62 protein-coding genes (1 of these 62 cut by a window edge) are annotated in these 54,581 nt (G+C 71.8%); 30 read left to right on the forward strand and 32 right to left on the reverse strand.

Features of this window, described 5'->3' with window-relative positions:
• Positions 1-369: 369 nt before the first annotated feature.
• From ACIRO3_RS05755 to ACIRO3_RS05805, 11 genes are all read left to right on the forward strand, one after another.
• Entirely contained in the window at positions 370-831 is a 462-nt protein-coding gene (locus ACIRO3_RS05755; RefSeq protein WP_361974994.1) for a MarR family transcriptional regulator, read from the forward strand.
• A 37-nt stretch (positions 832-868) separates the two neighbouring features.
• The gene (locus tag ACIRO3_RS05760) at positions 869-3,442 is read left to right on the forward strand and encodes an MFS transporter (protein WP_404132872.1); all 2,574 of its coding nucleotides are present in this window, start codon (positions 869-871) and stop codon (positions 3,440-3,442) included.
• A 97-nt stretch (positions 3,443-3,539) separates the two neighbouring features.
• Entirely contained in the window at positions 3,540-4,361 is an 822-nt protein-coding gene (locus ACIRO3_RS05765; protein ID WP_361975000.1) for a YceI family protein, read from the forward strand.
• A 173-nt stretch (positions 4,362-4,534) separates the two neighbouring features.
• Positions 4,535-5,008, forward strand: a complete 474-nt coding sequence (locus ACIRO3_RS05770; RefSeq protein WP_361781720.1) for a hypothetical protein — start codon at positions 4,535-4,537, stop codon at positions 5,006-5,008.
• Between the two features lie 71 nt (positions 5,009-5,079).
• Positions 5,080-6,507, forward strand: coding sequence for a DUF2252 domain-containing protein (locus ACIRO3_RS05775; protein ID WP_404132875.1), 1,428 nt, complete (start codon positions 5,080-5,082; stop codon positions 6,505-6,507).
• Positions 6,508-6,769: 262 nt separating this feature from the next.
• Entirely contained in the window at positions 6,770-7,243 is a 474-nt protein-coding gene (locus tag ACIRO3_RS05780) for an NUDIX hydrolase (RefSeq protein WP_404132878.1), read from the forward strand.
• 234 nt (positions 7,244-7,477) lie between these two features.
• A complete protein-coding gene (locus ACIRO3_RS05785) occupies positions 7,478-8,119 on the forward strand; it encodes an HAD family hydrolase (protein WP_404132881.1) in 642 nt (213 codons plus the stop codon).
• A gap of 38 nt (positions 8,120-8,157) precedes the next feature.
• Entirely contained in the window at positions 8,158-9,327 is a 1,170-nt protein-coding gene (locus tag ACIRO3_RS05790; protein ID WP_404132884.1) for a helix-turn-helix domain-containing protein, read from the forward strand.
• Between the two features lie 328 nt (positions 9,328-9,655).
• Complete coding sequence (locus ACIRO3_RS05795) at positions 9,656-9,820, forward strand: hypothetical protein (protein WP_404132887.1); 165 nt, start codon at positions 9,656-9,658, stop codon at positions 9,818-9,820.
• A gap of 202 nt (positions 9,821-10,022) precedes the next feature.
• Complete coding sequence (locus ACIRO3_RS05800; protein WP_404132890.1) at positions 10,023-10,589, forward strand: glycine-rich domain-containing protein; 567 nt, start codon at positions 10,023-10,025, stop codon at positions 10,587-10,589.
• Between the two features lie 10 nt (positions 10,590-10,599).
• Complete coding sequence (locus ACIRO3_RS05805) at positions 10,600-10,731, forward strand: hypothetical protein (protein ID WP_404132893.1); 132 nt, start codon at positions 10,600-10,602, stop codon at positions 10,729-10,731.
• Positions 10,732-11,074: 343 nt separating this feature from the next.
• On the opposite strand, the gene ACIRO3_RS05810 is transcribed toward ACIRO3_RS05805, so the two are convergent.
• Entirely contained in the window at positions 11,075-11,545 is a 471-nt protein-coding gene (locus ACIRO3_RS05810) for a DNA starvation/stationary phase protection protein (RefSeq protein WP_365996844.1), read from the reverse strand.
• Positions 11,546-11,871: 326 nt separating this feature from the next.
• Here ACIRO3_RS05810 and ACIRO3_RS05815 point away from each other — a divergent pair, with 326 nt between their 5' ends.
• A complete protein-coding gene (locus ACIRO3_RS05815) occupies positions 11,872-13,239 on the forward strand; it encodes a mycothione reductase (RefSeq protein WP_404132897.1) in 1,368 nt (455 codons plus the stop codon).
• Between the two features lie 244 nt (positions 13,240-13,483).
• Positions 13,484-14,983: a cellulose binding domain-containing protein gene (locus tag ACIRO3_RS05820; RefSeq protein ID WP_404132900.1), complete on the forward strand. Its 1,500-nt coding sequence runs from the start codon at positions 13,484-13,486 to the stop codon at positions 14,981-14,983.
• A gap of 204 nt (positions 14,984-15,187) precedes the next feature.
• Here ACIRO3_RS05820 and ACIRO3_RS05825 read toward each other — a convergent pair whose 3' ends face one another.
• The gene (locus tag ACIRO3_RS05825; RefSeq protein ID WP_404132903.1) at positions 15,188-16,186 is read right to left on the reverse strand and encodes an AraC family transcriptional regulator; all 999 of its coding nucleotides are present in this window, start codon (positions 16,184-16,186) and stop codon (positions 15,188-15,190) included.
• Between the two features lie 368 nt (positions 16,187-16,554).
• On the opposite strand from ACIRO3_RS05825, the gene ACIRO3_RS05830 reads away from it, so the two are divergent.
• Positions 16,555-17,325: a type 1 glutamine amidotransferase domain-containing protein gene (locus ACIRO3_RS05830; RefSeq protein ID WP_404132906.1), complete on the forward strand. Its 771-nt coding sequence runs from the start codon at positions 16,555-16,557 to the stop codon at positions 17,323-17,325.
• 110 nt (positions 17,326-17,435) lie between these two features.
• On the opposite strand, the gene ACIRO3_RS05835 is transcribed toward ACIRO3_RS05830, so the two are convergent.
• The 4 genes from ACIRO3_RS05835 to ACIRO3_RS05850 form a co-directional block, all read right to left on the reverse strand.
• Positions 17,436-17,960: a VOC family protein gene (locus tag ACIRO3_RS05835; RefSeq protein WP_404132908.1), complete on the reverse strand. Its 525-nt coding sequence runs from the start codon at positions 17,958-17,960 to the stop codon at positions 17,436-17,438.
• A 194-nt stretch (positions 17,961-18,154) separates the two neighbouring features.
• Positions 18,155-18,511: a hypothetical protein gene (locus ACIRO3_RS05840; protein WP_404132911.1), complete on the reverse strand. Its 357-nt coding sequence runs from the start codon at positions 18,509-18,511 to the stop codon at positions 18,155-18,157.
• Between the two features lie 113 nt (positions 18,512-18,624).
• Positions 18,625-19,185 carry a GNAT family N-acetyltransferase gene (locus tag ACIRO3_RS05845; protein WP_404132914.1) on the reverse strand — a complete coding sequence of 187 codons (561 nt, stop codon included), beginning with the start codon at positions 19,183-19,185 and terminating at the stop codon, positions 18,625-18,627.
• 102 nt (positions 19,186-19,287) lie between these two features.
• The gene (locus ACIRO3_RS05850; protein WP_365996836.1) at positions 19,288-19,662 is read right to left on the reverse strand and encodes a MerR family transcriptional regulator; all 375 of its coding nucleotides are present in this window, start codon (positions 19,660-19,662) and stop codon (positions 19,288-19,290) included.
• A gap of 520 nt (positions 19,663-20,182) precedes the next feature.
• Between ACIRO3_RS05850 and ACIRO3_RS05855 the strand changes: the two genes are divergently transcribed.
• Positions 20,183-20,356 carry a CsbD family protein gene (locus ACIRO3_RS05855; protein ID WP_361781683.1) on the forward strand — a complete coding sequence of 58 codons (174 nt, stop codon included), beginning with the start codon at positions 20,183-20,185 and terminating at the stop codon, positions 20,354-20,356.
• A gap of 181 nt (positions 20,357-20,537) precedes the next feature.
• Here ACIRO3_RS05855 and ACIRO3_RS05860 read toward each other — a convergent pair whose 3' ends face one another.
• Entirely contained in the window at positions 20,538-20,741 is a 204-nt protein-coding gene (locus ACIRO3_RS05860) for a cold-shock protein (RefSeq protein WP_053678014.1), read from the reverse strand.
• 418 nt (positions 20,742-21,159) lie between these two features.
• On the opposite strand from ACIRO3_RS05860, the gene ACIRO3_RS05865 reads away from it, so the two are divergent.
• Complete coding sequence (locus ACIRO3_RS05865; RefSeq protein ID WP_404132917.1) at positions 21,160-21,714, forward strand: hypothetical protein; 555 nt, start codon at positions 21,160-21,162, stop codon at positions 21,712-21,714.
• A 74-nt stretch (positions 21,715-21,788) separates the two neighbouring features.
• Here the strand turns inward: ACIRO3_RS05865 and ACIRO3_RS05870 are convergent, their stop codons facing one another.
• Together ACIRO3_RS05870 and ACIRO3_RS05875 are read right to left on the reverse strand one after the other, a co-directional pair.
• Entirely contained in the window at positions 21,789-22,010 is a 222-nt protein-coding gene (locus tag ACIRO3_RS05870) for a ferredoxin (protein ID WP_404132919.1), read from the reverse strand.
• Between the two features lie 5 nt (positions 22,011-22,015).
• Positions 22,016-23,215 carry a cytochrome P450 gene (locus ACIRO3_RS05875; RefSeq protein ID WP_404132921.1) on the reverse strand — a complete coding sequence of 400 codons (1,200 nt, stop codon included), beginning with the start codon at positions 23,213-23,215 and terminating at the stop codon, positions 22,016-22,018.
• Positions 23,216-23,388: 173 nt separating this feature from the next.
• Between ACIRO3_RS05875 and ACIRO3_RS05880 the strand changes: the two genes are divergently transcribed.
• Positions 23,389-23,979: a TetR/AcrR family transcriptional regulator gene (locus ACIRO3_RS05880; protein ID WP_404132924.1), complete on the forward strand. Its 591-nt coding sequence runs from the start codon at positions 23,389-23,391 to the stop codon at positions 23,977-23,979.
• Between the two features lie 186 nt (positions 23,980-24,165).
• On the opposite strand, the gene ACIRO3_RS05885 is transcribed toward ACIRO3_RS05880, so the two are convergent.
• The 9 genes from ACIRO3_RS05885 to ACIRO3_RS05925 all read right to left on the reverse strand — a co-directional run bounded on the left by ACIRO3_RS05885 (position 24,166) and on the right by ACIRO3_RS05925 (position 31,427).
• Positions 24,166-25,443 carry an Nramp family divalent metal transporter gene (locus ACIRO3_RS05885; RefSeq protein WP_404132927.1) on the reverse strand — a complete coding sequence of 426 codons (1,278 nt, stop codon included), beginning with the start codon at positions 25,441-25,443 and terminating at the stop codon, positions 24,166-24,168.
• A gap of 173 nt (positions 25,444-25,616) precedes the next feature.
• Positions 25,617-26,516, reverse strand: coding sequence for an ectoine hydroxylase (gene thpD, locus ACIRO3_RS05890; protein ID WP_361975044.1), 900 nt, complete (start codon positions 26,514-26,516; stop codon positions 25,617-25,619).
• Between the two features lie 28 nt (positions 26,517-26,544).
• A complete protein-coding gene (locus tag ACIRO3_RS05895) occupies positions 26,545-26,949 on the reverse strand; it encodes an ectoine synthase (protein ID WP_267799288.1) in 405 nt (134 codons plus the stop codon).
• Positions 26,950-26,988: 39 nt separating this feature from the next.
• Positions 26,989-28,257, reverse strand: a complete 1,269-nt coding sequence (ectB, locus tag ACIRO3_RS05900; protein WP_404132931.1) for a diaminobutyrate--2-oxoglutarate transaminase — start codon at positions 28,255-28,257, stop codon at positions 26,989-26,991.
• 137 nt (positions 28,258-28,394) lie between these two features.
• Positions 28,395-28,946, reverse strand: a complete 552-nt coding sequence (gene ectA, locus ACIRO3_RS05905; protein ID WP_404132934.1) for a diaminobutyrate acetyltransferase — start codon at positions 28,944-28,946, stop codon at positions 28,395-28,397.
• A gap of 314 nt (positions 28,947-29,260) precedes the next feature.
• Positions 29,261-29,515 (reverse strand): hypothetical protein, encoded by a 255-nt coding sequence (locus tag ACIRO3_RS05910; protein WP_361780806.1) that lies wholly within the window; start codon positions 29,513-29,515, stop codon positions 29,261-29,263.
• Positions 29,512-29,817, reverse strand: coding sequence for a DUF6247 family protein (locus tag ACIRO3_RS05915; protein WP_404132937.1), 306 nt, complete (start codon positions 29,815-29,817; stop codon positions 29,512-29,514). The genes ACIRO3_RS05910 and ACIRO3_RS05915 overlap by 4 nt, the downstream gene beginning before the upstream one ends.
• A gap of 299 nt (positions 29,818-30,116) precedes the next feature.
• Complete coding sequence (locus ACIRO3_RS05920) at positions 30,117-30,437, reverse strand: hypothetical protein (protein ID WP_361780800.1); 321 nt, start codon at positions 30,435-30,437, stop codon at positions 30,117-30,119.
• 63 nt (positions 30,438-30,500) lie between these two features.
• Positions 30,501-31,427, reverse strand: coding sequence for a YihY/virulence factor BrkB family protein (locus ACIRO3_RS05925; RefSeq protein WP_404132940.1), 927 nt, complete (start codon positions 31,425-31,427; stop codon positions 30,501-30,503).
• 225 nt (positions 31,428-31,652) lie between these two features.
• Here ACIRO3_RS05925 and ACIRO3_RS05930 point away from each other — a divergent pair, with 225 nt between their 5' ends.
• A complete protein-coding gene (locus ACIRO3_RS05930; RefSeq protein ID WP_404132942.1) occupies positions 31,653-33,656 on the forward strand; it encodes an NAD-binding lipoprotein in 2,004 nt (667 codons plus the stop codon).
• Between the two features lie 57 nt (positions 33,657-33,713).
• Here ACIRO3_RS05930 and ACIRO3_RS05935 read toward each other — a convergent pair whose 3' ends face one another.
• Positions 33,714-33,914 (reverse strand): hypothetical protein, encoded by a 201-nt coding sequence (locus ACIRO3_RS05935; RefSeq protein WP_361780791.1) that lies wholly within the window; start codon positions 33,912-33,914, stop codon positions 33,714-33,716.
• Positions 33,915-34,019: 105 nt separating this feature from the next.
• On the opposite strand from ACIRO3_RS05935, the gene ACIRO3_RS05940 reads away from it, so the two are divergent.
• Complete coding sequence (locus ACIRO3_RS05940) at positions 34,020-35,243, forward strand: MFS transporter (protein ID WP_404132946.1); 1,224 nt, start codon at positions 34,020-34,022, stop codon at positions 35,241-35,243.
• Between the two features lie 9 nt (positions 35,244-35,252).
• On the opposite strand, the gene ACIRO3_RS05945 is transcribed toward ACIRO3_RS05940, so the two are convergent.
• Both ACIRO3_RS05945 and ACIRO3_RS05950 read right to left on the reverse strand, forming a co-directional pair.
• Positions 35,253-36,014 carry a YqjF family protein gene (locus ACIRO3_RS05945; RefSeq protein WP_404132949.1) on the reverse strand — a complete coding sequence of 254 codons (762 nt, stop codon included), beginning with the start codon at positions 36,012-36,014 and terminating at the stop codon, positions 35,253-35,255.
• A 38-nt stretch (positions 36,015-36,052) separates the two neighbouring features.
• Positions 36,053-37,024 (reverse strand): hypothetical protein, encoded by a 972-nt coding sequence (locus ACIRO3_RS05950; protein WP_404132952.1) that lies wholly within the window; start codon positions 37,022-37,024, stop codon positions 36,053-36,055.
• Positions 37,025-37,276: 252 nt separating this feature from the next.
• Between ACIRO3_RS05950 and ACIRO3_RS05955 the strand changes: the two genes are divergently transcribed.
• The 4 genes from ACIRO3_RS05955 (at position 37,277) to ACIRO3_RS05970 (ending at position 40,310) form a co-directional block, all read left to right on the forward strand.
• Positions 37,277-37,789, forward strand: a complete 513-nt coding sequence (locus ACIRO3_RS05955) for an SRPBCC family protein (protein WP_404132955.1) — start codon at positions 37,277-37,279, stop codon at positions 37,787-37,789.
• Positions 37,790-38,029: 240 nt separating this feature from the next.
• Positions 38,030-39,349 carry an aldehyde dehydrogenase family protein gene (locus ACIRO3_RS05960; RefSeq protein WP_404132958.1) on the forward strand — a complete coding sequence of 440 codons (1,320 nt, stop codon included), beginning with the start codon at positions 38,030-38,032 and terminating at the stop codon, positions 39,347-39,349.
• Between the two features lie 45 nt (positions 39,350-39,394).
• Positions 39,395-39,700, forward strand: a complete 306-nt coding sequence (locus ACIRO3_RS05965; protein ID WP_361780773.1) for a hypothetical protein — start codon at positions 39,395-39,397, stop codon at positions 39,698-39,700.
• Between the two features lie 142 nt (positions 39,701-39,842).
• A complete protein-coding gene (locus tag ACIRO3_RS05970; protein WP_361975075.1) occupies positions 39,843-40,310 on the forward strand; it encodes a hypothetical protein in 468 nt (155 codons plus the stop codon).
• Between the two features lie 46 nt (positions 40,311-40,356).
• On the opposite strand, the gene ACIRO3_RS05975 is transcribed toward ACIRO3_RS05970, so the two are convergent.
• The 8 genes from ACIRO3_RS05975 to ACIRO3_RS06010 form a co-directional block, all read right to left on the reverse strand.
• Positions 40,357-41,682 carry an AI-2E family transporter gene (locus ACIRO3_RS05975; RefSeq protein WP_404132962.1) on the reverse strand — a complete coding sequence of 442 codons (1,326 nt, stop codon included), beginning with the start codon at positions 41,680-41,682 and terminating at the stop codon, positions 40,357-40,359.
• 269 nt (positions 41,683-41,951) lie between these two features.
• A complete protein-coding gene (locus ACIRO3_RS05980; protein ID WP_404132965.1) occupies positions 41,952-42,545 on the reverse strand; it encodes a hypothetical protein in 594 nt (197 codons plus the stop codon).
• A gap of 1 nt (position 42,546) precedes the next feature.
• Complete coding sequence (locus ACIRO3_RS05985; protein WP_404132968.1) at positions 42,547-43,095, reverse strand: hypothetical protein; 549 nt, start codon at positions 43,093-43,095, stop codon at positions 42,547-42,549.
• 185 nt (positions 43,096-43,280) lie between these two features.
• A complete protein-coding gene (locus ACIRO3_RS05990; protein ID WP_404132971.1) occupies positions 43,281-43,691 on the reverse strand; it encodes an ATP-binding protein in 411 nt (136 codons plus the stop codon).
• 112 nt (positions 43,692-43,803) lie between these two features.
• On the reverse strand, positions 43,804-44,193 hold the full coding sequence (locus ACIRO3_RS05995) for an SsgA family sporulation/cell division regulator (protein WP_404132975.1): 390 nt from the start codon (positions 44,191-44,193) through the stop codon (positions 43,804-43,806).
• A 103-nt stretch (positions 44,194-44,296) separates the two neighbouring features.
• Positions 44,297-44,836 carry a DUF6328 family protein gene (locus ACIRO3_RS06000; protein WP_404132978.1) on the reverse strand — a complete coding sequence of 180 codons (540 nt, stop codon included), beginning with the start codon at positions 44,834-44,836 and terminating at the stop codon, positions 44,297-44,299.
• Positions 44,837-45,130: 294 nt separating this feature from the next.
• Positions 45,131-45,286, reverse strand: coding sequence for a DUF6131 family protein (locus ACIRO3_RS06005; RefSeq protein ID WP_199826501.1), 156 nt, complete (start codon positions 45,284-45,286; stop codon positions 45,131-45,133).
• A gap of 77 nt (positions 45,287-45,363) precedes the next feature.
• Positions 45,364-45,861, reverse strand: coding sequence for a hypothetical protein (locus ACIRO3_RS06010; protein WP_404132981.1), 498 nt, complete (start codon positions 45,859-45,861; stop codon positions 45,364-45,366).
• A 188-nt stretch (positions 45,862-46,049) separates the two neighbouring features.
• Here ACIRO3_RS06010 and ACIRO3_RS06015 point away from each other — a divergent pair, with 188 nt between their 5' ends.
• Complete coding sequence (locus tag ACIRO3_RS06015) at positions 46,050-46,421, forward strand: transposase (RefSeq protein ID WP_404132984.1); 372 nt, start codon at positions 46,050-46,052, stop codon at positions 46,419-46,421.
• A 170-nt stretch (positions 46,422-46,591) separates the two neighbouring features.
• Here the strand turns inward: ACIRO3_RS06015 and ACIRO3_RS06020 are convergent, their stop codons facing one another.
• The gene (locus tag ACIRO3_RS06020) at positions 46,592-47,725 is read right to left on the reverse strand and encodes a hypothetical protein (RefSeq protein ID WP_404132985.1); all 1,134 of its coding nucleotides are present in this window, start codon (positions 47,723-47,725) and stop codon (positions 46,592-46,594) included.
• A 235-nt stretch (positions 47,726-47,960) separates the two neighbouring features.
• Positions 47,961-48,248 (reverse strand): hypothetical protein, encoded by a 288-nt coding sequence (locus ACIRO3_RS06025; RefSeq protein ID WP_404132987.1) that lies wholly within the window; start codon positions 48,246-48,248, stop codon positions 47,961-47,963.
• Positions 48,249-48,783: 535 nt separating this feature from the next.
• On the opposite strand from ACIRO3_RS06025, the gene ACIRO3_RS06030 reads away from it, so the two are divergent.
• The 6 genes from ACIRO3_RS06030 (at position 48,784) to ACIRO3_RS06055 (ending at position 54,104) form a co-directional block, all read left to right on the forward strand.
• Positions 48,784-49,473, forward strand: a complete 690-nt coding sequence (locus tag ACIRO3_RS06030; protein WP_404132991.1) for an HAD family acid phosphatase — start codon at positions 48,784-48,786, stop codon at positions 49,471-49,473.
• 208 nt (positions 49,474-49,681) lie between these two features.
• Positions 49,682-51,061: a polysaccharide lyase family 1 protein gene (locus ACIRO3_RS06035; protein WP_404132993.1), complete on the forward strand. Its 1,380-nt coding sequence runs from the start codon at positions 49,682-49,684 to the stop codon at positions 51,059-51,061.
• A 17-nt stretch (positions 51,062-51,078) separates the two neighbouring features.
• Positions 51,079-51,732 (forward strand): SigE family RNA polymerase sigma factor, encoded by a 654-nt coding sequence (locus tag ACIRO3_RS06040; RefSeq protein WP_404132996.1) that lies wholly within the window; start codon positions 51,079-51,081, stop codon positions 51,730-51,732.
• Positions 51,729-52,406 (forward strand): hypothetical protein, encoded by a 678-nt coding sequence (locus tag ACIRO3_RS06045; RefSeq protein WP_404132998.1) that lies wholly within the window; start codon positions 51,729-51,731, stop codon positions 52,404-52,406. Before ACIRO3_RS06040 ends, ACIRO3_RS06045 begins: the two co-directional genes overlap by 4 nt.
• 389 nt (positions 52,407-52,795) lie before the next feature.
• The gene (locus ACIRO3_RS06050) at positions 52,796-53,545 is read left to right on the forward strand and encodes a TetR-like C-terminal domain-containing protein (protein ID WP_404133001.1); all 750 of its coding nucleotides are present in this window, start codon (positions 52,796-52,798) and stop codon (positions 53,543-53,545) included.
• 43 nt (positions 53,546-53,588) lie between these two features.
• Complete coding sequence (locus ACIRO3_RS06055; RefSeq protein WP_404133004.1) at positions 53,589-54,104, forward strand: TQO small subunit DoxD; 516 nt, start codon at positions 53,589-53,591, stop codon at positions 54,102-54,104.
• Here the strand turns inward: ACIRO3_RS06055 and ACIRO3_RS06060 are convergent.
• Positions 54,088-54,581, reverse strand: partial view of a glutamate--cysteine ligase gene (locus ACIRO3_RS06060; RefSeq protein WP_404133007.1) — the end only. 616 nt of this gene lie beyond the right edge of the window; 494 of the gene's 1,110 nt are visible here — the last part of the coding sequence; the start codon falls outside the window, past its right edge — the gene reads right to left on this strand; the stop codon is at positions 54,088-54,090. The two genes, ACIRO3_RS06055 and ACIRO3_RS06060, sit on opposite strands and share 17 nt — an antisense overlap.

Consider the following 54,581-nt stretch of genomic DNA (forward strand, 5'->3'; position numbering starts at 1 on the left):
CGGCTCCCCCCCCGCGGCCGGCCCCCCCCCCCCCCCCCCCCCCCCCCCCCCCCCCCCAACGGGCCGGCCCCCCCCCCCCGCCCCCCCCCCCGCGGGGGGGGCGCGTCGTCCCTTTGCGCGGGCAATATCGCGACCATCGGCACCGCCGGGCGCCGGTGCGAGAGCCTCATGACCGCTCAGTGTGACCATCGGATCGCCTGATGAACGGGCCCCTCCCCTTCCGACTCCGACGGCAGGGCCGCCCACCTGCGGGTTTACGTTCGCCAATGCTTGCCTTTGTCAACTTTTTAGCTCCGTATCTCCTTTCCGGTTTGCCTGGAGCAACCAACTACTTTTACGGTTGCCTGAAGCAACGATGCAGGAGGTGCGATGGCCGAGCGGGCGCAGTACGAGGAATTGGCTCGCGAGCTCAGTGCCGTCGGCGCCGTCAAGAGGGACCTCGGGCGGATCCTGCCCCAGGACTGCCCGGCCGGTTCGGCCGCCGTGCTGCACCTGCTCGGTCGGCACGGCGACATGCGGATGAGCAGGCTCGCCGAGCTGCTCTCCGTGGACATGTCCGTGACCAGCCGACACGTCGCGCACGTCGCGGACCGGGGCTGGATCGAACGACGCCCCGACCCGGCCGACAAGCGCTCACGCATCCTGCATCTCACCGCCGCCGGGGGGAAGCAGCTCGACGAGCTCTCCCGACGCTCCTCGCAGCTCCTCGCCGACCGGTTGAGCGACTGGTCCGACGAGGAGGTGGGTCGGCTCGTCCGGCTCATGTCCCGGCTGCGCGAAAGCTTCGGTGACTGCCGCTCCGGCGGCGTGCACCGCACACGACTGAACTGATCACCCGTACACCCGCACGAAGAACGTTAGGAAGCCCATGGCAACGACCACACCAGCCGGTGTGCGGGGCTCTCACGCCAAGCACGGAGGCGGCCACGACGGCGCACCGATGACGCACCGGCAGATCATGGAGGCGCTCTCCGGGCTGTTGCTCGGCATGTTCGTCGCGATCCTGTCGTCGACGATCGTCTCCAACGCCCTGCCCGAGATCATCGGCGACCTGGGCGGCGGCCAGTCCGCCTACACCTGGGTCGTCACCGCCGCACTGCTCTCCATGACGGCCGCGACCCCCCTGTGGGGCAAGCTGTCCGACCTGTACAGCAAGAAGGCGCTCGTCCAGATAGCCCTCGTCATCTACGTGCTGGGATCGGCCGCCGCCGGTCTGTCCCAGAACGCCGGAATGCTGATCGCCTGCCGCGTGGTCCAGGGCATCGGCGTCGGCGGCCTGTCCGCCCTGGCCCAGATCGTGATGGCCGCCATGATCTCCCCGCGCGAGCGCGGTCGTTACAGCGGCTACCTCGGCGCGACCTTCGCCGTCGCCACCGTCGGCGGCCCGCTGCTCGGCGGCGTCATCACCGACACCGACTGGCTCGGCTGGCGCTGGTGCTTCTACGTCGGCGTACCCTTCGCGATCATCGCGCTGATCGTGCTCCAGAAGACCCTGCACCTGCCCGTCGTCAAGCGCGAGGTGAAGGTCGACTGGGGCGGCGCGTTCTTCATCTCGGCCGCCGTGTCGCTGTTGCTGGTCTGGGTCACGTTCGCCGGCGACAAATACGACTGGGTCTCCTGGCAGACGTTCGCCATGGTCGGCGGATCGATCGCCCTCGGGCTGCTGTTCGTGCTCGTCGAGTCCAAGGCCGCCGAACCGATCATCCCGCTGCGACTGTTCCGCAACCGCACCATCGCGCTGTCGTCGATCGCCTCGCTGTTCGTCGGTGTCGCGATGTTCACCGGCACGGTGTTCTTCAGCCAGTACTTCCAGCTGGCCCGCGACAAGTCCCCGACCATGTCGGGCGTGATGACCATCCCGATGATCGCCGGTCTGTTCGTCTCCTCCACCGTCTCCGGCCAGGTCATCACCAAGACCGGCAAGTGGAAGGCGTGGCTGCTCTGCGGCGGTGTGCTGGTGACCGCGGGTCTGGGCCTGCTCGGCACGATCCGCTACGACACCGAGTACTGGCACATCGCGATCTTCATGGCGCTGCTGGGCCTCGGCATCGGCATGATGATGCAGAACCTGGTGCTGTGCACGCAGAACCAGGTGGCGCCGTCCGACCTCGGGTCGGCCAGCTCCACGGTGACCTTCTTCCGTTCCCTCGGTGGCGCGATCGGCGTCTCCGCGCTCGGCGCGGTGATGGCCAACCGGATCACCCACTACGCCCAGGACGGGCTCGCCACCCTCGACCCGAAGTACGCGGCGGCCGCCGCCGGTTCCAGCTCCGGCAGCAGCATCCCGGACATGGACAGTCTGCCGGGCCCGCTGCGCACCGTCATGGAGAGCGCGTACGGCCACGGCATCGCGGACGTCTTCCTGATCGCCGCGCCGCTCGCGCTGATCGCCTTCCTCGTCACGATCTTCATCAAGGAGGTCCCGCTGCGGACGTCCGGCGGTCTGGAGCAGGCCGCCTCGCACGTCGAGTCGGGCGCGGGGCGCGGCGATGACCTCGCGGCCCCCGCTGCCGTGACGACCTCGGCCTCGCAGGTCTCCGAGACCGCCGGCGAGGAGTACCCGACGGCGCCCGGCACCTCGCCCGCAGCCGGACCCGGCGCCGGCGGGGCCGAGCCCGGTACAACGCGTACGTCGGCCGCCGTCACCGCGGTGGCGAACGAAGGGACCGGTCCCGTGAACGGTGGTACCCCGGTGGGCGGTTACGTGCGCGGCTCCGAGAGCGCGCCCGTACCCCAGGCGGCCGTGACGCTGATCTCCCTCGCGGGACGCCAGCTGGGCCGGTCGGTCTCGCGGGCCGACGGCTCGTACTCGGTGGACGCGCCGGGCTCTGGCTCGTACGTCCTCATCGCCTCCGCCGATGGTTTCCAGCCGCAGGCGTCGACGATCGTGGTCAACGGCGAGCCGGTCGCGTACGACATCCTGCTGAGCGGCACGAGCGGGCTGAGCGGGCTCGTCCGGGCCGCCGGGAGCGGTGACCCGGTCAAGGAGGCCATGGTCATCGTGACCGACGTCCGCGGTGACGTGTTGGCGTCCGCGACCACCGGTGAGCAGGGAGAGTTCTCCTTCGCCGAGATGGTGCCGGGCTCGGTGACCATCGCGGTCAACGCCCTCGGGCACCGCCCCGCGGCCCTGCCCGTCGAGGTCGGCGGCGCCGGCGTCACCCGGGTCGAGGTCGAGCTCAGCCCCGGAGCGCGGGTCCAGGGCGTCGTACGGGCGCCGCACGGGCCGCTCGGCGACGCGCGCGTCACGCTGATCGACACGGCGGGCAACGTCGTCGACACGGCCAGGACCGGTGCGGACGGCGCGTACGCCTTCGCGGACCTGGACAGCGGTGAGTACACCGTCATCGCGACGAGCTACCCGCCGGTGGCCACGGCCCTGAGCGTGGGCGTCCGGGGTGTCGACGACCACGACATCGAGCTCGCCCACCCCGGCGAATAGCCGAACCCCGGCCCGCGGGGCGCGCCCCGAGCGGAGGCGCGCCCCGCGGGCCGTTCACTTCAAACGATCTTGACATGCTTCGCAGGGAGAAAACGGGATGGGACTGACCGCACGGATCCTCACGCGCGACGGATGGGCCGTGTCGCACGCGGTCGTCACGATGATCGACATGACGGGCACGCAGGTGGTCCGCGCCGAGGCCGACGACGACGGCGGCGTGCGCGACACGACGGCGCTCGCGCCGGGGGCGTACACCGTGATAGTCACCGCGGTCGGCTACGCGCCCAGCGCGTCGAGCGCGATCGTCACGGCCGGTGGACGGACCGAGATCGGCAAGGTCGTCCTCGCCCGTCAGGGCGGTACCGAGCTGCCGCCGCCCGGGCCGTGGACGATCGACCCGGCGCACTCCTCCGTGGGAGCCGTCGCCCAGCACCTGGGGATCTCCAGCGTGCACGGACGGTTCACCGAATTCACCGGCCGGATCGAGATCTCCCCGGACGCGGTGTCCGCGTCCCGAGTGGAGGCGAGGATCGGCGCCGCGTCCATCGACACGGGCAACGCCCTGCGCGACGGTCACCTGAAGTCGCCGGACTTCCTGGACGTGGAGACGTACCCGGAGCTCTCCTACCGGTCGACGGGTCTGACGCCCGCCGGCTCCGACCGCTGGACCGTGCACGGCGAGCTGACCATGCGCGGCGTCGTACGTCCCGTGGACCTGGACCTCGCCTACCTCGGCACCGGCGCCGACCCGTGGGGCGGCACGCGCGCCGCGTTCCGCGCCACCGCCGATCTCCACCGCGAGGACTTCGCGATGAACTACAACCAGGTGGTGCGGGCGGGCATCGCAGCCATCGGGACGACGTTGAGGGTGGAACTGGACATCCAGGCGGTACAGGGCGAGGCGCTGCCGCAGGCGTAGCACGCGTAGCACGCGACGCCCGCCGTCTCGAAGCCCGCCGCCGCGGAGCGCGCCGTCCGCGCCCGGTGGCCCGCGTCCGGGCGCGCAGCGGGTGCGCGGTACGCCCGGATGGGGGAAGCTGATCAGGGCTACGGCAGTACCGATGTCGGGACGGCCCGGTCAAGGAGGGTCTTGTGGACACTTCAGGAGACGGCGGGCTCACTCCCGCACCCCGGGCCGGGGTTCGGACGGCCACCCTGCTGTGCGCGGCCGCCGCCCTCGTGGCGGGCGCCGTGCCCGCTTCCGCGCAGACCCCGCGCGCCGCACCGGAACCCCTCGTGGTCCTCGATTGCTCCAACGAGGCCCAGGTGCGGCCCGAGGACTACCTGCTGGCCTGTGGCGACGGCAACAGCCGGCTCGTCCGACTCGACTGGGACACCTGGGGCCCGCGGACCGCCACGGCCACCGGTACCAACATGGTGAACGACTGCCGCCCCTACTGTGCGGCCGGTCGGTTCCACCCCCACCCGGTGACCGTGACCCTGAGCAATCCGAAGCCGTGGCCCGAGCACCCCGAGGTCCAGCGGTTCACCACGGTCCGGCTCCTCTACACCGACACCGTGCCCTCCCCCATCCCCAAGGACGTCACGTACAAGCTCTTCTACTGAGCGCGGCCGGGCGTGAGCGCCGCGCCCGCCGCGGGAGACGGCGACCCGGGGGCGGGCGGGAGGTTCATGCGATGGCGATGCGTAAGGCGACCTCGAAGAAGGCCGGCGCCGGAGCGCCGCTCTCCGCCGACGACCGCGCGGCCCTCGGCCGGGCCGCGCGACGGCGGGCACCACGCTCCGGACACGGTGAGTTCGACGCGTCCGCGGAGCGGGCGGACCCGGTCGAGGTGATCGAGCGGCAGTCGGCCACCCGGGTGCCGGAGCTCGTACCGCTCCGGTACGGGCGGATGGCGCAGTCGCCGTTCCGGTTCTACCGCGGTGCGGCGGCCGTCATGGCGGGCGACCTCGCGGGCACCCCGGATTCCGGCCTCCGCGTCCAACTCTGCGGCGACGCGCACCTGATGAACTTCCGCCTCCTGGGCTCGCCGGAGCGGAACCTGCTCTTCGACATCAACGACTTCGACGAGACGCTGCCCGGGCCGTGGGAGTGGGACGTCAAGCGACTGGCCGTCAGCCTGGTCATCGCCGCTCGGGAGAACTCCTTCACCGAGCGTGAGTGCGCCGAGATCGTACGGTCCGGAGTGCGGTCCTACCGCGAGCAGATGCGCCGCTTCGCCGCCATGCGCACCCTCGACGTCTGGTACGCGAGGGTCGACGAGGCGCAGCTCCAGGCGGTGGCGGCGGGCGCGCTGCACACGCGTGGTCGCAAGCGCGTCTCCGAGGAGCTGACGAAGGCGCGGGGCCGCGACAGCATGCGGGCCTTCGAGAAACTCACCGAGGTGGTCGGCGGCGAGCGCCGGTTCGCCGCCGCTCCGCGGCTGATCACACCGGTCTCCGAGCTGATCCAGGACAAGGAACGCACCGCGCTCGAAGGTGAGATCCGTGACCTGGTCCAGGAGTACGGGAAGAGCCTCACACCCGACCGGCGCCACCTCCTGCGGCAGTTCCGCGTCGTGGACATGGCACGCAAGGTGGTCGGAGTCGGCAGCGTCGGCATGCGGTGCTGGGTCGTGCTGCTGTTGGGCCGGGACGACGAGGACCCGCTCATCCTCCAGGCCAAGGAGGCGGGCGAATCGGTACTCGCCGCGCACGCCGGGGGGAGCGAGTTCGCCACGCAGGGGGAACGGGTCGTCGCCGGGCAGCGGCTGATGCAGGCCGCCGGTGACATCTTTCTGGGCTGGCAGCAGGTCCACGGCATCGACGGCCGGCGACGGGACTTCTACGTACGCCAGTTGCTGGACTGGAAGGGAATCGTGGACCCGTCGCAGATGGTGCCGCGCGGCATGACGGTCTTCGCCGAACTGTGCGGAGTCACCCTGGCGCGGGCCCACGCCCGCTCCGGCGACCGCATCGCCATCGCCGCGTACCTGGGCCGGCGCGACGTCTTCGACCGTGCGGTGCAGCGCTTCGCGGAGAGCTACGCCGACCTGAACGAGCGCGACCACAAGCACCTCACGGAAGCGATCGCCTCGGGCCGCGTCAGGGCCGAGCCGGCATAAGGGGCGGGCACGCCCAGACGACTTCGAGGCAGCCGACCACGCGGGGCGGGCCGCGTACGGCGCACCCTCGACGCAGCGCATCGCAGCACGGCGCCGCGCTCGACGCATGACCCGGGCCGGTCTCACGCGCGCACCGCATGGTTCTCTCCCGGTGACCCCGACGCATGCGAGAGGATTCACCGCGACAGCGGCAGCTCTCGTCGTCCGGCCGCGAAGGCCATCGACCAGCCGTCGGCGGGCGAAGGTACGGGAAGGTACGGGAATGAGCTTCCGGATGGCGGCTTACGCCGTGTGCGTGGAGGACGGGCGGGTACTGCTCGCCTGTCACGCATCGCCGAAGGGAGAGGCCACCTGGTCCCTTCCGGGCGGTGGGGTCGAGCAGGCGGAGGATCCGTTCGACGCGGTGATCCGCGAGGTTGCCGAGGAGACCGGTTGTGACGCGGTGGTCGAACGCCTGTTGGGCGTGGACTCCCGGATCATCCCTGCGGCCGAACGGACCGTCCCCGGCGGACCGGAGCACCAGAACGTCGGCATCTTCTACCAGGTCCGCATCACCGGCGGTCGACTCCGGCCTGAACCGAACGGTGACATCACCGAGTGCGTCTGGACGCCGATCCACGACGTCGCCGGCCTGCGACGGTCGTCGCTGGTCGACATCGGCCTCGCCCTGGCACGGACACTTCCGGCCACCGGCCATGTCGCTCCCGTCCCGATCGGCGGCCTGATCCAGCACTGAGCCGCCATCACGCGCCGTGCGACGGGCGACGGGCTCACGTGTCGACCTCGCGTCCACTTCGCCTCGATCCCGCGTCCGACGGAGAGGACACGACCGCGCCCCGGCCGCCCGATCGGCGGCCGGGTCGCTCTGGAACGTCACGTCACCGCGGTGAACTCCACCATGGTCGCCCATAGCGGCTTCGGGCGGGAGGGGGCGCTTTCGTGCATCCTGGCCCGTCCGTACGCTGGCGGCATGATTCGGACCGTAGTGCTGGACATCGGAGAGACGCTGACCCGGGACGACAGGTACTGGGCGGCGTGGGCCGACTGGCTGGACGTGCCCCGGCACACACTGTCGGCGCTCGTCGGGGCCGTGGTGGTCGACGGCCGCGACAACGCGGATGCGCTCCGCCTGGTCCGGCCGGGCATCGACGTCCCCGCCGAGTACGCAGCACGAGAAGCTGCGGGCCGCGGGGAGCGGCTCGACGAGACGGACCTGTACGAGGACGTACGCCCCGCCCTCGCCGCCGTGCGGGCCGCGGGCGCCCGGGTGGTGATCGCCGGAAACCAGAGTCCGAAGGCGGGAGCGATGCTCCGTGCTCTCGATCTCCCTGCCGACGTGGTGGCGGTGTCCGGTGACTGGGGTGTCTCGAAGCCCCAACCGGCTTTCTTCACCCGGGTGTCGGAGGCGGCTGGCGCCGCGCCGAAAGAGACGCTGTACGTCGGTGATCACCCTGCCAACGACGTGTTCCCGGCCCGCGCGGCGGGGCTGCGTACGGCGCACCTTCGACGCGGCCCGTGGGGGTACTGGTGGGCGGACGACCCGGCGGTGCGGGCGGCGGCCGACTACTCCATCGACTCCCTGCACGACCTCGTGAGCATCGTCACCGCGTAGCGGCAGACGGCCCCTTGCGGTCGCGGTACGGTGCGGGCATGGCAGACCACATCGGGCAGCGCATCGCCGCGCGGCGCCGGTCCCGACGCATGATCCAGCGCGACCTTGCCACAGCCGCGCACCTGTCCCTCAGCATGATCCGGCACATCGAGCAGGGTGCCCGCGCGCCGAGCCCGTCCGCGCTGGAGTCGATCGCGGCAGCGCTCGGCGTCGACCCGTCGCGGCTTGATCCCGCATTCGCGGGTACCTCGCACCGGGTGCACGCGGCACTGCCGTTGATCTCTGCCGCCATCGCGGGCTTCGATGTCCGCCTCGACCCGCCGGCCAAGCGCCGGGAGGAGCTGCGGCGCGAGGTCGCCGCAGCTGTCGCCCAACGCTTGACCGCGCAGTACGGGCTGATCGCGGGCGCCGCCCCGTCCCTGCTCGCCGACACGCTCGCGCTGCTCCACTACTCGGCCGGGGAACAGCGGGAGGATGCGGCCGTGCTGGTGGTCGTTGCTGCCCGCTGCGCGGACGCGGTGGCCTACAAGGTCGGCGCCCACGACTTGTCGGCCCGGCTGATCGACGTGATGCGGTGGGCTGCCGCGCAGGCCGGTGACCCCGTGCTGGGGACGGCGGTGGCGTACACGAGCGCGGAGACGTATCTTGCGGCGCGCGCCTACCGTGTCGGGCAGGCGGCGCTGGAGCAGGCCCTTGACGCGTCTCCGGCGCCGGTCACGGCCGTCGCTGCGGCAGCGCGCGGCGCATTGTTCATGAGGACTGCCGTGGTGGCCGCCCGGGCGGGTGCGACGGTCGCCGCGCATGAGCATCTGGAACAAGCGACCGGTTTGGCGGCTGGTCTCGCCGAGGGCGTGTATCTGGGCACGGCGTTCGGCCCGTCGAGCGTTCGTATCCACGAGGTGGCCGTCGCGGTGAGCCTGGGCCAGGACCACATCGGCCGGGCTCTCGACGTCGCCCGTACCTGGAAGCCGGGCGCCGACGTTCCGGCCGAGCGGCAGTCGGGGTTCTACGTCGAGGTGGGCCGCGCGCAACTGTGGGCCGGTCAGCCTGACGTCGCGTTCGAGTCGTTTAAGGTGGCCCGCAGGCTGGCGCCGCAGCATGTGCGCGAGCACCCTTGGGCCCGCGAGGACATCGAGAAGATCCGCAGGATCAAGCGGGCAGACGCCGAGTCGCTCAGCGCCTTCGCCGAGTGGATCGGCGCCGTCTGAGTCAAGTACCACGGCTACCACCACTTGTGGTACTTGCACCCCTTCCCAGAGGCCATTCTCTCTCTGCCCGCACCAACCGAGCAGATGGGACGGCCTCCGTGAGTATCCATCCAGTCGTATCCACCGGCGATGTGAGCATTGCCCGTCTCCACGGTCACGCCTGCTGGGACTGCGGTGCCGTCAATACCGCCCTGGTCCCAGCGGGCGAGGCCACCGCCCACGGATTCGAGCAGACGTGGCCCATCGTCCGCTGCGCTGACCAGTGCACGACCGCGTCCGGGACGTCGTCGTGAGCTGGCGCTGTGACACCGCGCCGCTTCCTGCGTCGGTGTCCGACCTGTCGCAGGACCAGTACATGGGGCGGGCCTGCGTGTCCTGCGGCCGCCCGCTCACCGGCGGCGCGGTGACACGCGGCGTCGTCCCCGGCCGGCAGGGCGCCTGCGTCCTGGACACGGAGGTCTGGTCCTGCCCTGCTCCGGCGGCTGTTCGATGACCGCGGGCCCGAGCCGTCTTTCTGGGCGTGAGTGCCCGCACTGTGGGGCCACGCCGGTCCCGGGCGGGGGCCCGGAGGGCGGCGCGATCATCCACGCGAAGGGCTGCCCGCGCGGCGGCCGGACCGGCATCCGGTGACCGTACGACCGCCAGACCTGCACGTCCAAACTGACCGCACCTTTCAACACACTCAGGGAGAACGCATGTCCACTCCGCAGCCGCACCCCGTCCCGCCGCCGTGCACCAGCAAGCAGGGGGACCCCAAGCCGTCCGTCGCCAGCGCCGGCACGACGCTGCCCGCCCCGGTGACACCGCGGGCGCTGTTGAGCGACGCGCAGTTCACCGGCGTGATGCACACCGTCCTCGACAACAACCCGGGCATGGAGGCCGACATGGCGTCCAGGATCGTGGTCGACGCGCTCGCGTTCCTGGCTGTCGCGGCCCGCACCCCGCAGGGCCTCGTGCCGTCCCGTGTCGTCGATGAGGGCTGGCACGCGCTCATCCTCCACACCCACCTGTACCAGGCCCTGTGCATGGGCCTGGGTGGGTTCGTCCACCACGTGCCCGAGCGCCCGGATCCCGGTGCCCGCTCGCACGGCGACGTCGAGCGTACGGTGGCGGCGATCGAGGCGGCCGGCTACTCGGTGGACGCGGATCTGTGGCGCGGTCCGGAGGACTCGCTGATCACGGTGGCCGCGTCCTGCCAGCACTCGGGGCCGGAGGGGCCGATCGTGATCATCCCCAGACCCAAGGGCCAGGCTGGTCAGTAGGCTGCCGCGCATGACTGAGTGGACTGACCCCAGGTACGCCGACCTCGTTGCCGAGCTGCGCGAGCAGCAGGGCGAGCCGGACCGAGGAGGACCCCAGCCGGTTCGGGGGTTCATCGTTCCAGATCCCGACGACGACGCGTAACCCGTTGAGACCGCCCCGGCCGACCATCCCCCCGCCGGTCGGGGCTACTCGCGTACGAGCTCGGAGAGAGGGACGCCGAGGGCTCGGGCGAGAAGCAGCCAGATTGAGTCGGAAACGATCATGCGTCAGTACCCAAACGGTCGCTTCTGACACAGCGACGCCCCGGCTCCCTGAACTTTGGCCGGGGCGTCACTGGAACATCACCTCACGAGGCACCAGGCGCAGCGTTGCGGCGTTCCGGAATCCTTCCGCTCGGGCCTCGGATCCCGGTGAAATTCCGTACGTTCACGGAACGCGCAGACCCCTCATGAAACGACGTGGAATGTACATGCCCCTGACCTGCTCAGGCGCTTTCGGCCTGGAACATCCAGTGGTGCTTCTCCAGGTCGCCGGTCAGGCCGATGAGGATGTCCTGGGTGATCGGGTCGGCGTCGCCCGTGGCCTGGATGCGCTCGCGCATCCGGGTGACCACGGCGGCCAGCCCGTCCACGAGGATCTTCACTGCGTCGACGTCCTTGATCCATCCGGCCTGTACGTTGGCGATGCCGCTGGACGAGGACACGGTCGCCGCCCGTCCGTCCGGGGTCACGCCGAGGGCGGACGCACGCTCGGCCACCACGTCGGAGTGGGCGCGGGCCGAGACGACGACGTCGTCGAGCTGCAGGTGAACGGACCGGAAGCGGGGGCCCACGACGTTCCAGTGCACCTGCTTGGCGACGAGGGCCAGGTCGACCAGATCCACCAGCGCGCCTTGCAGGGCTTCGCCGACGGTCTTCAGGTCGGCGGCCGGGAGGGCACTCTTCACGACGGACACGGGGTTCTCCATTCGCAACGCGGTCGGTGGTGGTCCCGAAATCGCCTCGGCTGACGCCTCGGGTGACATCCGGGAATTGTTCCACCGATGACCTTGATAACCAGATGAAATGCCGCCTACCCCACCCACACGTATCAAAACGGTCCACTTCGGGGGACCGAATGGGCCCATGAACGGACCCAATGAACGGACCCGTGGGCGGGGCCCGTGCAGGGCTCCGCCCCACCACGAGCGCGAGTACGGGCGGGTCCGTTTCCGAGCCCCCGCGCACCCCCCTCGGAGCGGGGCGCCCACCCCACCACGCCTGCCCCTCGTACGCTGGAGCGATGCGTCATCACGATCTGATTGTCATCGGTGCGGGATCCGGGAACGCGGTCATCGACGAGTCGTTCGCCGATCTCGATGTGGCCGTCGTCGAGGAGAGGTGGTTCGGAGGAACCTGTCTGAACGCCGGCTGCATCCCGAGCAAGATGTTGGCCTACACCGCCCATGTGGCCCGGACGGTTCTCGGCGCGGACACCTACGACGTGGACGCGCGGCTGCGCGCCGTGCGCTGGCGGGAGGTCCGTGACCGGGTGTTCGGCCGACTGGACGCGGAACGCGAGCAGGGTCGGAAGGGGCGTCTCGACGCGCCGAACATCACGGTGTACGAGGGCACGGCCCGCTTCACCGGACCCCGCCGGCTGCGCATCGACCTGGACGACGGCGCCGTGGACGTCTGCGCCGCACAGATCGTCGTCGCGGCCGGCAGTCGCCCCGCGGTACCGCCCGTGGTGGTCGAGTCCGGGGTGCCGTACGAGACCTCGGACACCGTCATGCGGATCGACGCGCCCCCTCGACGACTGGCCGTGCTGGGCGGCGGGTACATCGCGGCCGAGCTCGCCGAGGTCTTCCACGCGACGGGAACCGAGATCACCGTCGTGGAGACCGAGCCGCTCCTGCTGGGCCCGCAGGACGAGACGGTCGCCGAGCGTTTCACCGACCTGGTGCGCACCCGGTACGACCTGCGGCTCGGGCGGGAACTCACGGCCGTGAGCGGGGAGGCGGGCGCGTTGACCCTGACACTCGACGACGGCTCGACCATTGAGGCGGACATGCTGTTGGTGGCCGCCGGACGGATCCCCAACGGCGACCGGCTGGAGCTCGGGGCGGCCGGCATCCGTACCCACGACGACGGCCGCATCGTGGTCGACGCCCATCAACACACCGGCGCAGAGGGCGTGTACGCCCTGGGTGACGTCTGCTCTCCGGTACCGCTGAAGCACGTGGCCAACCGCGAGGCCGAGGTAGTCTCGCACAACCTCCGCCACCCGCAGGACCTCGTCGGCGTCGATCACGACCTCGTGCCGTCCGCCGTCTTCGCCCGTCCCGAGATCGCCTCGATCGGCGCGACCGAGCAGGAGTGCCGGGATCGCGGCGGCGACTTCCTCGTGGGCACGGCCTCCTACGCGGACGTGGCGTACGGCTGGGCCATGGAGGACACCACCGGTTTCTGCAAGGTCCTCGCCGAGCCCGGCACCGGGCGCCTGCTCGGCGCGCACATCATGGGCCCGCAGGCCGCCATCCTGATCCAGCCCCTCGTCGTGGCCATGACGCGGGGGATCGACGCGGTCTCGCTCGCCAAGGAGCCGTACTGGATCCACCCGGCCCTCACCGAGGTCGTCGAGAAGGCCCTCCTCGATCTCGACCTCTGACCCGACCGACTCCCCGACGGCCCCGTTCCTCAGCCCCCTCTTACCCCCGCCTTAAGCGGAACCTAAGAGTCACACCCGCCGCCCCGAATCGAACCGATGTCCGTTTCGGGGCGGCTAACGTGCTGCCGCACCCCCGATTTCCGGCACCCCCGATTTCCGGCAACTCCGATTTCCGGCAACTCCGATGCCCGGCAACCCGGATTTCGGCAACCCGGATTCCCAGTAACTCAGAGGCAGGCACGCGATGGGCAGCACCACCGGCCACCGGCGCAGGACGAGCAAGACGGCGAAGGCAACAGGCGCGATCGCGGCCGCGGCGGTGATCGCCGGCGCCGCGTTCGCGTTCACCGGGACCGCGCAGGCCGCCTCCGTCGGGGCCGTCTACACCAAGTCCAGTTCCTGGACAGGCGGTTACACGGCGCAGTACGTGATCACCAACAACACCGGTCAGAGGCAGGCCGATTGGACCCTCCGGTTCGACCTGCCCTCGGGCACCAGGATCGGCTCCCTGTGGAACGGCACGCACACGGTCGACGGACAGCACGTCACCGTCAGGCCCGCCGCCTGGAACAAGGAGCTCGCGCCCGGGGCCTCCGTCACGGTGGGCTTCGTGACCAGCGGGACCGGCACCCCCGGCAACCCGACGGCCTGCCTGATCAACGGCGTGAAGTGCTCCGTGGACCAGGGGGCGACGCCCCCGCCCGGCGGACGTCCGACCCCCACCCCGACGACGAGCGCGAGTGCGACCGCCCCCGTGACGTCGGCGCCCTCCACCCGGCCCACGCCGACCGCCTCGCCGACCACGACCCCCACCACCCCCACTCCCCCGCCGGTGACCGGTGCCCCGACCGGCGGGGCGCGTTTCGCGCCCTACGTGGACACCTCGCTGTATCCGGCCTACGACCTGGTCGACACCGCCGCCACGACCGGGGTGAAGGAGTTCCACCTCGCCTTCATCACCTCCGGCGGTGGCTGCGCCCCGCTGTGGGGCGGTGTCACGGACCTCGCGAACGACAAGGTCGCCGCGCAGATCGGCGCGCTGCGCGCCAAGGGCGGTGACGTCCGGGTCTCCTTCGGAGGCGCCGCCGGTCACGAACTGGCCCTGAACTGCGCGACGGCCGATGCGCTGGCCGCCGCGTACGGCAAGGTCATCGACCAGTACCGCCTGACCAAGGTGGACTTCGACATCGAGGGAGCCGCGCTGCCCGACACCGCGGCCAACGCCCGCCGCGCGCAGGCCATCGCCGCACTGCAGAAGTCACACCCGGGGCTGGACGTGGCGTTCACCCTGCCGGTGATGCCGGAGGGCCTCACCCAGCCCGGCGTCGCCCTGCTGGCCGACACGAAGCGGGCCGGCGCACGGATCGACGGCGTCAACATCATGGCGATGGACTACGGGCCCGCGTACGGCGGCGACATGGGTCAGTACGCCGTGCAGGCCGCGACGGCCACGCAGGCCCAGCTCAAGGGAGTGCTCGGACTCGGCGACGCGGCCGCGTGGAAGGCGCTGGCCGTCACGCCCATGATCGGCGTCAACGACGTCGCCAACGAGATCTTCACCGTCTCGGACGCGACGCAGCTCGTGGACTTCGCGAAGTCGAAGGGCATCGGCCGATTGGCGATGTGGTCCGCGACGCGTGACCGGCAGTGCGCGCAGGGCGCCGTGAACCACGCCGATCCGACGTGCAGTTCGATCGTCCAGCAGCCGCTGGCGTTCACGAAGGCGTTCGGCGCGCTCCGCTAGCCCGTGCTCCGCTAGCCCGTGCGCCGCCGGCCCGTGCTCGCCGTGACGGTCGGGCTCGCCCTGACGGTCGTGCTCGCCCTGACGGTCGTGCTCGCCGCGACTGTCCTGGGCCCCCCGATGGGCGTGCGCGCCCGGGGTTGTTCTCCGTGTCCGGTTGCCCGCCGCGTCCGCCGACGCCCGGCGGGCGGCCGGACACGGTTGCGTTCAACGGGTCGCTTCCGCGTACCGGCCGCGGTAGGCGCCCGGGGTGACTCCCTCCCAGCGGGTGAAGGCCCGGACCAGGGCCGTCGCACCGCTCAGGCCGATCAGGGGGCCGATCCTGTCCAACGGCAGGTCCGTGGTCTCCAGCAGGCGTCTGGCCCGGTCGTGGCGGGCGGCGTCGAGGAGCGCCCGCCAGGAGGTGCCCTCTTCCTGTAGGGCCCGGCGCAGGGTTCGGGCGCTGAGGTTCAGCTCCCTGACCGGGTCGGCAGGGCCCGTGCCGTCGAGCGGGGCGTGTTCCAGCCACCGGCGCACCCGTTCCCCGACGGTCGCTGCCGTCGACAGTTCGCGCAGGAGCCGGTCGGCGTAGGTCCGGTGCAGGGCCCCCAGCTGCGGATCGGACGGGGCTCGGCGCCGGTCGAGGTCGTCGTTGTCCACCGTGATCGCGTTCTCGGACGCGTCGAAGACGACCGGGCAGCCGAGGACACGGGCGTACGGCTGCGCGGAGCCGGCGCGCGGGTGGGTGAACGACACCGACAGGGGCGCCCAGTCGTCGCCCGCGACCCAGCGGGCGGCCCTCACCATGCCGGTGAGGATGGCTTCGACCTGCTGGGGGTGCATGGTCGCCGGGTCGACGGTGGGCCGGTAGCGGATGCGGGTCCGGTCGTCGCCGCGGTCCAGGGTGACCGTACCGGCCTGGCTGACCAGCGGGTGGTAGCGCGCCGCGGCGTCGGCGGCGTCGGCGAGGCTCGCGCAGGTGAGGACCACGTGGCCGAGGACGTGCAGACTTCCCGGTCGGATCCGGTCCCCGACGAGCAGACCGGTGTGGGGATCGGCCCCCTCGGCTCCTATCACCGTCTCCCACAGCTCGCGCACCTCGGTGAACCCCAGCCGGTCCGTGGGAGAGTTCCACGCACCGGACTGTTCGTCGGCGCCCTTCGTGGTGGCGCTCAGCACCGCGCGGGCGTAGCACGCGGCGACGGTGGAGGGCTCGATGCCGGACATGGCGGTCAGTCAATGCGGGGGCGCGACGTCCGTCAACCGGCCGCGGTGAGCCGAGGCGGGCACGGGAGGAGTCCGGGGCGGGCACGGGGCGGGTCCGGAAAGTCAACGAGGTGGCCGCCGGGGTGAATGACCGGGGCCCGCAGGGCCTCATAGGGTCGAGCGGCACACACCGAGAGGATCATCGTGTCCGTCCTGCCACGCATCGAGCGGTACCACGTCGGGGTACCGCTGCCGACGCCGTTCCGTCCCGTCCGGTTCCCCGGCCTGCCCCAGGCTCCCGACCTGGGTGCCCCGCCCCTACGGCGTCGGGGCCGAGGTACCCCTGCCGGCATCGGCCGCGGACACGCCGTCGGCCGGAGGAGCACCCCGTGATCGTCTTCCTGTTGCCCGCCTCCGGCTACGACCCGACCGAGGCGGCGGTGCCGTGGGCGGCGTTGCGCGGCGCCGGTCTCGACGTACGGTTCGCGACGCCCGAGGGGAAGGTCGCACCGGCCGACCACCGGCTCACCGACGTCGGCTTCTCCTGGCTCTCCCCGTGGCTGATGACCCGCCGCGCCGAACTCGACGCCTACCGGCGGCTCACCGACGACACCTGGTTCCGGGCACCGATGTCCTACGCGCAGGTCGACCCGGCGGCGCTGACGGGGCTGTTCGTGCCCGGCGGGCACGCGGCGGGGATGCGCACCCTGCTGGAGAACACCACCGCCCAGCGGTTGTTCGCCCGGGTCCTCACGGTCGGGCTGCCGGTGGGCGCGGTGTGCCACGGCGTTCTGTTGGGCGCCCGCGCCGAGGATCCCTCGACGGGGCGGTCGGTCCTGTACGGACGGCGGACGACCGCGCTGACCTCCTTGCTGGAGCTCACCGCCTGGAACCTCACCCGGCTGTGGCTGGGGCGGTACTACCGCACCTATCCCACGACCGTCCAGGCCGAGGTGACCGCGGCCCTCGCCGACCCGGACCACTTCCTGTCCGGACCGCCGCTGCCCGTCCGTGACACCGCCGCGAAGCCCGGGCGCGGCTTCACCGTCCGGGACGGGAACTACCTCTCCGCCCGCTGGCCCGGGGACTGCCACCGTCTGGCGGCCGACTACCTGGACCTGGTCCGCTCCCACCTGGCGGCGCCCGCCCGGGAGATGTGACACCGCGGTCCGTCGCGAGGGGCCGTACCGCCGTACCGAACCCCGGCACCGTGCGTACCGAACCCCGGCACCACGATCTGGGCGAGGCTCGGCGGCCCGGTGGCGTCGGGTCAGACGCCGCCGGACGTGCGGCCGGGGAAGAACTCCGCGTTCTGTACCCGCCGCATGGCCTCGGTGAACTCCGGGTCACCGAGGCGGCGTTCCATCTCTCGCGGACTCACGTCCTCCACCCGGGTCTGGATCCAGTACAGGTTGCCCAGCGGGTCCCGGACCCGCCCCACGCGATCGCCGAAGAAGAGGTGCGTGACCTCGGTGACGGAGGTGCCGCCGGCGGCGACGGCCCGGCGGTGCGCGTCGTCGGCGTCCTCGACGTACAACCGCAGGAAGCCGGGCGTGGGCGGCCACTCGGGCCGGGCGTCGAACATCATCACCACCGAGTCCCCGATCCGAACCTCCGCGTGCTGGACGGCGCCGTCCTCGCCCGTGAGGCAGGCCAGTTCCGTGGCGTCGAAGGCCTTCTTCAGGAACGCGATGAGGCTCAGCGTGTCGCGGGAGATGATCCAGGGGGTCACCGAGTGGTACCCCTGCGGGATCGGGCTGACGTTGCTCACGTGGTTCTCGTGGGGATCGGACATGTCACTGCCTCCTGGGTGCGAGCGCCGGAACGCCTTCGACGTTAGGCGGCATGGAGGACAGTTCATGACCTACATGGTGGCGGGAAGCACCTCCGATTCCGACGCCGCGGGGGCCGTGGCCGACCGCGGCGGGCAGTGTGGCGTTCCCGGCGCGGACGACCTGTTCCGGCTCCTTCGGCGCGGCGCGAGCGAGGCTAGTGGACCCTGACGTCGAACCGCACCGAGCGCACTTCGAGCTCGTCGGTCGCCGGCTTGCCGTGGGGCCGGAGCCGCCATTCCGGGCCCGTGCAACCGGCGCCGCGGTAGACGGTCACCGTGGAGTCGGTCGAGTTCTGCGGTCCGTAGCCGGGCAGTTCGTCGTCCTCCCCCACCACGTACAGGTTGATGCACTTGCCGCTGTGCGGGTTCTGCAGGACGACGGGCTGCTCCTGCCCGAATTCATCGACGTACTTGTAGTGGAACTCGCCCACGGCGGCCGAGGCCGAACCCGGCAGCGACAGGATCAGGGCGAAGGAGGCGAGGGCTGCTGCGGCGGTGTGACGGAGCTTCATGGGCGGATCGATACCTTCCGTGGGGGGCGTTCGGAAACCGACCCTAGGAGCGCCCGGAGCGGCGAATCGATCCTCCACATTCCCTCGGCGTGGCGTACGGGCGGCGGCGGAGATCAGGAAGGGCCGTCCGCCGGCGCCGCGATGGCGTGATAGGTGCGTCCGTCCGCCTCGTAGGTGCCGAGGGGTGTCATCCCGAAGCCGTCGACGTGCACCCGCCAGGACGGTACGTTCCCCTCCTCGATGAAGGCAACCACGGCCTCGGCACGTCCGGAGGCCTCGGCGACGGCGTTCGCGAACAGCGCCCGCGCCACCCCGCGGCCGCGGAACGCGGCATCGACCACGACGGGCCCGTAGAGCAGCCAGCGCACCCCGCTCAGGGGGCGTCCCCGCCACTCCAGCACGTCCTGGGCGGCGAGCAGCCCCACCACCGGGGGCGGCGGTGCGGGCAGGTCCGCCGCGACGCAGAGGGCGAGGAGACCCGCGAGGCTGCCCTCCTCGTCCGCGACCAGCAACGCGCCGTCCCCGGCCATGGCGCGCAGCGCCGCCTCGTCGAAGGTCCCCTGTACGAACCCCTGGTCGCGGCGTTGCTCCGCCGTCAGGGCGTCGTGGTGGTTGGCGGAGAAGAGCGCGGCCATGGCGGGCGCGTCGGCCTCGGTGGCGTATCGGTAGCGCATGGGGCCGATGGTGCCACGGACCCGTCGGCCGGGCGGGGACCTCGGGGCCCGGGGCCGTCACCTCGCGCGGAGGAGCGGACCGGGCCTCGGGGTCCCGGCGGCTCAGCGCCCGGGGCCCGCCTCGGGAGCGGGGCCGGAGTCGGGGTCGGGCTCGGCGGGCGACTGCGCTGCGGCCTTCCGGTACTCCGCGTTGAGACGCTGGGCCTCTTCGAGCTGGTCCTCGAGGATGACGATGCGGCAGGCGGCGTCGATGGCCATGCCGCCGTCGACGAGTTCCCGGGCACGGGCGGCGATGCGCAGCTGGTAGCGGGAGTACCGGCGGTGACCGCCCTCCGAGCGCAGGGGGGTGATCAGGCGGGCCTCGCCGATCGCACGGAGGAAGCCGGCCGTGGTTCCGAGCATCTCGGCGGCCCTGCCCATGGTGTAGGCGGGGTAGTCGTCGTCGTCGAGACGATCGAGCGGGTTCTCTTCTGTCACTTCCACCTCATCGGACGGGAACGCGTCAAGGCCCCGACGCCATGTGGCACCGGGGCCCCGGGAGAATTCAACACCATCCGCCGGGGGCCGCCGCTCCCGGCTCACGGTGTCCGCCCACCCGCCCTGAGGGGGCCGAACGGGTCCGACCCGCCCGACCGGCTCCGAGGGGCGCCGGCCCGGCGGTGGTGGGCCCGGTCGCCTTCTCCCGGAATTTCCGCGAGCCGAAGGGGCGCGGACCCGCGGGAAAGCCGCCTCACGGGGCGGGTGTCGACGCGCGGGACGACCAGCGGAGCCATTGCGGCCATCCTCCGAAACGCCGACCGCCCGTACCCGCCCGCCGCACCCTGCCCGGCCCTGCACACAAAGCTTATTTTCGTCTTATCACTCCAGGCGGGAAGTCGATCGCCCCCCGATGACCGGCCTCGCGCGGACACCGTTCACGCGCACCCCGTTTGCGGACCCGAGAAGCGGCCATACGAACCGAGGCAAGAGACTTTCGCAATGTTTGGGAGTGATGGTTGTGTCGGCTGAAGAGAAGACCCAGGCCAAGACCGAGCAGGCCAAGGGCAAGGTCAAGGAAGCCGCGGGCCGCACGGTCGGCAACGAGCGCCTCACCGCCGAAGGGCGGGCGGAGCAGACCAAGGGCGACGCCCGCGACGCCAAGGAGAAGGTCAAGGACACCTTCAAGCACTGACCTCCTCGGCATCCGAGAAACGCCTGTGGGTGGCCCCGACCGAGGTCGGGGCCACCCACAGGCGTTTCTCGCCGCTGAGCGCTGGAAGCGAGCTCAGGAAGCACGCGGCGACGGAGCCGCGAACGAGCCGGGGCCCGCACCTCTGGAGGTGCGGGCCCCGGCTGCGCGGTTCGCGCGAAGGTCAGGCCGTGACGATGTTCTCGGCCGTCGGGCCCTTCTGGCCCTGGGCGATGTCGAAGCTCACCTTCTGGCCTTCCTGCAGCTCACGGAAGCCCTGGGAGGCGATGTTCGAGTAGTGGGCGAACACGTCCGGGCCGCCACCCTCCTGCTCGATGAAGCCGAAGCCCTTTTCCGCGTTGAACCACTTCACGGTGCCATTCGCCATGTCAATTCTCCTTCGGGGCACAGCCCAGAAATCCACACCATGTGAATTTCGAGTCGCCGCATGATCTTCCCGTCCGGAAAATGCCGGAAACACAAAAGCACCCCCACCGGCCTGTACGACCGATGAGCGCACTCGAAGTTTGGGAACCACAACTGCAACTGAAATCACAGTAGCACGCCCACACCTGACGAAATCGGCCAAGAATCCCGCCCCTCCCGGGAGACGAGAAACCCTCAGCGCACCTTTCCCCTCTTTCTGCGTTCGCCGACACAGAAATACGACATCGAGGTCCGACCCCGGCCCCGCGTCCCGCGCCGACCGCCCGTCACCGTCGCCCGTCGCCCATCGCCCGGACACGGCCTGCGGCCCCGCCCGCACCTGCCGGTCACCACGCCTCACCGCCCCTACGGTGTGCACCATGGCCCACGACGAGACCCCCGCGGCCGGGTCCCCCGCTCACGGTCCCGCACCCGATCAAGCCCTCGACGACGAACCGTTGTTCGCCGCCGCGCGGCTCAAGGAGCGCCTGTACGCGACGATCACCATGATCTCGGTGGTGGTCGGTCTCGCCGGCTTCGGCCACACGACCACGGCCGAGGCGGCGGCCACGATCCTGACCACCGCCGTCGGCCTGTGGCTGGCCGCCCTGGTCGCGGACCAGCAGGCTCACCGCGTCGTCCACGGCCGCTTCGCCACCGGCCGCGAACTGCGCCACATGCTGTCCGTCAGCAGCCCCCTGTTGCTGTCCGCCGCGGGCCCCCTCACCCTGCTCGCCGTGGCGGCGTTCACCGCGATCAGCGTGAACACCGCGCTGCTGATCGCGGCCGGGGTGAACGTCGCCGGCCTGTTCACCTGGGGGTGTTACGGGGGCATCCGCATGGGGGCCGTTACCGCTCTCGCCCTGCTGGCGGGGGTCGTGGACGCGATCATCGGGACCGCGGTCGCCCTGGTCAAGGTCGCCGCCGGACACTGAACGCCCCGTCGCGGGGCGGACCGGCCCCCGTACGGTCGCGACACTCACACGCCACACGCCACACGCCACACGCCCTACGGGCGCGGAGCGATCACCCTCCCCGCCTCGGACACCGTGATCGCCTGGGCCGGGCAGATGTCCGCCGCGTCCAGAACGGTCGTGTCCTCGCCCGTCTTCGGCCGCCGTACCGAGGCCTTCTCGTCCTCCAGGGCGAACACCTCGGGGGCGACGGCGGCGCACATCCCAGAGCCCATGCACAACTGCCGGTCCGCGCGTACGGTCCACCTTCCGGGCATCGCGCTCACCACCCGACCGGCATCACGCGGGGGCCCCTGACCAGCATCTGCGACTTCCACGTCACGTCACCCGCGAGGCGCAGACCGGGGAATCGGGTGACGAGTCCCACCAACGCCTCCTGGAGTTCGAGGCGGGCCAGGGGGGCGCCCAGGCAGTGGTGGACTCCGTGGCCGAAGCCGAGGTGGGGGACGCCGTCGCGGGTGATGTCCAGGACGCCCGGGGCACTGAACCGCAGCGCGTCACGGTTGGCGGCGCCGGTGGCGACCAGCACCGGGGTGCCGGCCCGCACCAGGGTGCCGCCGACCTCCACGTCCTGGGTGGCGTAGCGCGGCTGACTGGCGCCACTGCCCAGCGGGACGAAGCGCAGCAGTTCCTCGACGGCGTTGGGGACGAGTTCGGGTCGCGATCGCAGCAGGGCGAGCTGCTCCGGGTGCTCCAGCAGGGTGAGGGTGAAGTTGGGGATCTGGGAGGCGGTGGTCTCGTGGCCCGCGACCAGGATGCCCACGCACAGGTCGACCAGTTCCAGCTCGGAGAGTCGGTCGGATCCGTCGCGGGCCTCGATGAGCGCCGTCATCAGGTCGTCCCGGGGCCGTTCGCGGTGATGGTGGATCAGGGTGCGCATGTAGTCGCGCAGTTCCTCGCGGTTGGCCTCGAACTCGGCGGCGCTGAGGGAACTGGTCGACAGGGCGGCGTCGCTCCAGACGCGGAAGCGGGGGCGGTCCTCCTCGGGGACCCCCAGCATGCGGCAGATCACGGCCACGGGAAGGGGGAGCGCGAAGCGGTCCACGAGGTCGGCGGGCGGACCCGCCGCCTCCAGGTCGTCGAGGAGTGCCGCGGTGAGTTCGCGTACCCAGGGGCGCAGCTTCTCCACCTGGTGCACGGTGAACGCGCGGGCCACCAGGGAGCGCAGTCGGGTGTGGTCGGGCGGGTCCATGGCGAGGATGCCGCTGTCGGAGCGTCCCTCGGACTGGCGGGGCTCGTCGTGGCGGGCGCCTTCGGCGCGGCTGAAACGCTGGTCTCCGAGAACGAGACGGGCGTCGGCGTAGCGGGTGACCAGCCAGGCGCTCTCGCCGTAGGGCAGTTGGACGCGTAACAGCCCGGGGCGCTCCCGAACCTGTTCGTAGGCGTCGGCGAGTTGGAGTCCCTCGGCGGAGTTGAAGGGGTAGGCCAGGGGTGCGGTGGTGTCGGTGTCCGGTGCGGGCATCACGGCCTCCAGATGTAAGCGACTGCTTACAAACGTAGAACGGTCCATCCGGACGGTCAACGGGGCCTCGGCGTGGCTATCCTGACAGGCCCCCGACTGACGACCGGCGCGCGCGGAACGCGCCGGCGCACGACGCGGAGCGAAGACGAGACGGCGGAGCGAGGACCTCGACGATGGACGAAGCCACCCGCGGGCGAGCGGGCGAGCGCCGCCGCGACGCCTCGGCCACCCGCCGCCGGATACTCGACGCGGCGCGCGACCTGTTCGCCGAGCGGGGGTACGAGCGGGCCACCGTCCGCGACATCGCGGAGGTGGCCGGCTCGAACCAGGCGCTGCTGTTCCGCTACTTCGGTTCCAAGCAGGGCCTGCTCGCGGAGGTGCTCGCGCGGGGCGGTCTGGAGCAGGTGCGGGCCACCCCTCCGGAGGAGTTGTTCGAGACCGCGCTGCGCTCCATGCTCACGAGCAGCGCCGCCGGCACGGGTGACCGTTCCCTGGAGGTGTACCTGCGGTCGGTGGGGCGTGGCGAGGACGCGGCCGGGACCCTGCGCGAGCTGGGCGGGGAGTACCAGCGGGCGCTGGCCTCGCTCTCCGACGCACCGGACGGGGCCCTGCGCGCCGATCTGGCGATGGCCTGGCTGCTCGGCATCGGCCTGATGCGCACGGTCGTGGCCCGTGAGCCGTTGACGGGCGCCGACCCGGACGAGGTGTGCGCGCTCGTCCTCACCACGCTGCGCCACCTGTGGGAAGTGGCGCCGGACGCGTAGTCCGTCAGGGTGCGGGGACGGCGACGGCGGGTTCCTCGTGCTCTTCGACCTCCGGGCGCCCCTTCTTCGGGAGCAGGAACGTGACGGCCAGGAACGCCACCAAAAGGCCGACCCGCCGATCGACTGGACGGCCGACAGGACGCCGGACGCGGAGCCGCTCCATCGGGGCGACGGTGGCCGGCGGGACTACCAGGGCAGTTCTCGGACCTGCTGTACGCACAGGACCACGAACAGCAGCCCGGCGCCCGCGAGCATCGTGTTGCTCAGCGCACCGTTTCGCCATTCGGCGGGCGTCCGCCTGGAGTTGAGCAGCCAGAGCAGGGTGAGGGCCAGGAACGGCATGAAGAACGCGCCGATCACCCCGTAGACGATGACGAGGGCGAAGGGCTCGTCCAGGAAGAGCAGGCCGATCGGCGGGAAGGTGAGCCAGAGCAGGTACGCCCGGAAGGGCAGGGACTTCTCGCGGTCCGTGCCGGTTGGGACGAGGGAGGGCCGGTATTTCGACGTGAAATCGGCGAACATCAGGCTCACTCCGTGCCACACCCCGATCAGCGAGGTGAACGAGGTGGCGAAGAAGCCCACCAGGAAGAGCTTGGCGGTGGCGTTCCCGTAGCGTTGCTCAAGGATCGCGCCGAGGTCCAGCAGCCCCTTGTCCCCTTTGGCGAGCGCGACGCCGGAGGAGTGCAGGAGTTCGGCGCCCACGAAGAGCATGGCCACGACGAAGATCCCGGTGGTGACGTAGGCGACGCGGTTGTCGAGCCGCATCACCTTCATCCAGCCCGTGTCGGTCCACCCCTTGGCGTTGACCCAATAGCCGTACGCGGCCAGCGTGATGGTGCCCCCGACGCCGCCGATCAGGCCGAGCGTGTAGATCAGCGAACCGTCCGGGAGGACGGGCACCAGGCCGGCGAGGGCTTCGTCGAGCTGGGGCGTGACCCGGATCGCGAGGTAGACCGTGACCAGGAACATCACGCCGACCAGGACGGTCATGACCTTCTCGAAGACGGCGTAGCGGTTGAACCAGACGAACACCAGTCCCACCAGGCCGCACACCACCGCCCAGCCCTTCAGGTCCATGACGTCGGGGAACAGGGCGGCCAGCGGGAGGGCGCTGGACGACATCGCGGCGGCGCCGTAGACGAACCCCCACACGATCACGTAGCCGACGAAGTAGACGGTGGTCCAGGGACCGAGGCTGCGCCAGCCGTCGAAGAGTGTCCGGCCGGTGGCCAGGTGCCAACGGCCCACCGCCTCGGCGAGGGAGACCTTGACGAGGCAGCCGATGACGGCCGCCCACAGCAGGGTGTAGCCGAACTTGCCGCCGGCGATGAGTGTCGCGACGAGGTCACCCGCGCCGACGCCCGTCGCCGCGACGACGATGCCGGGGCCGATGTACCGCCAACTCGCCTTGCGCGGCGTATGGTCCTCGCCGCGCCGGGTGTCGATGCGCGTGCTGTCCGCCATGGGGACCCCGCCTTCCCGTCGGCCTTGTGTGGCAACCCGTGCCACCAAAGCCGCTCGACGGCGGTCGCGCAAGAGGGCAGGAGGGTGATCGGGGCGCACGACCGCGGGGAACACCGCGCCGGATGGCGACGGTGTTCCCCGCGAGGTCACACGTGCGGGTGGCTCCGCCGAGGTCAGCGCACCGGGACGACGTCCTGTGCGGCGATGAACTCGGGGCGCCGGACGGGCGCCGCGAAGGGCTCCTCGGGCGCGTTGTCCACGCTGTTGAACACGAAGAAGACGTTGCTCCGCGGGTAGGGGGTGATGTTGTCACCGGAACCGTGCATCGCGTTGCAGTCGAACCAGGTGGCCGAGCCTGCCTGGCCGGTGAAGAGCCTGATGCCGCAGGCCTCCGAGAACTTCGAGAGCGCCTCCTGCGAGGGGATGCCCGCGTCCTGCATCTGCAAGGACCTCTTGTAGTTGTCCTTGGGCGTCTCTCCGGCGCAACCGAGGAAGGTCCGGTGGGACCCCGGCATGATCATGAGGCCGCCGTTGGTGGGGTAGTTCGGCGTCAGCGCGATCGACACCGAGACGGTCCGCATGCGCGGGAGCCCGTCTTCCGCGTGCCAGGTCTCGAAGTCGGAGTGCCAGTAGAAGCCGCGCGCGCCGAAGCCGGGCTTCACGTTGATCCGGGACTGGTGCACGTACACGTCCGACCCCAGGATCTGCCGGGCCACGCCCACCACCCGCGGATCCGCAGCGAGTTGCGCGAAGGCCTTGCTGATCCGGTGCACCTCGAACACCGAGCGGACCTCGTCCGAGGACGGCTCGATGATCGAGCGCTCGTCCGCCCGTATCGCCGGGTCGGCGACGAGACGGTCCAGTTCGGTCCGGTAGACGTCGACTTCCTCGGGGGTGATCAGCTGGTCCACCGGGTGGAAGCCCTGTCGCTCGAAGCTCTCCAGCTCATGCCCCCACAGCGGCCCCGGCGTCCCGGGCGCCGACCAGACGACGGGGTCCTGACGGCCGATCAGCACCTCCTCGGATCCCCGGGTCGGATACGTGTCCGTGGTGCGCGCGGTTGTGGTGATCATGATGTTGCCCGCCTCTCCTCTCGTCTTCTCAGGCGCTGTGCGGCTCGGTGAGCAGCGGGTAGACGCCGTTCTCGTCGTGGTCCTCGCGCCCGGTGACGGGCGGGTTGAAGACGCACAGACAGCGGAAGTCCCGTGCGACCCGCAGGGTGTGCCGTTCGTGGCCGTCGAGCAGGTACATGGTTCCGGGCGTGATGAGGTACTTCTCGCCCGTCTCCTCGTCGGTGAGTTCGGCCTCACCCTCGGTGCACACGACGGCCTCGACGTGGTTCGCGTACCACATGGACGTCTCGGTGCCGGCGTAGAGAACGGTCTCGTGCAGGGAGAAGCCGACGCGCTCGCGCGCGAGCACGATGCGCTTGCTCTCCCAGGTCCCGGACGCGGCCTTCACGTGCCGGTCGGTCCCCTCGATGTCCTTGAAAGAACGGACGATCATTCTTCGTTCACCTCTCTTCACATGCGACGCGCGTGGTGGTCAGGCCGTCTCGCGGACGGAGCGCGTCAGGATTTCCAGACCCTCTTCCAGTTCGGCGGGGGTCAGCGTGAGCGGCGGCAGGAGCTTGACCACCTCGCTCTGGGGGCCCGAGGTCTCGACGAGGAGACCGTGCTCATAGGCCTGCCGGCAGACGGCGGTCGCCCGGTCGGTGTCCTCGAACTCGAGGCCCCACACCATTCCCCTGCCCCGGTGGGTCGTTCCGGGGCGCCCGTCCTCGGCGCAGATCTCGCTCAGCGTCTGCTCGATCCGCGCGCCCTGGAGGAGCGTGCGATCGCGCAGGCCGCCGTCGTGCCAGAACGTCTCCAGGGCAGCGGTGGCCGTGACGAAGGCGGGGTTGTTGCCGCGGAAGGTGCCGTTGTGTTCGCCGGGCTCCCAGATGTCCAGTTCCGGCTTGAACAGGCAGAGCGACATGGGCAGGCCGTAGCCGCTGATGGACTTGGACAGGGTCACGATGTCGGGGGTGACGCCCGCTTCCTCGAAGGAGAAGAACTCGCCGGTGCGGCCGCAGCCCATCTGGACGTCGTCGACGATGAGCAGCATGTCGCGGCGCCGGCACAGGTCCGCCAGCTGTCGCAGCCACTCGGGGCGGGCGACGTTCACGCCGCCCTCGCCCTGGACGGTCTCCACGATCACGGCGGCGGGCTGGTTCAGCCCGGACCCCTGGTCCTCCAGCAGCCGCTCGAACCAGATGAAGTCCGGCGTCTGGCCGCCCAGGTAGTTGTCGAAGGGCATGGGCGTGGTGTGGACCAGCGGGACGCCGGCGCCGGCGCGCTTGAAGGCGTTGCCGGTCACGGCGAGCGAGCCGAGGGACATCCCGTGGAAGGCGTTGGTGAAGGAGACCACCGCTTCGCGACCCTTCGCCTTCCGCGCGAGCTTCAGCGCGGCCTCGACGGCGTTGGTCCCCGTCGGTCCCGGGAACATGACCTTGTACGGGAGGCCGCGCGGGGCCAGGATCTTGGACTGGAAGCTCTCCAGGAAGGCTCGTTTCGCGGTGGTCGACATGTCCAGGGCGTGCGTGATGCCGTCCCGCTCGATGTAGTCCAGCAGGGCGCGCTTCAGGACGGGATGGTTGTGTCCGTAGTTGAGCGACCCGGCTCCGGCGAAGAAGTCGAGGTACTCGCGCCCCCGCTCGTCGTACAGTCGGCTGCCGCTCGCCTTCTCGAAGACGGTCGGCCAGGCACGGCAGTAGCTGCGGACCTCGGACTCGACGGTCTCGAAAACACTCGGAAGCGGCTCGGTGATGGTCAACGAAATCTCCTTGTGAATGTGCGACGTACGGCGTGCGAAGCTGCGACGTGGCGTGGCGTGGCGACGGATCGGCGACGCGGCCGGCCTCGTGGAGGTGTCGTGAAACGGGCGGTGGGGACCGGTGGGCCGGGAAACGGTCAGAAGACCAGCGGCCCGATGCGGTGCAGGACCTCGGGAGCGTGTGCGTCGGCCTCGGGGAAGTCGCCGGGCGTGAAGAGCACCTCGCGGGTCAGCGGCGCGCCGTGGCGTGCGGCGTACGAGGCGAACAGTCGCTCCGAGGCGGCGTTGTCGGGCGTGATCGTCGTCTCGACGCAGCGCAGGACCTGCTTCTTCGCCTCGCGGACCGACAGGCCGTCGAGCAGCGCTCCGGCCACGCCCTGTCCGCGCAGGGACTCGTCGACGGCCACCTGCCAGACGAACAGGGTGTCGGGGGCTTCGGGCCGACGGTACCCGCTGACGAACCCGACGGGCCGTCCGCCCGCGTCGCGGGCGACCACCGAGGAGCCGGCGAAGTCACGGCACCACAGGAGGTAGCTGTACGAGGAGTTCAGGTCCAGGGCTTTCGAGTCACGAGCGATACGCCAGAGGGAAGCTCCGTCTTCCACGTCCGGGCTGTCGAGGCGCAACTCCCCGGGAAGTTCCAGGTAGCCGCTTCGGCTGCGGTCCAGTTCTGCATGTGCAGTGGTCATGCCGACGCAAGTTACCCAGCACGAGAGAAAAATGCATGGGTCCACAAGCTTCCGGATGGAAGGTCCGCATGGTATTGATGCGGGCGCGGAGCGGGCCGCGAATCCACCCTGCCGGCGATCTTCATATCGTGGGGAATCAGGACATGTCAGCCCAGCCGAGTCGTCTATAACAAGACTGTAACTTCTGCTTTTCGCCTGCGCGTCGTCCTCTCGATCGTTACAATCCCGCAAACCTGTGGCCGTTTCGCCTCCGAAAGGCTGGGCAAAGCGGCCCCCATCCGGGCGCGGACCTGGGACGACGACCCGCGGGACGGTCAGCCGAGCCAGACGACGTCGATGACGTAGAGGCGGCCGGCGGACCGGTTGACGAAGTACACGGCGGCGAGCTGCCCGATCGTCGCGGAGCGGACGTCCTCCCCCTCGGGGTCCCGGTTGTCGAAGGCCGGGAAGGACCAGGGGTCGCGGGCGGCGATGTCGAGGACGTCACGGACGATCTCCACCGCGTACTCGGGAAGCACCGCGAGGGCCTTCGCCGCCTGCGGGGACAATCGCACCGGCCAACCGCTCACCGGCGGGTCCCGAGGAGGTCTTCGAGGGCGGTGCCGTCGCCGTCGTCCCCGTCCGCGGCCAGGAAGGCGTCGACGGCCGGAGCGGCGGCGAGGCGGACCTGCCAGGTGCGGACCACGTCGTGCAGCGGGGAGAGGCTGTAACTGTGGCGGGCGTACTCCAGGGCCTGCTCCCAGTCACGTGCGAAGGCCGGCTCCCAGCGCTCCGCGTGGCGGTCGGCCCGGATGCGGGCGAGCAGTTCGGCCGCCGCCGTGGGGGCGGGTGCCGGCGGCAGGGCGGGCGCGTACTCGGGCCGTGCGCTCATGCGTCCTCCAGGGGTTCCGGGCCGACACGCTAGCGAAGGCGGCCTCCCGTCGGCTCCCGTTCCGTCGCACCGCCGCGGACACGGGGCGATCGAGCACGCTCTGACGTGGGTGAACGCACCCCGAACGCACACGCCGGCCGTTTCGGGGTACGTTCGTTGGTACGGGGTGCGGCCTTGGCCATCAGGGTCGCGACGGGGGCCGCACCCCGACACTCGTTGAAACCGCGTCCACGCGCCGCTCGCCCACGCTCACGCTCACGGACCGCTGGGGAGCCGGAAGTCAGCCTTCGGGGCCCCCGTCAGCGCGCGCGTCGCCGCGTCCCGCCGGCGGGCGGCGGGAGTGCGGGTGAGGGGTCGGCGCCGCGCAGGTGGAGATTGCGGACCGTGTCGGCGATCTCGCGCTGGAGGTGCTCCCAGGAGACCAGCCGTTGCCAGAGGGGATCCGGTTCGCCCGGCACGGTGGCGCCCCGCGCCGTCCATTCGCGGGCGAGTTCCTCGAACAGGGGCGCCCCCTCGGCGCCCGCGCGGATCGCCTGTCGGGGAACGCGGGTGGCCAGGATGCCGTCGTCGGCGCCGCGGTGGCGAGCCGTGCCGGTGATCGTGGAGTGCTTCGGAGCCATGCCCACACAAACGATGCGTCACCCGCGCGGACACGACCTCGTCGGCCGCGGCCGGCGCGGTGGTCAGGACACGGCGGGGGTCACGCAGGCGTCGGTTTCCGACCGTGACGTGTCACGGGCCAGGACCGCGTTGAACTGGGCGCCGGTGAGCAGGGCGAGGTTGGTGAACCAGAGCCAGATGAGGAAGACCACGATCCCGGCGAGCGAACCGTAGAGCCGGCTGTAGGTGCCGAACTCGGTGTAGAGCGTGAAGAGCGCCGAGGCGGAGAGCCAGAGGACGGCCGCCAGCGCTCCGCCCGGAAGGCCGCGGCGGGTTCCCCGGGCGCGCGCGGGACCCGTGCGGAAGAGGATCATGATGAGCGAGATGGCGATGACGAGCAGGGTCGGCCAGCGCAGCACGGCCATGGTGTCCACTCCCTCGTAGCCCGCGGCGGCCACGACGCGGCGGGCGAAGGGCCCCGAGGCGACCAGGCTGGCCGCTCCGGTCACCAGCAGTCCCAGCAGCAGCGCGGCGGTCAGGACGAGGACGTGGGCGGCGCGCAGGGGCGGCCGCGTGTCGGGAAGGCGGTACATCGCGTGCAGCGCGCGGCGGAAGACCGCGAGGTAGCTGGAGGCCGACCACAAGGCGCTCACGATGCCGCCGGCGAGCAGCAGCCACATGGAGGACGGATCCGCGGTCAGGGAGTCGAGGACCTCGCGGAGCGTGGCAGCGGACTGGGGCGGGGCGTAGGAGGTGAGGTCCAGGATCAGCCGCTCGCGGGTGCCCGGACCGGCCAGACCCACGAGGGAGACCGAGACAAGCAGGGCGGGCACCAGTGCCAGGACCGCGTAGTAGGTGAGGGCGGCGGCGTAGTCGGCGACGTTGTCGTTCCACACGCGCACCGCGGTGTCGCGCAGGGCGGAGCGGGTGCGCACGGCGAGCGCGACGGCGCCGTTCCCCGGGATCGCCGGGGTGGTGCGGGGAGCGGTGCGGGGAGTGTTCGAGGCCACGGCCCGCTCATGCCCCTCGTGAGCGTTCCTACGCGCCTCGGGCCCTGGCCGCACACAGGGCCCGAACTCAAGATCGACACGTCACGCGATGGGCGGATTCCGCGTCGGTGCCGCGTTCGCGTCGTCCGGGCGGACTAGCCTGCGTCCTGCACAAACCCACCGATGCCGGGCAGTCGGAGACGCGACGCGCGCACCCGGCACCGGCAGCTGACCGAGGAACCCCGGTTGACAGGTCGCAGGACGACGGAACAACGCGCCGACCCCACCTGGCCGCGTACCCGCTATTGGTTCGACACCATCGTGGCGCGCGGGAGCGCGCTGCTCATCGGCTGGCTCACCCTGATGTGTCTGGCCATCGTGATCCCGGCCAGCATCGCGCTGGTCTGGGCCGACCAGGACGCGCCGAGGACCTGGTCCGGGCAGCTCGTCGCCGTCTGGGTGAGCGTCGGCCAGACCCTGAAGATCGGGGGCGCCGTCGGCAGCCCCCTGTACGTCGTCATCTCGGTCCTGTTGGCCCTGGTGGCGCTGTTGTTCGTCTCCACCCTCGTCAGCCTGATCACCACCGGCCTCAACGACAAGGTGCTGGCCCTGCGACGCGGCCGGTCCACGGTCCTGGAGGCGCGGCACACCGTCCTCCTCGGCTGGTCGGATCAGGTCTTCCCCATCGTCTCGGAGCTGACCGTCGCCAACTCCAACCAGCGCAGGGCCGTCATCGCCGTCCTCGGGCCGAAGGACAAGGCGGAGATGGAGGACGAGATCGACACCGCGCTCGGCCGCCTCGGTCACACCCGGCTGATCTGTCGCAGCGGTGTGACCACCGACCCCGCCGTCATCTCCCTGGTCAGTCCCGAGACCGCACGCGCCGTGTTGGTCCTGACCCACGAGGGCGAGGACGGAGACGCGCACGTGGTGAAGACGCTCCTGGCGCTGGAGGCGGCGGTACGCGGCCGGGGCCGCCCCTCCGTCGTCGCCGCGGTGCGCGACGGCCGCCACCACCGGGCGGCGGACCTGGCCGCTGGGGCCCACGGCCGGGTGCTGAACATCGAGGACATCACCGCCCGCCTCATCGCCCAGACCTCGTGCCAGCCCGGACTCTCCCTCGTCTACCAGGAGTTGTTGGACTTCGCCGGCGACGAGATCTACATGGTCGAGGAACCGGCCCTGGTCGGGCGCACCTTCGGTGACCTGCTGCTGGCGTACGACACCTCCAGCGTCGTCGGCGTCCTGCGCGGCGCGGGCGGCGTCGAACTCAACCCGGCCGCCGACAGTGTCCTCGGGGCCGGTGACCGGATCGTGCTGATCACCGAGGACGACGACACGGCGGCCAGGGCGGACCGGCCGCCCGCCGTGGACGAGGAGGCGATCGTGGTGCCGCACACGACGACGTTGCCCCCGGAACGGTTCCTGCTGCTCGGGTGGAACCACCGTGCCCCGCTCGTCGTCGGGCAACTCGACCGCTGTGTCCCCGACGGTTCGACCCTCGTGGTCATGGCGGAGGGCGAGGGGCCGCTGAAGGAGGCCGGCAGCTGCGCGCGGTCGTCGGGGCGCCGGCTGCGCGTCACCGTCCACAGCGGCGACATCACCGACCCGCGGATCCTCGACGAGCTGGACGTGCTCTCCTTCGACCGGGTCATCGTCCTCGGGTACGACGACGTGGCCACGGCGCCCGGGGCGCTCGGCGGTGACGACAGGACGCTGGTGACCCTGCTCCACCTGCGCGCGCTGGAGGAGGCGTCCGGCCGTGAACTGGCGGTCGTGACCGAGATGACCGACGACCGCAACCGGTTGCTCGCCCCGGCCCGGGAAGGAGCCGATTTCATCGTCGGTGGCAGGCTGATCAGCTTGTTGATGACGCAGATCGCGGAGAATCCCCACCTCGCCGACGTCTTCGACAGGCTGTTCACGGTCGGCGGTGACACCCTCCATCTGAAACCCGCCACGGGGTACGTGCTGCCCGACCGTGAGGTCACCTTCGCGACGGTGGTGGAGTCCGGTCTGCGGCAGGGGCACTGCGTCATCGGGTTCCGGCTCCACGAGGGCGGCGAGCGGGGCCCTTCGTACGGGGTCCGGATCAACCCGGACAAGCGGGAGCGGGTGCGGTTGGGGGCGGAGGATTCGGTGATCGTGTTGGCGCCGAACCCGGTGGCCGGGGACGCGGACGCCCTGTCGGGACGTCCGTTGCCCGGGGGCCGAAACCGTGCCCCGGCCACGGTGGAGGGTGTCGCGTGAGCGGCGGTGACCGGGCGCCGTCGGACGCCGCCGCCAAGCCGCCGCCGGGGGCGGGCCTCAGCCCGTGAGGGCGCCCGCGTCCTGGTCCTGGGCCACCACGAGGAAGGCGTCCTGGTCCAGGTCCATCACGACGCGCACCGTCTCGCCGCGGGCGCGGCGCCGCGCGGCGGATTCCTCGGCGGGCCAGCTTCCGCGCGGACCACCGGCGGGGAAAAATTCGAGAACCCTCGCACCCGTCACCCTCAACACCTCCGCCATGCGGCTCCGAAAAGTCTGTGTCCCACCGCTTGCCCGCGCCGCCCGCCGACATGCGCGCACGGGGCGTTCCGGGCTTTGCGGCCCCGCGCTCCTAGGGTGTGCTCCATGGCAGCGAAGATCAGCCCGGCCGGTGGGCGCGACCGGCGACGGCTCGGGTACCTGAGCGCGGCGGTGGTGTTCGCCATCGGCATGGCCGGCACGACGCTCCCCACCCCCCTGTACGGGTTGTACAGGCAGGAGCTCGGCTTCTCCGAGCTGATGGTGACGCTGGTCTTCGCCGCCTACGCCGTCGGGGTCATCGTCACCCTGCTGGTCGCCGGCAACTACTCGGACACGGCGGGCCGTCGACCCGTACTGCTGTACGCGCTGGGGCTGTCGGCGCTGAGCGCGGTCTGCTTCCTGCTGGAGGGCGGTCTCCCGCTGCTGTTCGCGGGCCGCGTGCTGTCGGGCTTCTCGGCGGGGCTGCTCAGCGGCGTGGGTACGGTCACCGTCCTGGAACTGGCGTCCCCCGAGCACAAGAGGCGCGCGGGGCTGGCCGCGACCGCGGCCAACATGGGCGGTCTGGGCTGTGGTCCGCTGCTGGCCGGGGTGTTGGCCGAGTACGCGCCGCTGCCGCTGGTCCTGCCGTTCCTGGCGCATCTCGTACTGCTGTCCTTCGCCTGCGCCATCGTGCTGCTGTTGCCGGAGACGGTCGAGCACCCCCTGCGCCTGCCTCCCCTGAAGCCGCAGGGCCTGTCCGTCCCGCCGGACATCCGCGGCGTCTTCGTGCCGTGCGCGCTCGCGGCGTTCGCCGGATTCGCGCTGCTCGGGCTGTTCACCTCGATCGCGCCGAGTTTCGTGTCCGAGACCCTGGGGGTGGTCAACCACGCCACGGCCGGTCTGGTGGTCTTCACCGTGTTCCTCGGCTCGACGATCGGCCAGGTCCTGGTGGGGCGCATGCCCGTGGGGCGGGCGCTGCCGCTGGGCTGCCTCGTGCTGGTGGTCGGTCTCCTGCTGGTGGGAGCCTCGTTGTGGACCGAGTCGATGCCGCTGCTGGTGGCGGGGGCGGTGTGCGGGGGGCTGGGTCAGGGGATGGCCTTCCGCGCCGCGCTGACGGCCGTGAGCGACGCCGCGCCGCCCGCGCACCGGGGCGCCACGATCTCCTCGTTCTTCGTGGTGGCGTACGCGGGCATCTCGCTCCCGGTGGTCGGCGTGGGCGCGTTGACGCTGTGGCTCGGGCTGGTGGGTGCCGGGCTGACGTTCACCGTGTGCGCGACGGTGCTGGCCGCGGGGACGGGCCTGTACCTCCTGCGGCACCCGCCGACGGCGCCCTCGCCGTCCGCGTCCTGAGTCCCGGCGTCACCGGCGGGGGCGCGAGCCCGCCGCGATGCGGGTGGGGCGCCCGAAGCGGACCGCCACCCCGGGTGAGTACAGGACGCTGACCGGGTCGCCGACCGGGGCGGGCAGACCGGCCGCGGTGATCAGGTCCTCCCGGCATTCGAGCAGCTCCGCTCGGTGCAGCGGCCAGCGGGGGTGGGTGTTGGGCAGGTGCAGCGGGCCACCGGGGAAGTCGTTGTGCAGGCACCAGCGTGCCGTGAGGAAGTGCTCCAACTCCGTTGGCTCCTCAATGGGTTGGCCGACGCGGACGGCGATCCTCGAGTGGGCCCCCCGAGGCCCGGGCCACTTGCGCACACCTGTGTACGTGACGATGTCACCGGTGCGGTCGACGGACATCCGCGACCACTGGTAGGGAAGCCGGAACGCGGTACGGGCGACCGCCACGGACATCAGGCGCGAGGCGTCCAGGGAGCGGAAGACGACCCCGCGCCGTCCCCGGGCGTCCACCGAGTACAGGCGTACGTTCGTCTCCGGGAAGGATCCGAGGTACGGGACGCCGGGCAGCCCGAGCCAGCCGACGCGATCCATTCGGAAGGCGATGAGGCCGACGTACGTGACGCCGTCGAGGGTGTCGGGGACGGTCCCGGGCGGCAGCAGCGGAGCCACGTCCGCCGGGTCCACCGGCCAGTGCAGGAACGCGAGGTCGAGCCAGGACTGCGTCAGCAGCGGACGCGTCGAGGAGAAGGGCGGCTCGCTGCGGACGGGTTCGCGGGGGAACGACACGGTCCCAGTGTCCCAGTCCGGCGCCGGGCGGGGAGCGGTCAGGGCTGCGGGTCCGGCGGTCGGAACGACGACAGCATGGCGATGAAGGAAGCGGACCCGGTGATCACCCCGGGGCGTCCGCTGCCCGGCGGCGCGGGCTCCACGCCCACGGCCTCGACCCCGCCGTCGTGGATCCACAGCACCTTCGGGCTCAGCCGCTGTTCGGGCGGGGCCTTCTCCCAGTTGTCGAGCACGACGGTGGAGTAGCCGACGAGCTGGGAGTGCAGGTCGGGTCCGTCGACGGCCTGGAAGTACAGGAATCCCTCGTGCGGCACCATGGCGAGGATGCCCAGGGGGGCGGGGCGGCCCAGGAGGTCGCCGGCCCGCAGCAGGTGGGTGCAGGTGAAGCCGGTCTCGCAGGTCACGGAGACCATGGGGTTGGCCGCGCCGCTGTCGTCCCGGGTGACGGGTTCGGCGGCGAGGTTGCGTTCGGCCACCGCCCACACCTCGTCCGCGTCGACGTTCCACGAGCGGAACTGCGACGCCGGCACGGGGGACGAGCGGTCGCCGTCCACCCGGATCACCAGGACCACCGCCAGGTCCTCGGTCATGGGTCGGACCAGCGCGAAGTCCTCGGCGACGGTGCGGGCGGGCACGACCCGCGGCAGCAGCAGCGGACGGACCTCCTCGAAGCCCGCCGCGTGCAGGGCGACGCGGCGGTCGCCGAGCTCCAGGAGAGCGTTGAGGTGCCGCACGGCGGCTTCGCGCCATTGTTCCCGGGGCAGCGGCCGGACCAATTGGGCGATCTCCGCCAGGTCCAACGGGAGCCCGCTGCCGATGCCGAGCTGGAGGTGACGCTCGGCGCCGAACCGCATGGGCTGGTCGGAGCCGTCCCCGTCGAGGAAGAGTCCATTGAGGAGGGCCAGGAACGACTGCCATTCGGCCGGCCCGAACCAGGGACACCACGGCGGGACGGGCAGCCCGGTGTCGGCGGATGCGGCGACCTTCTTCGCTCTGCGGAACAAGGGCATGCGCGACAGGCTAAGGCCGCGTGAATCCCGCTGTGAGCGCGTAAACAAGGCTGATGGACGGCGAGTTCAGGCCGGCGGGGGTCCTGCGCACGCTCCTGCCGTGGTTCGCGGAGCACGGGTACGCGTTCACCTTCCCGGTCCGCACCGCCGGCTGAGCCCGGTCCCCACCGCCGACCGAGGTCGCCGGGCCGGGGTCACCTCCCAGCCGTCGGCTACCAGGCGGTAACGTCGGTCTCCGAGGATTGGAGTTCCATGACCCGCCTGCTCAGCGTTTCCGACAGCGTCATCATCGAGGCCGCCCCGTCCACGGTGTACCGGCACGTGTGCGACCCCTCGCTCATGGGCCGCTGGAGCCCCGAGAACCTGGGGGCGACCCTCACCCGCGAGCCGGGCCCCGTACCGGTCGGGACGGTCTTCGACGGGCACAACAAGCGCGGCGCCTTCCGCTGGACCACCCGCTGCACGGTGATCGCCGCGGACCAGGACGAGCTGTTCCGTTTCCGGGTCCACTCCATCGGGCTGAAGCGGCCGCGCCTGCGCGGTCCCATCGCGACCTGGGAGTACCGGTTCGAGGCGGTCCCCGAGGGGACGAGGGTGACGGAGACCTGGACCGACGACCGCCGCTCGTGGCCGGATCTCGTCGCGAACGTCTTCGACAAGATCGCTACGGGCGGCCACACCTTCGCCGATTTCCAGCGCCGGAACATTCGCGTCACCCTGCGCAACCTCAAGGCCGCCCTGGAGTCCGACGCGGGCAAGCGGTAGCGGCGGACGGAGCGGCGGCCTCGACGCGCCTCGCGCCGGCGGCCGCGCCCCTCCCCCGCGACCCGGGGAGCCGTTTCGAGCGGAATAATCCGGCCACACTAGTTGCTATATACATCGATCGGCGCGGTGTGCCGTTCCTCCCCGGACGGGGCCGGACGCGCGCCCGCTCGACGATCGCCGCAGATCCGCACGTCCGGCGACGGCAACGCCCGGCCTGGCCTTTCCCTCAGGAGTCACCGCATGTCGAACCACCCTTCGGAGCAGCCCGCAGAGACCGTCGAGCGCCTGCGCGCCGGCTTCGCCTCCGGTCGCACGAAGTCGCTCGCCTGGCGTACGACGCAGCTCCGCGCGGTACGCGCCCTGCTCAAGGAACGCGGGGACGAGCTGGCCACAGCGCTCCACGCGGACCTCGGCAAGGGGCGCGAGGAGGCCTACCGCACCGAGATCGACTTCGTCGTGCGGGAGATCGACTACACGCTGGACCACCTCGCGCAGTGGCTCCGCCCCCAGCCGGTGGCTGTTCCCGAGCGGCTGAGCCCGGCCACCGCCCACACCGTGCTGGATCCGCTGGGCGTGGTCCTGGTCATCGCCCCGTGGAACTACCCGCTCCAACTGCTGCTGGCCCCGGTCATCGGCGCGCTCGCGGCGGGCAACTGCGTCCTCGCCAAGCCCAGCGAGCTGGCCCCGGCCACCTCCAGGTCCGTGGCCGAACTGCTGCCGCTGTACGTGGACACCGACGCGGTCGCCGTCGTCGAAGGAGGCGTCCCCGAGACGACGGAGCTGTTGGCGCAGCGCTTCGACCACATCTTCTACACCGGGAACGGCACGGTCGGCCGGATCGTGATGCGTGCCGCGGCCGAGCACCTCACACCGGTGACACTGGAACTCGGCGGCAAGTCGCCCGCGTTCGTCGACCGCGGCACGGACCTGTCCGTCGTGGCCGCCCGGCTCGCGTCGACGAAGTTCATGAACGCGGGGCAGACCTGCGTCGCCCCCGACTACGTCCTCACCGACCCCGAGACGGCGCGGGAGCTGGAGAAGGCCCTCACCGACGCCGTGCACGCGCTGTACGGGGACGACCCGGCCGCCTCCCCCGCGTACGGCCGCATCGTCAACGACCGTCACTTCGACCGCCTGACGGGCCTGCTGGCGTCAGGCCGCACGGTGGTCGGCGGCGATCACGACCGGGCGGCACGGTACATCGCTCCGACGGTGCTGGCCGAGGTGGCCCCGGACTCCGCCGTGATGAGCGAGGAGATCTTCGGGCCGATCCTGCCGGTGGTGGAGGTGGCCGGGCTGAACGAGGCCATCGCGTTCATCGGCGGCAGGGACAAGCCGTTGGCCCTGTACGCCTTCACCGAGTCGCAGACCACGCGGGAGCGCCTCACCCGCGAGACCTCCTCGGGTGGGCTCACGTTCGGTCTTCCCGTGGCCCATCTGACCGTCTCCGACCTCCCGTTCGGCGGGGTGGGCGAAAGCGGCATGGGCAACTACCACGGCCACTGGTCCATCGCCACCTTCAGCCACCTCAAGGCGGTCCTGGACAAGCCGCTGGGCTGATCCCGCGCCCCGGCTCCGCCGTGGCGGCGTGTACCTTCGGCTTCCATGGACACGACTGCGCGGAAGCCGGGGAACGAAGTCGAGGCGCCCGCGGAGAAGCCGGGTTGGGACGTGGCGGTCCTGCTCGGCGGCGGTTTCCTCGCGGCAGTGCGGCTCGGTGGCACGGACGGTTGGTGGACGGCCCTGTGGCTGCCCTTGCTCGTCCTCGCGCTCCTGGCCGTGTCGCACGAATGGACGGTGCTGGTCCGGGCCCGCTTCCGGATGGGCCCCGGGCAGTGGTTCCCCCTGGTGGCCGCGCACATCGCGGTTCTCTTCGGGCTCGCCGTCGTGCTGGGGGCGATCGGCTCCTGATCGGTGCTCCGGCCCCGCGACCCGGGCTCGCGCCGGCGCCATCAGTGGGGTTCACCGCGACACCCGCACACGGGGCCGCCGGCTCCCGGCTCGGGGACCCATCATGGCGTTGCCGAACCGTCACCGATGGATGGAGAGCCGAATGAACCGTGTGTGGACGCGCACCCTCTCGCTGGTCGTCCTCGCGGGTCTCGCCGCCGGCGCGACGGGGTGTTCCGACAGCGGCACTCCGTCCGACGTCGCATCGAAGGCGGCGTCCGCGGTGCAGTCGGTCGGGGCGGGTCTGGACTCCGCGGCCGCCGAGGCGAAGAAGAAGCTCGACGGGGTGAAGGACGGGGCGAACGCGAAGAACGACGTGACCCTCGGGGCCGTCGCCCGGGACGCCGACGGGCGCACCACCGTCCCCGTGACGGTGTCCAACACCGCCGGGGACCAGAAGTCCTTCGCCGTCCAGGTCAACTTCCGCGACAGCGGGGGCAACCTGCTGGACACGGTCGTGGTGACCCTCGCGGACGTGGCCGCCGGCGCGACCGGCAAGGGCGCCGCCCGCAGCACCCGGAGCCTCTCGGGCGAGGTGAAGGCCGAGACCGGGACCGCCCTGCGCTACTGACCACGCGCGCGACGGCCCCGGCCCGCGGACACCTCGGGCCCACACCTCAGGCGGGGCCGCCGGCGGTGGCGGTCGGCCCCGGTTCGGCCGTCGGTTCCGGCCCGCTCTCCGTTCCCGACCGCGTCCCGGCCTGCGTCCCGTCCTCGGACGGGGGCTCGTCGTTCTCGTCTCCCGCGTAGGCGCGCAGGTGACCGATCACGGTGTTGGCGACGGCGACCAGCGGCACGGCGACGACGGCGCCGCCGATCCCCGCGACCAGTCCGCCGGTCGCGACGGCCAGGACCACGGCCAGGGGGTGGACGCGTACGGCCCGTCCCAGGATGAAGGGCTGGAGGATGTGCCCTTCGATCTGCTGGACCGCGAGCACCACCAGCAGGGCCATGAGCGCGGTGAACACGCCCTGGGTGACGAGTGCGACGACCACCGCCAGGGCCCCGGACACCACCGCGCCGACCAGCGGCACGAACGACGCCAGGAAGATCACCACGCCGATGGGCACGGCGAGCGGCACCCCGAGGAGGTAGATGCCGATGCCGATGAACAGCGCGTCGATCAGAGCGACGATCATCGTTCCGCGTACGTACGCGGTGAGCGTGCGCCAGGCCCGCGGGCCGGCTCCGGCCACGCCCGGCCGGGCCACGGCCGGGACCAGCTTGAGCGTCCACTGCCAGATGCGCTTGCCGTCGTACAGCAGGAAGAGCGTGGAGAACATCGCCAGCAGCATGCCGGTGAGGATCTCCACCAGCACGGTCACGCCCTGGAGGCCCTTGGTGGTGATCTCGCTGGTGCTGGTGCCGATCGCGTCGCTCAGGTTCTTCGCGACATCGTTGATCTGCTGCTCGGTGACGTGGAACGGGCTGTCGAGGAGCCACTGTTTCAGTTCCTCGATGCCTTCCTGGAGGCGCCCCGAGAGGGTGTCGAGATTGTCGAGCACCTGCCAGACCACGAACCAGCCGACCAGACCCAGCACGATGAATCCGCAGATCGCGGTGACCGCGGTGGCCAGGCCCTGGGACAGGCCGCTGCGGTGCAGCCGGGCGACCGTCGGTTGGAGCAGCGCGGTGACCAGGAGCGCGACGACGAAGGCGAGGACGACCAGGCGGACGGCGCCGATGACCCGCATCAGCACCCACAGCGTGGCCGCGAGCACCAGGAACCGCCAGCCCGCCTCGGCCGCCACCCGAATGCTCCAGGGCACCGCCACGGCCGGGTCCGGCGTACGGGGGCGGGCGCGTCGGGCCTCCGCCGCCCGCTCCTCCTGCGCGTCCTCCCCGTACTCCGCGTCGCGGCGCGCCTGGGCCTGCGCGCGGCGCTCGCCGAGCGCGGTCGCGCCTTCTTTCACGCGGTCGAGCCATCTGTGGATTCCGGGCATTCGGAACCTCCCTCCGTGTCGTTGCCCTTCTGCCCTCGATCTGCTCCGCCAGCCGGGTGTCACCCGGTCGGTTCGGGAGTCGATTCACACGGCGCGGGGCCCGGCGTCGGATGTTCGACGCCGGGCCCCGGGTGCTGCGGTTCCGCTGTCCACGACGGGTTGCCTCCGCTGTCCGTTGGAGGGCGACTCGCCCCGGCACGTCCAGCGTGGTTCATCCCGCCCGCCCCGGCATCCGCTTCTGTCGCGGCGACCGGCGGACGCGCATCGGGTCAGGTGTTGAGGAGGCGGTTGAAGAAGGAGCGGTAGCGCTGCAGTGCGAGGCGCAGGTCCTCCGTGGCCACCTGTTCGCCGCGGTCCCACTGGCCCTCCAGGTCCTGCTTGTGCGCGGAGAACGTCCGGGCGAGCTCCTGCATCACCTCGGCCACCAGGGTGTCGGCGGACCGCACCGCTTCCTGGGGGTCGTCCACGAAGCGTCCCTGGATCTCGCTCCACTGCTTGCGCAGGCCGTCGCCGTCGGCTCCGCCGAGCAGGGGCTCGTCGGACTCCCCGGCGCCGACCTCGCCCGTGTGCGCGTCGGTACGCGCCGGCTCGTCCCGAAGACCGTCCCGGCCGAGCGTGCGCGGGTCGTCCGCCAGGACGTCGCGCGGGTCGTCCCGTACGGCGGCGTCCCGCGGGTCGTCCTGTACGGCGTCCCGCGGGTCGCCCGGCAGGTCGTCCCGTATGACGTCGCCGTCGGTTCCGGGGGTGGTGTCGCTTCCACCGGGATACACGCCGGAGCCGCGCTCGGTGCCCGGGTGGGCGAGGTTCTCCGTGGTGAGGCGACCCTCGACGGGTCGGCCGGCCGTGTCGTCGTTCTCCCGCATGTCATCGGCTCCCTTGGTTCGTGTTCGTCAGCAGGTCGTCGAACAGAGCGCGGTAGTGCACCATCGCTCCGCGGAGTTCCTCGGTCGTCGTCTCGCCCTCGCCGCTGCGCACGTTGACCTCGTGGGCCGCGCGGTAGTGTTCGAGGGTGCGTCCGTGTTCGACGGAGAGGTCGCGCAGTTGTCCGTGGAACCCGTCCGCCGGGTAGCCGCGCTCCCGCATCAACCGGGACACCAGCTCGTCGGCCCGGGCGACCGACCCTTCCGGGCGGTCCACGAAGGCTTCCTGTACGCCGCGCCACTCCTCGGCGTACTCCGTCCGGCGTTCGGCGGGAAGGTCCTTGATTTCGAGCGTGTCGTGGCGCTGTTGGCGCGCCCGCAGCTCGCGGTCGGCCGCCATCCGGCCGCCGGCGGCCTCGGCCGTCCGGTCGTACTCGGGGCCGAACTGCCGCTGGAGGTGCCTGCGGCGCGTGAACAACCACAGCCCCGCGGCGAGGGCGATGAGCACCAGCGCGGCGGGAACGATGATCGCGATGAGCGTGCTTGTGGACATGCTGGCCTCCAGGCCGCGGCCTCGTCTCTTCGGTTGCTCAGGCGGCTGCCCGCAACCCCCGGGCACAAACCCGCCCGGGTGGAGTCGAGTTGAGTGAGTATCGGTGAGGGGTGGCGCGGGGGCCACGGGTGCGCGCTCCGCCCGCGGGAGTGGTGCCTCCACCCCTCGGCGGGTCGTGCGGCGCGTCAGTTCGTGTGCGGGTGGGGCGGGCCGGCGGGGTGGAAACAGGCGGTGATCGCCTTGCCGCCGTGGCAGGCGTGCACGTCCCAGGTGTCGGCGAGCGTCGCCACGATGCCCAGGCCGCGCCCGGAGGTCGCTTCTTCGCCGGCCTCGCGCTGCCGGGGCAGGCGGGGGTCGCCGTCGGCGACACTCACGTGCAGGCAGCTGCCGTCCCATGTCAGCACCAGGTGCGCGGCACCGTCGGCGTGCAGGTGTGCGTTGGTGACCAGTTCGGACACGGTGAGCAGGACGGAGTGCACGGTGTCCGGTGCTTCCTGTGCCCAGGGAAGGGTGTCGAGGTGTTCGTCCGTCCAGCGGCGTGCCGCACGGACTCCTTCGGCGATGGGGAACGAGCGTGCCCATCCGACCGCCTTCATCACCACTGGCTCCGCCTCCCGCCTGCTTCCGGACCGTACCGGCTCGTGTATCCGTCGCTCGCGTACCCGTCGCCGCCTGGGGCATGCCCTGGGGCGTCCCGCGGCGGCGTCGTCATTCGGCGCTGAAGACCTCGGCGAGGAAGCCGTCCACGTCCTGGTTCTCCGCCCCCGCGGCCACGACGGCGTAGGTCTGTTCCAGGAACCGCGACACGGCTCCGGCGTCCGCGAGCAGCACCGCTCGTCCCTGACCCGACGAGGGGTCACCCCGCAGCTCGAAGCGGACGGCGGGATCCGCGCCGTTCCGCTGTGGTCGCAGGGTGACGTCGCCCTCCCCCACGGGCCGGCGGAGGCCGTCGGCCAGCATCTGCCGGTCGAGGTACCACTGGGCCAGGAAGGTCTCGCCGTACACGAACTGCGCCTTGACCGCGTACGGGTCGCTGCCGTCGTAGGTCATCCGGGCCTGGACGACGAGCGGGAGTCCCGTCTCCTCTTCCAGACGCATTGAGATCGAGTCCGACACACAGGTCTTCACATGGGCCTCCGGAACGCGGGCGGTGGATTCATCCGCCTGCCCTCGGAAAGCCCCCTCATGCCTGGCCGGTTCCTCAGTCCTCGGCGGTGTAGCGGAAGCGGGCCCACAGGGGCAGCAGGAACCAGCAGAGGAGGAACCAGAGGAACACGCCGCCCACGATGCACGGCGCGAGCATGTTGTGCGTGGCGACCCGCAGGACGAGCAGCAGGGCGGTCACGAGGGTGGCCAGCAGCAGGACGAGTCCCACGAAGGTGAGGCGGGAGGCCCAGGCCACGGCCTGCGGCTTGATGCGGCGGCCCGAGACGATCCGGTGGAAGGCGACCGGGGCGATCAGGGCGCCGGTTGAGAGCGAGCCCAGGACGACGGTGATGATGTAGATCGTCTTGTCGGTCGACGGGAGGTCGTGGAAGAGCGGGGTGAACACCACCGTCAGCAGGAAGCCGAAGAGGATCTGCACGCCGGTCTGGGCCACGCGTATCTCTTGTACGAGTTCCTGCCATTGCCGGTCGGCGCGTTCCTCGGGGCTCTCGCCTCTGCCGTCGTGCGATCGCCCCCGGTCGGCGGCGGGGGTCTTGCCCCCGTCGTCGGACGCGGCCTGTGCGTGGTCCGCCATGATGATGTCCCTTCTGGCGGCCTTCCGGCCGCGCGGCATGGGTCCGCGTGACGCGCGGTGGGGAGGGAGCCCTCCCGAAATCATCGAACGCATGCCCGGGCGAACAGGTCTCACACCCACCGGATCCCGTGCGCGCGGGCGTGGTCACCGTGGGGGCAAGAGTGGGGGCGGACACCGCGTTTCGGTGCCCGCCCCCACCCGTGCGGTGGAACGAACCACCGGCCCGGTGCGTGGGGTTGCCGCGTACCGGGCCGGTGCGGGACGGCGGTGAAGGACACCGCCTACCGGCGCCGCCTAGTAGTAATGCTTCCGTCCGCCCAGCGCGTGCCCCATGGCACCCAGGATCCACAGGATCAGGCCCACGACAATGAGGATGATCCCGATGGTGTACAGGATGCTGATGTGGGCCACGATCGCGACGATGAGCAGGATTACTCCGAGGATGATCACGGTGCCCTCCGATCTTCGCGTGATGATTCGCTTCTCTTCGGACCCGGTTGCCGCACGGCTCCGGGGTGGCGGACGGTTCAGTGTCCGAACAGGTGCCGCCTTCGAGGGACTCCTCCCGCGGGACGGGACTCGTCGGTGGACGGGGTGGGGGTGTTGGGGGCCTGGGTCGGGCCTTCGCCGGTCGTGACCGGTGTGGGCGCGACCCCGTTCGCGGGATGCCGGGCCGGAGCGGCCCCGGCATCCGCGGCAGCGGCCTCGCGGGCGCTGATCAGTTGATCGCGTTCCGCTCGGGCGGCGGCCTCCTGTCGACGCGACTCGTCGAGTTCGGCACGCGCGGCCCGGCCCTGCCTGAAGGCACGGCGGGCACCCGCCAGCAACAGGAGGAGACCGAACAGCACGATGGCGCCGAGCACGATGCCGTACAGGAACAGCGTGCCGGTCGAACCGGTGACGTGGTAGCCGAAGACGTCGAATCCCTGCCCGATCCCGTGGCCGGCCCCGGCGTTGCCGAGGACACCGGCGACTGCGACGACGACCGCGGCGATCAGAACGACCAGCCCGAGGATGATCAGCATGGCGCCCTCCCGGCGAATTCGTGCGCCGGAGGGGCGCACGGGGCAGGCTTCAATCACGCTCCTGCCCGCTTATCCGTTCTTCATACCGGGCAACGTTCATTGCCCCGAAACCCTCCGGAAAGGCGGCGCGCGGGAACCGGTGGCTCTCGGGGCGTGCCGGTGAGGTGCGGCCGGTCGTTGATGCTCCCGTGGAGCGCCGATTTCAGTTGAGTGACGAGGCCTGGACCGCGATCGAGACGCGGCTCGGCAGGCCCGCGGCCCGTGTGGAGCGCACGGCCGTCGAGGCCATCGTGTGGAAACTTTCGACGGGCGCCGCCTGGCGGGATCTACCCGCCCGGTACGGCCCCTGGCACAGCATGGCCGAGCGGTACCGGATCTGGGTCGGTGACGGCACCTGGGGCCGCGTCGAGGCAGCGCTGGTGTCGTCCCCCGCCGACCTGGTGGGCGAGGACGACTGGAGCACCCGGTGGCTCCCCCGGCAGGCCGACGCCGGACCCGTAGACGAGGCCTCGGGCCTCGCCGCCCGGACGGGGCCCGCCGGTGAGGCCGGGGCGCCTTGACCGGCCCGGCGGCCGGACGCCGCGCGTCGACCCGGTGACCACTTCGCCGATCCGTCGTTGAACCCGACGCTCGGCGAAATGAACGCCACGAGGTCCCGGAGCCCCCGCATCCGGGACCTCGTGGCGTCTCGGGCCGCCCGTGGACGCCGGGCGCCGCCGCCCGCCCGAGGTCAGCGAAGGCCCCAGATCCGCACGCCGTGGTCCGTGGGAGAGACCGTGTACCAGGTGCCGTCGCCGAGGGCGCGCGCGGTTCCCGTGACGGGGTACGGATGGACGAGGGGCTCCGCCGTTCCCCTGCGGGCCAGGTCCACGATCCAGTACCGGCCCGCGCCGGACTCCTCGTCGCTCTCGACCGTGCCGGCGATGACGGTGTGTTCGTCGAGGAAGGCGGCCTCGTAGTCCCAGAAGGCCTCGACGTCGGGGGCGTCCGGGTCCGCTTCCGGATGCCGAGGAATCACCTCTTCGGCACGCAGTTCGGCCTCCGGTTCGGGATCCGCGGAGCCGTCCACGAGCCGGTGGGCGACGAGTGCCTCCTGGCCGTGCGTGACCGTCAGCAGGCGCGCGCCGCCCGGACTCACCGCGGACAGCACGAGGGCCTCGCCCGCGAACGAGTCGACGGACAGCCTCTCGCCGTCCCAACGCCCCCACCGCAGGGGGGCGCCGTCCTGCCCCTCGCCGATCGACAGGCCCATCTGCCCCGGATCGACGTGCGGGACGTGGACGGAGCCGGCCGCCGCCGAGCCCGTGGCGGCGCGGGCGAGGATCCTCCCGTCCGCGGCGTCGACGACCAGCCATTCCTCCGCCCCCGCGGCCCGCCCGTGGCCGTCCCGCTCGTGGTCGTCCCGCTCCAACGGCCCCCGTACGTGGGCCCACACGAGGGCTCCGTCCGCGGAGAAGACGGCCGAACCGCCGCTCGCGTACCGGTGCCCGCGATCGTGTGCGTACTCCTCGAAGGTGTCGTGGGACGCGCACCCCGCCCAGCAGCGGTGCCGAACCTCCCAGCGCACCGCTCCCGTCCGGTCCACGGCCGTCAGGGCGTGCACCCCCGAGAAGACGGCCACGTCCCCCGACGGCGCCACCGCGCACCGCCCGAACCGGCGGGGCCAGGGGGCCGGGATGCGGACGGGCGGCGCGGGCGGGCGGCCCCCGACCGGGCCCGCCAGTTCCTGAACGACCAGCTCGGCGTCGCCGCGCTGGACCAGCAGCCGCCTCGACGGGGACCAGGACTCCACGTGGGGGGCGTCGGCCCCGGCGGGAGGCAACACAGGGGCGATGGTGGTCAGGAGGCGGGCGAAGGAGGGCACTGGTTCTCCGGAGCGAGGACGTCGACCGACGGGCACCGGCACCCTATGGCGCGGCGCCGACAGCGGCGCCGCCGGCTGCGGGCTGCGGGCTGCGGGCTGCGGGCTGCGGGCTGCGGGCTGCGGGCTGCGGGCTGCGGGCTGCGGGCTGCGGGCTGCGGGCTGCGGGCTGCGGGCCACCGATCGCCGGGTCACCGGGTCACGGGGTCACCGGGTCACCGGGTCACCAGGTCACCGGTCACACGGGAAGGCCCGCCGCCCGCCGACGCTCCAGCATCTCCCCGACCGAGACCGTCGGCATCTGCCCGGCCAGCGCCACCGCGACCCTGGGGCCCCGGTCGTCGTCGGCGGCGAGCGTCGCCCGGCCCCACCAGCGCAGCAGCACGCCCTTCGCCTCGTCGGGCGCGGCGACCAGGAGTTCGGCGTGGAACTCCCGGCGCCGCTCCCCCGACAGCGCCGCCGCGATGCCCTCGGCGTTCCGCGGGATCCGGCGTGGGCCGTGCGGGTGAACCGGCTGCGCGCTCATGGGACGCTCCCTCGATCGACTGCTGCCCCGAGTCTGCCCCCTGGCGGCCCGCGAGGTCGAGCGTTCGCGCGCGAAGTCCGGTACGCGTGCCCGGCATCCGCGCCGCCTCGACGGTACCCACCGAGGCCGCCGGCAGCCGCCGCCGTGGTCTGCGCCACCGTGCCCGGAGGTCCGCGACCGGGCCGCTGCCGCGTCCGCGCTCTCGGTCCCTCACTCGCGGACGGGAAGCCGGCCCGGCCTCGTCGATCATTCGGAGCCGCGCCGCCCGGGGATGGGCCGGTGGCGGGCGAAGGTTTTCGGTCGGGCGCCCGTCGCCCGCGCACCCGCGCCGTCTGGTCGCGAGGTCCGGTCCGTGCCACCGCGCCGCGTGTCCGGGCGCCTCGGCTGCCCCCGCGCGCACGCGTCGCCCGGACCGGACCTCGCGACCAGGCGTTCATCCGTCGGCCACGAAATGTTTCTTACCGGCCAGTAGACATCCCGACGACGCTCCCCAAGCATGGGCGCGTACATGCCAATGTGACGAGGAGCGTCCCCCATGCGCAGCACCCGCCCCCGCACGACCCGCACCGCCACCGCCGCCGCGGTGGCAGCCGCGGCCACCGCCTTGGCCCTGCTTCCGGCCACCGCCGCCGATGCGGCAGATCGGTCCGCGCCCACCACCGCGCTCGCCATGGCGGCCTCGGCCCCCGCCGCGTCCGCGCCCGGCGGCAACGCCGCGATCCTCGGCATCGACTACGCCACCTGGCAGCGGGACGTCGCCGCCGTCATCGACGCGGCCCGTCCCGCCATCGAGCAGCGCATCACCGCCTCGCCCGCCGGTGAGAAGCCCGCGCTCGTCCTCGACATCGACAACAGCTCGCTGGAGACCGACTTCCACTGGTTCTGGACCTTCCCCACCCCCGCGATCGGCAAGGTCCGTGAGCTCACCCGGTACGCGAACGAGCGCGGCGTCGCCGTCTTCTTCGTGACCGCGCGCCCGGGGATCGTGTACTCCCTCACCGAACGCAACCTGAAGGCCGTCGGCTACCCGGTCTCGGGCCTGTACGTACGGGACCTGCCCGACCTGTTCGAGGAGGTCAGCGCGTACAAGACGGGCAAGCGCGCCGAGATCGAGGCACGGGGCTACACGATCATCGCCAACATCGGGAACAACAACAGCGACCTCGTCGGCGGTCACGCCGAACGCACCGTCAAGCTGCCCGACTACGGCGGCAAGCTGTCCTGACACCGGCGGGGCCGCGGCCGGCAGGCCGTCGTGCGACGCACGGCCACCGCCCGCGGCCCGCACGGCCACCCGCGCGCGGGCCGGGCGCACCCGCCCACCGCCCACGAGGAACCCGGCCGCCGAGTGGTGTGGATCACGGCAACGTATCGCGCGTGGGCGGCGACTTGGGGGTGCAAGGTCACCGCCCGAGGCAAGGAACGAAACTCACGTGTCCACTCCCTCCCACCGCCGTACCCGTACCCGCCGCATCGCCGTCCTCGCGGGCGCCTCCGTCGCCGCGGCGTGCGTGCTCGGCGCCGTACCGTTCGCGATGAGCGCCCAGGCCGCCCCCGATCTCGCGCGTGCCCCGCTTCCCGCCCGCGACGGGTGGGCGTCCGACGGGAAGGGCACCACCGGCGGATCCGCCGCCTCCGCCGGCCGCGTGTTCACCGTCTCCACCCGGGCCGAACTGGCCCAGGCGCTGAGCGCCGGTTCCGCGACGGCGCCGCGCGTCGTCCGCGTGAAGGGGGCCATCGCCACGAACGTCGACGACTCCGGCCGCCCCCTCGGCTGCGACGACTACGCCAAGGGCACGGGATACTCGCTCGCCTCCTACCTGAAGGCCTACGACCCGGCGACCTGGGGACGCTCGAAGGTGCCCTCCGGCGTCCAGGAGTCGGCCCGCGCCGCCGCGCGGAAACGCCAGGCGGCACGGATGGTGCTCGACGTCCCGTCGAACACCACGATCGTCGGAGTACCCGGTACCGGCGCGGGCCTGAAGGGCGGCAGCCTCCAGGTCAAGAAGGCGGACAACGTCATCATCCGCAACCTCACCTTCACCGACACCCGCGACTGCTTCCCCCAGTGGGACCCCACGGACGGTTCGACCGGAAACTGGAACTCGGCCTACGACTCGCTCTCCCTGCGCGGTTCCACCCACGTGTGGGCCGATCACAACACATTCACCGACAGCCCCGGCTTCGACGCAGCCCGGCCCCGCCGGTTCGGGCGCGAATACCAGGCCCACGACGGAGCCTTGGACATCACCAACGGCTCAGACCTGGTCACGGTCTCGTACAACCGCTTCCACGACCACGACAAGACGATGCTCATCGGCAGCAGTGACAACGACACCCGGTTGCGCGTCACCCTGCACCACAACGTCTTCCGCGGGATCGTGCAGCGGGCCCCGCTGGCCCGTGTCGGACAAGTGCACCTGTACAACAACCTCTTCGACACGACCGAGCGCAACGGCTACGGCTTCGCCTACTCCGTCAGCTCCCGGGCGCGGGCCCAGGTGGTGGCCGAGCACAACAACTGGACGGTCCCCGGCGCCGGAGGGGCCTCCCGGCTGCTGACCGGGGATGGTACCGGCGCGTTGGCCGGCTCCGGCAATCTCGTGAACGGGCGGGTGACCGACCTGGTGGCCGCCCACAACGCCGCGAACCCGAAGAAGAGGATCCGGCCGACGGTGAACTGGCGGCCCACCCTCTCCGCCGGCCTGGAGACGTCCGCGGCCGGTCTTCCCGCCTCGCTCGGCCGGACGGCGGGCGCCGACGTGCTGACCGCCTCCGGCGCCCTTCCCCGCCCCGACGTCCGGACCCCGTGAGAGGAGGTCCCGCCTCCATGGCTGCCACCGTCACCGGCCTGCCGCCCGGCACGAGCCCGGAGCACGCGGGCTCCGCCGTGCTCCTCGTACCCCAAGGCGTGCACCCAGGTACGCATCGAAACGTGCACCAAGACGTGCACGGCGACGCGCACCACGACTCCTCCGCCGAGTTCCACGCCTTCTTCGAACGACACCACGCCGAACTCTCCCGGCTGGCCTCGATGCTCATCGGCGAACCAGACGCCGCCGCCGACCTCGCCGCGGACGCGCTCGTCGCGGTGTGGCACCGCTGGGACCGGGTGCGCGACGCCGATCATCCCCTCGCCTACGCCCGGGGCGTGGTCGCCAACATGGCCCGTACCAGGATCCGCGCGGCCGTGCGCGAGCGACGGCGCGTCAACCTCTTCTGGTCGAACCGCTCCGAGGTGGTCGAGGCCGCGGACGTCGCCTCCGCCCTCGACGTACGCAGAGCCCTGTCCCGGCTGCCGTTTCGCAAACGGGCCTGTGTGGTCCTGCGCCACGCGCTCGACCTGTCCGAGAAGGACACCGCGCTCGCCCTCGGGATCTCGATCGGCACGGTGAAGAGCCAGACCTCCAAGGGGATGGCGGAACTGCAGAAGCTGCTCGGCGCGCGGGCCGCCGGCGAACTCGCGGGAGGGAGGACCCGATGACCGACCTGCACGAAAGTCTGCGGGAGGCCGCACGGGCCCACGAACCCGACCGGGAGCGAATGCTCGCGCGCGTGGAGCGGGGCATGGCCGGCGCGCCCCGCACCGCCGCCCGACGGCAGGCCCTCTCCTGGCCCCGCGTCACCCTCGCCGCCCTCGCCGCCGGCGCGGCCCTCGTGGTCGGCGTCCACACCGCGGTGTCCGTCGTGGGCGAAGCGGAGCGTGGCGCCCGGCAGGTGGTGACGGCCCCCGACGTCACCGGCCCGCCGAGCACGCCGAGCGCCGCGGGCACCGAGAGCGGGCCCCTGTGGTCCGACGGATCCGTCGACCCGCACGGCAACGCCTACTGGGCCCAGAGCAACATCACCCTCCAGACGCGCGAGCCGCTCACCGCGTTCAGTCTGGAGGTCCGGATCGCGCAGAGCGGAGGGGTGGCCTCCACCGGCACCTGGCAGACCCTGCCGGGTGCCGACTTCGACGTCGCGGCCCGGCGGTCCGAAGGCGCCCTGATCTACCGGTGGAGCCTGAAGGCCGGCAGAACGGTGCCGGCGGGCCGTCATGTCTTCGCCACCCAGTACGACCACGCCCAGGGAGGCCGGGACGCCGCGAAGGACACCTACGCGGCGACAGGCACCACGGCCGGGGGCACGGCGCACGCGGTCGGAGGTGGTTTCTGACCCGTGCCGCCCCCGGAGGACAACGAACTCGCTGTCACCGCCCCGGCCGCGTGAGGCGTCGGCCGGGGCGGACCCGCCCGCCCCGACCACCCCGCGTCACGGTGAACACGCTGCGTAGTGCGATGGAAGCGGTGGTTCCTCCCGTCACGGGCGCTTTGTGGAGGGGACGGGTGGTCGGCGGTCGACCGGCGTCCGTGAACGCGGTCCCAACGGACGGTGTCCCCGCGGCCGGACGGTCGTTGAGAAGAACGGTCAGCGAAGTGGACCACACCGAGTCCCGGGGCCCAGGCCCCGGGACTCGGTGCTGCCCGGCCACCCCGACGTCCGGCAGGCGGGCCCGACGCACCAATCGCCCCCGGCCGGCGGTCACCGAAAGGTACGGTTTGGCCATGGATACTTGGGCAGCCCATCGTGGCGACGACGACACCGACCGGCGGACGGCCGTCAAGGCCGCCGCGCGCCAACTCCTGGGGGAACTGGGGGCCGCAGGGCTGTCCGCGGCGGCCGTCGCCCGGGCCGGCGGCCTGGCCCTCGCCGACGTGGAGGCCGTCTTCCCGCACCGGGACGCGCTGTTGACCGCGCTGATCGTCGACGCCTACGACGGGTCCGCCGCGGCGATGGAGGAGGCCGACCGGGTCGCCCGGTCGATCGGGGCGTCGGCGGGAGCGCGGCTCCTCGCGGTGACCCGGGCGCTGCGTACCTGGTCCTTCGCCAACTCCGCCGAGTTCACGCTGATCTACGGATCGCCCGTCCCGGGCTACCACGCGCCGCAGGAGACCGTCCCGGCCGCCTCCCGGACCCCCGCGGTACTGGCGGGCATCGTGCGTTCCGCGCTGGAGGGCGGCGAACTCACCCCGCCGCGGCGGGTGGTGCCCGGGCCGCCGCTGCTCCGACCGGAGGCCGTGGCGCTCTTCGGGGGCGCGCCCGAGGCTCCGTTCTCGGACCTCGTCGAGCGCGGCATCGTGTTGTGGAGCAGCCTGATCGGGCTCCTGGTCTTCCAGGTCTTCAGCCGGACCCACGACAGCGTCCGGGACGAGTCCGCCTACTTCGACTTCGCCGTCGCCGTGGCGGCCGAGTCCATCGGACTGGTCATCCCGCCGGCCGAGGACACGCACACCGGCGCGAGCACGTCCCACTGACGCGCGGTCCGAACCAGGAGCCCGACCCGGACGTGTGCTGCGTGTGAACACGACTTCCTCCGGGCCGCGCGACGCGGCCGCACGGCACGCGCTCCTGCCCCTGCGCCTCTTCCTCGGCGTCACCTTCGTGTACGCCGGCGTCGACAAGCTCCTCGACCCGGCGTTCCTCTCCGCCACCGGCGACGGTTCGATCGGCCAACAGCTCGAAGCGGTCAAGGGGTCGGCCGCGGTTCCGGGTCTGGTGACGGTCGCGCTGAACGATCCGGGCGGATTCGGCCTGGCGATGGCCCTGGGCGAGGCGGCCGTCGGGCTGGGGGCCCTGGTCGGTCTGCTGACCCGGATCGCCGCGCTCGGGGGCGCCCTGATCTCGCTCGCCCTGTGGCTGACCGTCAGTTGGCAGGCCACCCCGTACTACTACGGCAACGACCTGGCCTACCTGATGGCCTGGACCCCGCTGGTCCTCGCGGGCGCACCGACCTTCTCCCTCGACGCGGCGCTTCGCCGGCGCCGCGCCGCCCCCCGGCTGCGGGGCCGACGGCGCCTCAACCGCCGAGAGTGAGGCGGGCGCACCGGGTGACCACGGCGGCGAGGTTCCCCTCGTCGCGCAGCAGGGCGCGCTGCACCCGGGCCCCGGTGCCCCGGCTCAGGAGTTCCACCAGACCGGCCTTGACGAGTTCGGCGTCGCCGTTCTCCTCCAGGGCGTCCCGTACGTGCTCGTACAGCGCCCACACGACGTCCTCGGGCGGGGTCTGCGACAGCGTGACCGGGTGGATCAGGGGTCCGTCGAGCCCGGACCTGGCGGCGCGCCACGCGGCCAGTCGGAGCAGGGCGGTGTCGACCAGGGACGGGGGCTCTCCGGCCTGCCAGGCCCGGGCGGCCGTGTCCACGAGGCCGCGGGTCAGCGCGGCCAGCAGTACGGGAGTGCTCGCGTCCAGGCAGACGTCCGCCACCCGGATCTCCACGGTGGGGTAGGACGCGGCCAGCCGCGCGTCGAAGTAGATCATGCCCTCGTCACGCAGGGCTCCGGTCGCGACCA

Origin of the sequence: Streptomyces sp. NPDC102278 (assembly GCF_044766345.1) — a bacterium.
Taxonomy (GTDB): domain Bacteria; phylum Actinomycetota; class Actinomycetes; order Streptomycetales; family Streptomycetaceae; genus Streptomyces.

Excerpts from the sequence above, each read along its gene's own strand:
- ACIRO3_RS05755 (WP_361974994.1), top strand. The coding sequence starts at position 370 with ATGGCCGAGCGGGCGCAGTACGAGGAATTGGCTCGCGAGCTCAGTGCC.
- ACIRO3_RS05760 (WP_404132872.1), top strand. The coding sequence starts at position 869 with ATGGCAACGACCACACCAGCCGGTGTGCGGGGCTCTCACGCCAAGCAC.
- ACIRO3_RS05765 (WP_361975000.1), top strand. The coding sequence starts at position 3,540 with ATGGGACTGACCGCACGGATCCTCACGCGCGACGGATGGGCCGTGTCG.
- ACIRO3_RS05775 (WP_404132875.1), top strand. The coding sequence starts at position 5,080 with ATGGCGATGCGTAAGGCGACCTCGAAGAAGGCCGGCGCCGGAGCGCCG.
- ACIRO3_RS05780 (WP_404132878.1), top strand. The coding sequence starts at position 6,770 with ATGAGCTTCCGGATGGCGGCTTACGCCGTGTGCGTGGAGGACGGGCGG.
- ACIRO3_RS05785 (WP_404132881.1), top strand. The coding sequence starts at position 7,478 with ATGATTCGGACCGTAGTGCTGGACATCGGAGAGACGCTGACCCGGGAC.
- ACIRO3_RS05790 (WP_404132884.1), top strand. The coding sequence starts at position 8,158 with ATGGCAGACCACATCGGGCAGCGCATCGCCGCGCGGCGCCGGTCCCGA.
- ACIRO3_RS05800 (WP_404132890.1), top strand. The coding sequence starts at position 10,023 with ATGTCCACTCCGCAGCCGCACCCCGTCCCGCCGCCGTGCACCAGCAAG.
- ACIRO3_RS05805 (WP_404132893.1), top strand. The coding sequence starts at position 10,600 with ATGACTGAGTGGACTGACCCCAGGTACGCCGACCTCGTTGCCGAGCTG.
- ACIRO3_RS05815 (WP_404132897.1), top strand. The coding sequence starts at position 11,872 with ATGCGTCATCACGATCTGATTGTCATCGGTGCGGGATCCGGGAACGCG.
- ACIRO3_RS05820 (WP_404132900.1), top strand. The coding sequence starts at position 13,484 with ATGGGCAGCACCACCGGCCACCGGCGCAGGACGAGCAAGACGGCGAAG.
- ACIRO3_RS05825 (WP_404132903.1), bottom strand. The coding sequence starts at position 16,186 with ATGTCCGGCATCGAGCCCTCCACCGTCGCCGCGTGCTACGCCCGCGCG.
- ACIRO3_RS05835 (WP_404132908.1), bottom strand. The coding sequence starts at position 17,960 with ATGTCCGATCCCCACGAGAACCACGTGAGCAACGTCAGCCCGATCCCG.
- ACIRO3_RS05840 (WP_404132911.1), bottom strand. The coding sequence starts at position 18,511 with ATGAAGCTCCGTCACACCGCCGCAGCAGCCCTCGCCTCCTTCGCCCTG.
- ACIRO3_RS05845 (WP_404132914.1), bottom strand. The coding sequence starts at position 19,185 with ATGCGCTACCGATACGCCACCGAGGCCGACGCGCCCGCCATGGCCGCG.
- ACIRO3_RS05860 (WP_053678014.1), bottom strand. The coding sequence starts at position 20,741 with ATGGCGAATGGCACCGTGAAGTGGTTCAACGCGGAAAAGGGCTTCGGC.
- ACIRO3_RS05865 (WP_404132917.1), top strand. The coding sequence starts at position 21,160 with ATGGCCCACGACGAGACCCCCGCGGCCGGGTCCCCCGCTCACGGTCCC.
- ACIRO3_RS05870 (WP_404132919.1), bottom strand. The coding sequence starts at position 22,010 with ATGCCCGGAAGGTGGACCGTACGCGCGGACCGGCAGTTGTGCATGGGC.
- ACIRO3_RS05875 (WP_404132921.1), bottom strand. The coding sequence starts at position 23,215 with ATGCCCGCACCGGACACCGACACCACCGCACCCCTGGCCTACCCCTTC.
- ACIRO3_RS05880 (WP_404132924.1), top strand. The coding sequence starts at position 23,389 with ATGGACGAAGCCACCCGCGGGCGAGCGGGCGAGCGCCGCCGCGACGCC.
- ACIRO3_RS05885 (WP_404132927.1), bottom strand. The coding sequence starts at position 25,443 with ATGGCGGACAGCACGCGCATCGACACCCGGCGCGGCGAGGACCATACG.
- thpD (WP_361975044.1), bottom strand. The coding sequence starts at position 26,516 with ATGATCACCACAACCGCGCGCACCACGGACACGTATCCGACCCGGGGA.
- ACIRO3_RS05895 (WP_267799288.1), bottom strand. The coding sequence starts at position 26,949 with ATGATCGTCCGTTCTTTCAAGGACATCGAGGGGACCGACCGGCACGTG.
- ectA (WP_404132934.1), bottom strand. The coding sequence starts at position 28,946 with ATGACCACTGCACATGCAGAACTGGACCGCAGCCGAAGCGGCTACCTG.
- ACIRO3_RS05915 (WP_404132937.1), bottom strand. The coding sequence starts at position 29,817 with ATGAGCGCACGGCCCGAGTACGCGCCCGCCCTGCCGCCGGCACCCGCC.
- ACIRO3_RS05920 (WP_361780800.1), bottom strand. The coding sequence starts at position 30,437 with ATGGCTCCGAAGCACTCCACGATCACCGGCACGGCTCGCCACCGCGGC.
- ACIRO3_RS05935 (WP_361780791.1), bottom strand. The coding sequence starts at position 33,914 with ATGGCGGAGGTGTTGAGGGTGACGGGTGCGAGGGTTCTCGAATTTTTC.
- ACIRO3_RS05940 (WP_404132946.1), top strand. The coding sequence starts at position 34,020 with ATGGCAGCGAAGATCAGCCCGGCCGGTGGGCGCGACCGGCGACGGCTC.
- ACIRO3_RS05950 (WP_404132952.1), bottom strand. The coding sequence starts at position 37,024 with ATGCCCTTGTTCCGCAGAGCGAAGAAGGTCGCCGCATCCGCCGACACC.
- ACIRO3_RS05955 (WP_404132955.1), top strand. The coding sequence starts at position 37,277 with ATGACCCGCCTGCTCAGCGTTTCCGACAGCGTCATCATCGAGGCCGCC.
- ACIRO3_RS05960 (WP_404132958.1), top strand. The coding sequence starts at position 38,030 with ATGTCGAACCACCCTTCGGAGCAGCCCGCAGAGACCGTCGAGCGCCTG.
- ACIRO3_RS05965 (WP_361780773.1), top strand. The coding sequence starts at position 39,395 with ATGGACACGACTGCGCGGAAGCCGGGGAACGAAGTCGAGGCGCCCGCG.
- ACIRO3_RS05970 (WP_361975075.1), top strand. The coding sequence starts at position 39,843 with ATGAACCGTGTGTGGACGCGCACCCTCTCGCTGGTCGTCCTCGCGGGT.
- ACIRO3_RS05975 (WP_404132962.1), bottom strand. The coding sequence starts at position 41,682 with ATGCCCGGAATCCACAGATGGCTCGACCGCGTGAAAGAAGGCGCGACC.
- ACIRO3_RS05980 (WP_404132965.1), bottom strand. The coding sequence starts at position 42,545 with ATGCGGGAGAACGACGACACGGCCGGCCGACCCGTCGAGGGTCGCCTC.
- ACIRO3_RS05985 (WP_404132968.1), bottom strand. The coding sequence starts at position 43,095 with ATGTCCACAAGCACGCTCATCGCGATCATCGTTCCCGCCGCGCTGGTG.
- ACIRO3_RS05990 (WP_404132971.1), bottom strand. The coding sequence starts at position 43,691 with ATGAAGGCGGTCGGATGGGCACGCTCGTTCCCCATCGCCGAAGGAGTC.
- ACIRO3_RS05995 (WP_404132975.1), bottom strand. The coding sequence starts at position 44,193 with ATGCGTCTGGAAGAGGAGACGGGACTCCCGCTCGTCGTCCAGGCCCGG.
- ACIRO3_RS06000 (WP_404132978.1), bottom strand. The coding sequence starts at position 44,836 with ATGGCGGACCACGCACAGGCCGCGTCCGACGACGGGGGCAAGACCCCC.
- ACIRO3_RS06010 (WP_404132981.1), bottom strand. The coding sequence starts at position 45,861 with ATGCTGATCATCCTCGGGCTGGTCGTTCTGATCGCCGCGGTCGTCGTC.
- ACIRO3_RS06025 (WP_404132987.1), bottom strand. The coding sequence starts at position 48,248 with ATGAGCGCGCAGCCGGTTCACCCGCACGGCCCACGCCGGATCCCGCGG.
- ACIRO3_RS06030 (WP_404132991.1), top strand. The coding sequence starts at position 48,784 with ATGCGCAGCACCCGCCCCCGCACGACCCGCACCGCCACCGCCGCCGCG.
- ACIRO3_RS06040 (WP_404132996.1), top strand. The coding sequence starts at position 51,079 with ATGGCTGCCACCGTCACCGGCCTGCCGCCCGGCACGAGCCCGGAGCAC.
- ACIRO3_RS06045 (WP_404132998.1), top strand. The coding sequence starts at position 51,729 with ATGACCGACCTGCACGAAAGTCTGCGGGAGGCCGCACGGGCCCACGAA.
- ACIRO3_RS06050 (WP_404133001.1), top strand. The coding sequence starts at position 52,796 with ATGGATACTTGGGCAGCCCATCGTGGCGACGACGACACCGACCGGCGG.